Here is a 41989-nt window from a genome sequence, read left to right on the forward strand (position 1 = left end):
ACACGGGCCCAGAGTTGCCAGTGATGCCCTAGTGCTGTAATCTAGTACTTGTCGGAAAGGGGAACGGCACCCCGGACCGACACCACCAACACCCAGCGCGACGCGATAGGAAGTGCACCATGACGACCACCCCGGCCACCGTCTCGATTCCCGCCCAGGCCGAGCCGACCGAGGCGCCCGCCCAGGTCGACCAGGAGCACGGCAGCCGGATCATCACCGCCCTGGAAGGCGCATGGGCCGCGATCCGCGCCCAGCACCCCGAGGTGCCGCGCGTCGTGATGATCACCGGCAGCGGCCAGGACGGCCGGGGGTCCCTCCGGTGGGGGCACTTCGGCGCCGACTTCTGGACCGTCGACAACGGACAGAAGAAGGGCCGCGCCCCCGAACTGTTCGCGGGTGGCGAGCTGTTGAGCCTCGGCGGCCGCCGCACCATGCAGACGCTTATCCACGAGGCCGCCCACGCCGTCGCCCACGTCCGGAAGATCAAGGACACGTCCAGCGCGGGCCGCTACCACAACAAGCGCTTCGGCAAGATCGCCGAAGAGATGGGACTCATCGCCCCGAAGGCGCCCGCGCCCGTCCTCGGTTTCTCGGACTGCCACATCACCGACGCCACCGCCGCCCGCTACGCCGCCGCGATTGAGGCACTGGACGCCGCCCGCCTGCCCTACGTCCACAACCCGCTCGCCATCGCCCTCGGCGGAGGCACCCCCGGCACCCCCAGCCCGACCGGTGGCGACGAAGACGACGAGAACGGCCAGAGCCAGGGCACCGAGGGCGGCCAGGACGACGAGGACGAGGGCGCCCCGCAGAAGCCCAAGAAGCGCCCGGCAACCCGCTTCCTGGTCATCTGCGGATGCACCAAGCCCGGCAAGGACGGCACCCCGGAGCCCGCCCGCCGCATCCAGATCAGCCGCGCCACGTGGGAGTTCGGGGGCGAGGACGGCGGACTCATGTGCGGGAAGTGCGGCGAGCCGTTCAAGAAGGCCCAGCAGGACGAGGAGCAGGCCGACGCCGGGTGACAAGCCCGGAAGGGGAGGGGGGCGCCCACCGGGCGCCCCCCTTGTCACGTGGTGCAGCTCGCTTCGCGCGTCGGCTCCGTGGCCAAGGTGCGGACCGTAGGCAGCACTTACGGTGCCGAGTCTCGGGGGGCGGGCCGCCGGGACGGACAGACCAATGGGGGAGTGGTGGCGGCTGGCTGTGGTGCCGCCGTACGGCCCTGGCGGCCGCACGGCTCCCTACCTCCGCCCGCCGGCGGTTTGGTGACAGGCCGTCAGAGGTGCCGTGCCGTGGCCGAGGCCCACCCAGGTAACCGGCCCAATCCCGATCCGACAAACGGACCATTAGCGTCATTCGGCACGGCAAACCCAGGAACCGCAAAGAAAGTTCCGCGCCACGCCGCTTGACTTGCTGCAAGACTCTGCGATCTCTGACAAGATCGCTCCATGAAAGATCGCCGAGGAGTGGGTGGGCCGCCGCGAGGGACACGGTTCCGCGCGCCTCACTACGACCCCACCACGGGCGAGGCGTACCGACCGGGCTCGAACTTCGAGCCCCAGAACGCCGTGAAGCTACTCAACATCTGCGAGCGACTGGACACCAGCGTGGCCGGTTTCCTCAACACGATGGTGGAGTTGCTGGAGGTGGACCCTCGAACGGGTCAGCCCGTCGGATGGCCGAATGCCGTACGCCTGAAGGAGGCCGGATGAACTAACCGGCCCATCAACTTCCTGGCCCCCTAAGCCGGGTGTTGGTTGGAGCCATCGGGGTCTCAGCTTCTCAACGGTTGTGGCGACCTGTTGCCGAGACTCCCGATCCCAGATCGAGCACGTAACCGCTGTCCGCCGGATTCCTAGGCCCGACAGCCGGGGCTTTCGTGCGTCCTCTAACACCGAGGGAGCGTTGCCATCGTAGCAGCGAGCCACGGTGGCGGTAGAGGCTTGCCTCAGACCGGTGTGTCATCGGCGCTTTATCAACAAGGTGACCTTTTCTCTGCCGCCGCCACGCCCGCATTCCCCCCTGTGACCGTACGTCGGCCAGGGGTTTCTAGCGTGCACACGCTAGAACTGTCAGTGCAGGCCAGGACCCTTACGCGGTTCCTCGGCGAGCTGTCCCCGCGTGCCCGCGTACGGGCCGCCGCCGGGACGCCCGAGGCCTGGCGGAACGTCTACCCGGACGCCGTGGCGGTCGCCGAGGTGGAGCCGGACCGGCCCGTGGCGATGTACCTGACCCGCCGTCAGCGCGGTGCGTACAGGTTTACGGCCGTCGTACTGGACTGCGACGCCAAGCGCGTGCCTGCCGAGCAGGCCGCCGCCGACGCCGAGTTGTTGGCCGACGCCGCCCGCGCCGAGGGCATCGAGCCCGTACCCACCCAGTCCGGCCCGAACGGCGGCCGCCACGTGTGGACCGGGTGCGCCGAGGGGGTGCCCGTCGCCACGGTGCGGAGGATCGCCCGCGCCGCCCGCACCCTGTGCCCGTCCGTCGACATCGCGCCCCTGATGAACCCGAAGGCCGGCGCGGTCCGCCCACCCGGCGCCGCCCACCGCCACGGCGGCCACAACGAGTTGACCGCACACACCATCGAGCAGGCCGTGAAGTCCCTCGGCTCCGCCTCGGCCCCCGCCGAGGCGTTCGAGCGCCTGGCCGTCCGGCTGGAGTCGATGGCCGCCGCCCTCACCGTCGAGCGGCCCACGAGGACGAGGCCCGCCCCGGCCCCCGCCGGCCGCCGCGTCGCCGAGGACGACGAGCACCAGGACGGCCCCGTACCCCCGTCGATCCAGCAGCGCGGACCGATCCAGCGCCCCGTCATCACCGACGCGGCCGGGTGCCCGCAGCTCGCCGTACCGTGGCGCCCCCTCGGCGAACGCGCCATGAAGGGACTCCGGCGGAAACTGACGCGCCATCACGACCACTCGCAGCAGGCCCACGCCCCCGCCCGATCCATGGCCCTGGCCGGATGGACCCAGGCCGAAGGGCTCGCCGTGGTGCGCGACGCCCAGTCGTCCCCCGCGCTGGAATGGCTCCGCAGCGAGCGCCAGCCGGACGGCACCCGGACCCCCCGCGCGGAGGAGGACACCGCCCGCCTGTGGGCCCGGGTGTGGTGGCTCGCCGTCCAGGACGCCGCCCGGATGCCCCGCAGGCCCGAGGACGACGGCGGCCGCCACGAGCGGACCGAGGCCGAGGTGGCCGTGGTCGACCTGTTCGCCCGGATGCGGGCCGCCGGCCCCGCACGGTGGGGACGGGAGTCCGGCCCCGCAGACGCCGCGATCCTGGCCGCCCTGGCCTGGCTCATGCTCACCGCCGGCACCACCGACGTGAGCGCCAACGTCCGCCGCCTCGGCGTGCTCGCCGGATACAGCCGCCAGACGGCATCCCTGGCCCTGTGGCGCCTCATCCGGGACGGATGGCTCACCGTCACCGCCGAGGCCGAGCGCAGGGCAGGCAAGGCCCGCCGGGTGACCCTGGCGACCGAGCACCAGTGCCCCGACCACCACGGCCACCAATGCGCCATCTACCAGGCCACCGACCACGTTTCACCAGTTCACCCGGGGTCTGACAGAAGGCGGAACGCCGCCGCGCCCCCCGCCCCCCAGAACCCCCCTGCCGACGTCCCCGCGCACCTCCGAACCCTCACCACCCACCAGCAAGCCGACGTGTGGCACTCCCTCGGCCACCACGCGGCCCGCACCCTGTGGGCGATCCAACAACAGGACCGCCCCACCCTGGCCCACCTCATGACCGCCACCGGCTACGGCCGCCGCGCCACCCTCCGGCACCTCCACCAGCTCCAGGCCCTCCAACTCACCACCACCGCCCGCCCCCGCCGAGGAACGACCACATACGCCGCCACGGGCCGCCCGCTGTACGAGGCCGCCAAGGAGACCAGCACCGCCGGACGCGTCGCCGGCCTGGCCGTGGACGCCCGCGTGGACCAGGCCGCGCACGAGTGGTGGTCGGCAGAGGAGGAATGGAGCGCGCTGCCCAGCGCCGAGAAGCGAGCCCGCGGACCCCGCCCCGGCCCGGACCAGATCGTCATCCCCGGCCAGGCCCCCGGCGCCCGCGCCTACCCGCGCCACCGCGACGGCCGCCCCGACCACCGCCGCGCCCGCCAGATCGAGGCCCAGCGCATCAACGCCACCGGCCTACTCGCCCACGCCCAGCAGCTCGCCCAGGCCGGACACCTCATCGACCCCGCCCACCTCAGCGCCACCGGAGCCGAGCAGCCCCAGCCCCGACGCCGCAAGCGCCCCGTCCTCCCCGCCCGCCAGCACTGCCGGCACTGCCACGCCGCCCCCGGCGAACGGTGCGTGACCTGGCGAGGCACCCCGGCCGCCGAGTGGCACGCCGCCCGCCGAGCCGCCGCCCAGCAGGCAGCCGAGGACCCGACACGCGGAAGCCAGCAGAACAGCGCGTGAGCCGCCCCCGGACGCGGTAGAGTCATCACCACGGCGGAACGAAGCCGGGCACCCGACCACCACGGCGGAGAAGCCCAGGAATCGCCCCGCCGGACCGGCAGCCCCAGCCGAACCGCCCACCGGGCGGACAAGCCGGCCCCCGCCTCACAGCGGGACCGAGCCAAGGCCAGGGAAACCTAGCGTGCACACGCTAGAACTGCCGCCACGGGTAACCGCCCGAACCGCAGCGGCCCACAGCCGCCGGGTTGGCGGAGTCCCCGAGCAGGACCAGTCGGCGAGAGGCCGGCCACCCACCACCCCCGGAAATTGGCACCCTCTCGCCAACGGCTAATTTCTGGAATACTAGAAACAATAATCTAGAAATGATAGACTGAGGTCATGACGCAGACCACCGAGACGAACCGCGACCCGTACGCGTACGCCTACCGCGTTGGCGGCCGTGTGCCCGCCGGCCCGTACGCCGGCCCCCTGGCCGAGACCGAGGGGCGCATGGGCATCGACGGCACGGCCGTCCTCACGGTGCGGGTTCACGACGCCGGCCAGCACGGCACCACCCGCCGCGAGGCCGCCGAGCGCCTGGCGTGGGGGTACGGCGTCCGTACCCGCCGGGTGTACGCCGACCTGTTGGCGGACCGGCTGGACCGGCATGCGCTCCGGATCGAGGGTGCCCCGCTCGCCGTCGCCCGGTTCGCCGCCGACCTCCCTGGGTTGCTCGCCGCCATCGAGGCCGCCGCCACGGCGATGATGCGCCGGCTCGCCGGATGGATGCGCGACTCGGCCCACGGCCAGCGGTGGACCGAGTACCACGGCCCGCAGGACTGGCGGACCGAACGCCGGTACTGGCGCCGCTCGTTCATCCGACACCTGGCCGATTTCGTCGGCCCCTACGCGCCGCAGGTCGACGTGCCGATGCCGGATTGGTCCGAGGACTGGCTGGGCATCCCGGCCCGGATCGCCCAGGCGACCGCCCCCACCATCGACACGGAGGCCGTGCGCGACCACATGGCCGAGGCCCTGTTGTTCGCCCAGGCCGTCACCGCCGAGCCCCGCATCATCGAGCCGACGCCGGAGCCGCGCACCCGGTACGCCAGCGTGTACGACGCGATCCACGCCCCGCAGGAGTACAGCCAAGAACTCGGCGACGTGGTCACCACGTACGGCCCCGACCCGGACGCCGGCACCGAGCTGGAGACCGCGGCCGCCGTCGAGGTCGAGGACGACGAGCGCCAGGCCGCCGAGGTCGAGGTGGACGAGAAGGTGACGGCGGCCGCAGTCGAGGCCTGCGCCGAGCTCACCGAGCCGACCACCGCGCCGCAGGTCAGCGCGCCGCCCACGGGCCGCCCGGCACCGGATCGAGTGGCGGCCGCCGTGCGGATTGTCCGCCGCCACCGTCCGTACGGCAGCATCAGGACCCACACCAGGCCGCAGGCCCGCACCCGGGGCCAGCTCAGGCCGCCCCAGCGCGCCGACCGGGCCGCCCCGTCGACCCGCCCCACCGGCACCACCAGGAAGGCCACCCCGCCCGTGACCGCCGACCACCGAACCCACGCCACCGCCAGCGGGGGGAACTGATGACGACCGCCCTTGACGCCGACGACGAGCACCAGGACCACGGGCAGGAAGCGGAAGAGGCGCCGTACGGCTACTGGCCGGAGCCGTGCGCCAACTGCGGGAAGTTGATCCCCCGGGCGAAGCCGTCCGGTGCCGGGCGGCCGCCGGAGTACTGCGACAGCACGTGCCAGAACGAGCGGAAGGCCGCGCGAGCCCGGGAACGCAACTCTCCGGGACTGCCGGGGCAGATCCTCCGCATGGAGGAGACCGTCACCAGGCTTGAACAGATCGCCGCCGACGCCCGGTTGGAGATGCAGAAACTCAACTCCCCCGAAGGCATCGAGGCCCGCCTAGCCGCCGCACGTGCCGCCAACGCCAGCGACGTGGCGGCCGCCAACCGCAAGGCCGCCGAGGCCGCCGCTGACGCCGCCAACGCGCGGTCCGAAGCCGGCCAGGCCGTAGCCGACCGGGAAGCCGCCGAGGCCGCCGCCGAACGCGACCGGGTGGCCCGCGAGGCCGCCGACGACGCGCGGGAAGTCGCCGAGCAAAAGGCCCGCCAGGCCGAGCGCGACAAGGAGACCGCCCAGGCCGGCCGAGCCGCCGCCGAGGCGCGGGCCGAGGAGGCCGAGCGCCAGCGGGCCACCGCCGAGAGCGAGCGCGACGCAGCCACCGAGGCCCGACAGCAAGCCGAGACCGCCCAGGCCGAGGCCGAGCGCGAGCGGGACCAGGCCCGCCGCGACCAGGCCGCCGCCGACGCTCGCCGCGCCGACGCCGAAGCCGAGCGAGGCCGCGCCGAGGCGCGGGCCGAGGAGGCCGAGCGCCAGCGGGCCACCGCCGAACGCGCCCGCGACGCCTTCCAGCAGGAAGCCGAACGCGCCGTTGAACGCGCTCAGCAGGCCCAGGAGGCCCAACAGCGCGCCGAGGCGCGGGCCGAGGAGGCCGAGCGCCAGCGGGCCACCGCCGAACGCGAAAAGCAGGAGTTGACCGAAGGACTCACCCGCGAGATCCAGGGACGGAAGAACGCCGAGCGCGAGCGCGACGCCGCCGGCGCGGAGGCAGCGGAGTCCAGCCGTCAGCGCGTCGCCGCCGAGAACCGCGCCGACCGAGCCGAGGAGCGCCAGGCCGCCGCCGAGGACCGGGCCGAGCGGGCCGAGTCGCGCGCAGACCGCCGCATCGGCGAGGCCGAGAAGCGACGGGACGAACTGGCGGAACAGCTCGCCACCGAGCAGACCGCACGACAACAGGCCGAGCAGGAACGGGCGGCCGCCGTCCAGCGCGCCGACGACGCCCAGGAGCGCGCCGAACGCGCCGAGCGGGAGCGGTCGGAAGCCGTCGCCGCCGCCGCCGAAGCCCGCCGACAGCTCGCCGCCGCGCAGGCCCGCGCCGAGATGCGCGCCGAGGCGGAGAAGTCGCCGGCCAGGCGAGGCAGGAAGGCGGCCGGGGACCCGCAGGAAGGACCCGGAAACTGACCACGACGACGAGCACCAGGCGGTGAAGCGTGCCCCTCGGCAGAGCACCGGGGGGCACTGCCATGCCCGCCGAGATACGCCGAACCACGGCGCCGAGCGAGCATCCTCCCGGAGTCCGTTTTTAGCGTGCACACGCTAGCCTAATGTGTGGCAGCGTCCCGGCCTTTCGCGCGTCCGTGCCATGTCCCGGGCCTGAGCGGGGGGTCCCTCCGGAGGGGCGGCAGGGCTCGCCCCTAGCGCGCCGTGCGTCGGGGTGTCCAGGATTCACCGCTTGCGGCGGCCGTAGGCCGTCCTGGACGCCCCGGCGTGCGGTGTGCTGGCCTCCGGTGCCGTCCATCCGGAGGGACACCCCGCGACCCACCACGTCCACCACCCACCGACCCGCACCCGAAAAACAGGGGGCCCTCTGGAAGGTGGCCGGGGGCGTGGGGGCAGAGCCCCCACATCACCACCCACACACCCGCACGGAAAAGTCCGGTGCCAGCCCCCGCCCCGAGGAAGGCATGGAAGGACCGGTCAGTACCCGTATTCGTACCGGTCGTCATCGGCGTCGTACGACCAGGGACCGCGCTCCGCCTCGGGCAGCCGAGGCGCCGTGCCGTCCGCCAACTCACGCAGCAGCCGAGCCGCGCCGGCCGCGTCCGAGGGTGCCCGATGGTCCCCGTACGGGAGTGTCTGCCACGTGTAGTTCTGCCAGTACGGATGCCACTGCCCGTACCACTCGGCGTACGGGTGCATGAGATCCACCCAGCGCGCCCGCCCGAGCCACGTCCGCGTGTACTCCACCGCCTCGGCCCCGACCAGGCCGACGACCGTGCGCGCGTGCCGATGCACTTCCCGGGCGATGCTGTGCAGGTCGTACCCGAGGTTGTAAACCGCGACCGTGCACCCCTGGATCGCTCGCCCCAAGGTGTCCATCACGTCCGAGAAAATCGGCGCCTCGGCCTCGGCCAGGGTGTCCGTCGTGATGCCGTGCACCTTGACCGCACCGGCCGCGAGGGGCGCCCGCGGATCGACCAGAGACGAGAACACCGGGGCGCCGGCACTGTCGCACACGCCCAGTTCCAGGACCCAGCGGTGAAGGTCGGTCGACTCCGTGTCGAGCACGACGACGGGCCCGGAGTCGAGCAGGGCCGCCGCCCATTCCTGCGGCCCGAGAGGCGTTGTCGGCAGCACTCCGGGCAGGGTTTCCCGCAGTACCGGAGCGAGCGCCGGCAGATCAACGGCGGCCCGTGCCTCGGCCCGGAACTGGCGACACGGGGCACACGTGCCGGTCTCCCCGTCGTCCGGCCGACCGTCGCCGTCATTCACCAGCTCGCCGCAGTCGAAGCACCGCCACGCGTGCAGAACGAACCGGGCCCGCGCGAGCGCCGCGAGCTGTGCGGCACTCGTCACCCGCTTGGGCCGGGCACCCCGCTTGCGGTACAGGGGCGCGTACCCCGTCTGCCCGTAGTACCGCCAGTACGCGTACGCCCTCGGCCGTTGCCGAGGCGCGACCGCCAGGCCCTCCCGCTTGAGTTGTCGAGGCGTGAGCAGCCCCGGGGGAAGGTCCCAAAACCGGTACACCGTCAGACCGCGATATGCCCCGTAAACCCTGTGCCCACCGGCCGCTTTTGCAGGCATTAAGAACCCCTTTCCGATTGCCTTTGCGGGGGGAGTATTACACAGTATCCACGTGCCATAAACGAGCACAGAGAATCGACCCAAGCCGAGGAAGTTTGGCTTTCCGCGCCGAAATGCATTCTAACTACCTTGTTTAAATGCGCTCCCATTTATCCACGTGCTTCTCGGTTCTATCCATCACTCAGAAGCGTGGCGATGGACTCGCGTGCGATGCGGCCCACGGTGTAGATCTGCCCCTGTAGTTCGAGCTTGCGTGCGCGCGCTCGCTTGGACCGCGAGGGCCGTAGCCCGATGAGGTTTTCTCGCTGGAGAGCCATCACCGCCGGCTCGCTCACCCGACAGGCCGCGAGTCGCGCAGCGTCGACCACATCGGCCGCGATATCCAACATCAGCTTTGCGCCGTAGCGTTCGTTTGGACTGCCCGGCCTACGACCCGAAAGCCGCTGTGCCTGCGCTTCCTCGGCGGTGAACGGCCGCCACGGGCCGGCCAGGTCCGGCAACGCGAGCCGGGCCCGCATCGCCGCCTCTGTGAGCTGTCCCATCCGGGGCCACCAGTCCGGCCGCCGCATGAGCATGGACACCCGAATCTCTTCGGGAGTCGGCTCACCTTTCCGCAGGCCAAGACGCTGCCTTTCCTCGGCAAGCCATTCCCACTCAGCGCGGTCATTTTCCCCGGCCAGACGAGCCAGCTCCTCGGCGTGGGAGGGCTGGAGCCACACGAGCGTGTTGACCTTGGCAACAGCATTCATCTAGTAACTGCCTAGTTTGATGACAGCCCCTCCGGCACCGCCGCGAAGCGGGCCGGAGGGGCTGCGGAGCGATGGGAGTCAGGACGCGTTGGGAGGCGAGGACGGCGATGTGGTTTCGGTGCCGCCCTCGGAGCCGGATCGGGTGCGACGAGTGCGGGAGCCCTTGGGCCGGCCTTGGGGTCGGCGGGTTGGTTCTTCGGCCCCCATCTTGCGGAGTTCGTCCGCGCTCCAGCCCGCAGCCGACGCGGCCGCATACGCGGCGCCGTACGTCTTGTCGGCGTCATCGAGGAAGGCTTGCAGCCGCTTGCGCTCGGCGATTGCCTCGGCGAGAGGTTTGATCACCTCCAGTCGCGAGGCGAGCATGTTTTCCGCGGTGGCCAGCATGGGCGACGACGTGTCGCCGGAAGGTGTGGTCATGCCCGCCATGGTAGCGCCGGCCACCGTCCACGCACACGGGATCTTCCGCCGTCAGGTGACTTGCGGCCGTCCTCTCGGGGGCACATCCCCCGAACCCCCTCACTGCACCTCCGGCGCAGTGCAGCCCTACCCCGGCACCCGACCCCCAGCGGCCTCCTACGTCGGAGCAAGTTAGTGGTTATTGTTCCAATAACCAGCGTGGCGGCCCCTGCCTCGCTATGCTCGGCGCATCGGGGCTGCCTTTTCGGTCCGGGCACGGACCGATGGTTGGGGCTGTCCCTCGAACGGGAACAGGGGAAATGACCAGCGACGCACCACGCGCCCGCCGCCGTGAACGACGGTCCGACAACCCACGCTCGTACCGCGTGAACCTGGCCTACAACGACACCGAGTTGGCGATCATTCACACGGCCGCGGCCCTGGCCGGCCTCAAGCCTGCCGCGTACGCCGCGCGGGCCGCGCTCGCTGTCGCCAAGGAGGAGGTTTCCCCGGCGCCCGTGGACGAGAAGGAGCGGTTGCGGATGCTGGGGGATGCTCGGGTGGCCGTGGACCGGATCGGCACCAACCTGAACCAGATTGCGCGCGTTCTCAACTCCGAAGGTGTGGAGACCCCGGAACGGTTTGACGCCGTCCTGGAACGGGTGGAGCGGGCTGTTCGGACGCTGGACGAGGCCACCATTGCCGTGATGGAAGGTCGGGCGTGATCCCGAAGAAGGCGAAGGCCGGCGCCCGTACCGCCGGCTTGCTGTACTACCTGTACGGGCCGGGCCGAGCGAACGAGCACACCGACCCCCACATGGTCGCCGCGTGGGGTGGCGGAGTGTTGGACCCGGCGCGGAGTTCCGGAGCGACGATCCCGAGTCTGGCCATGTTGCTGGACGCCCCGGTTTTCGGACTCGAAGGCAAGGCGCCAGATCAGCACGTCTATCACGTCCCGGTGCGGCTCGACCCGGGTGACCGAAAGTTGACGGACGAGGAGTGGGGGGACGTTGCGCGCGAGATTATGGACGCCTCGGGAGTCGCCATGAAGGGCGATCCGATGGGCGCCCGATGGGTGGCCGTGCGCCACGCCGACGACCATATTCACATCGTGGCGACGCTCGCCCGGCAGGACGGCCGGCCACCCGACGTGCGACGGGACATGGTGAAGATGCAACAGCGCGCGCGTGAGCTGGAGATCCGTTACGGACTCCGGCGACTGACGAGCGGAGACAAGACCGCGAAGCAGTGGCCGACGACCGCCGAACTGGAGAAGGGCAAGCGCAAGGGCCGCGAGGAGCCGCCCAGGGTGACACTGCAAGAGAAGGTACGTGCAGCCGCAGCCGGCGCCCGATCCGACGCTGAATTCTTCGCGGCCGTCGAACGCGCGGGACTCCGGCTCAAGACCCGCACCGCGCCCGACGGGAACGTCACCGGTTACTCGGTTGCGCTACCTGGCGACCGCACCGCAGGGGGCCGAGCTGTGTGGTTTTCCGGCAGCCGGCTCGCCCCCGATCTGTCGCTTCCGCGCGTCCGAGAGCGTTGGAGCGGGGCGTCCGCCTCTGCCATGACCGCCAACGCCGGGCAGGTCAATAACCGGGCCGCCGCATGGCAGCTCGCCGCCGAGCACGTGCACCAGGCCGCCGCCGTCCTCGGCCAGGCCGGCAACGAGGCCGGCGCCGGGGAAATGGTCGCCCTGGCCGACTTCCTGACCACCTACGCCGCCCAGGCCCCCGCCGCGGTCCGGGACGAGCTACGGGACGCAGCCCGCGCGTTCGAGCGGGCCGGACGCGCCCCGACCAGCCGCCGCATGGACAGCCAGGCGAGCGCCCATCTACGGGCAGCCACACAGCTACTCGTCATGGGGGCCGCCGTCGTCGCCGACGGCGGCGAGGCCGCCGCCGCCATCGCGATTTTGGTCGCCGCCGCCCTGGCCGTCGCCGCCGCGATGAAGTGGCACCAGGCCGCCCAGCACGCGGCACAGGAGCGCGCGGCCGCCCAGGCCGGTACCCACTTGCGGGCCGCCACCGAAGTGGCCCACGGCGCGAGCGTTGGCACCCGCGCCGGACGAGGACGCCGGGCCACCTGGCAGCGCACGACCATGCAGCCCGGCGGCCCCGCCCTTGTCGAGGCGTACGCGCCCGCCGTACGTGAGGCGATCCCGCACCTGGCGGAAACCGTCCTCGGCGAGGCCGCATGGCCAGCCCTGGCCGCGACACTCCGGCAGGCGGAAAACGCGGGATACAGCCCGGCCCGTGTGCTCGCCGAGGTGACGTCACTCCGCGGATTCGGCGACGCCGAAAGCGCGGCCGAAGTGCTGGTGTGGCGACTGCAACGACGGATGGACAGCGACACCCGCAGCAACTCCACCCAGACCCAGGAAACCGCCTCCCGGACAGCGGCCGCACCCACCGACACGACCGGCGCCATCGGGGAGGCCCGCACGCCCCCACCGTCGAAGAAGTCGGACGACGAGGACGGCGACGAAACCCCCACCACACCGACCGCACCGCCTCCCGTTGTCGGTCGAGGACCAGCAGCCGAATCCACTCCCCTCGGCGGCCCCGACGCACCGACCCTCGGCGAAGCAGTGCGCCAGGCAGTCCCCGCGTACGCGTCGGCAGTGCTCGCCGACCCCGCCTCGGCAACCCTGGCCGCCTATCTCGTGAAGGCGACCGCCGAGGGGCACCAGCCGGCGGAGCTACTGGCCGAAGTGGCCGGAGCCCGCGACCTGGCCGACGCCGACAGCGTGGCGCAGGTACTCACCTGGCGGGTGCAAGGCCGGTTGCGCCGTGCCGAACAGCCCACCGCACTCGCCCGCTCCGCCGGAACGAGGACGGCCCCCACGCCGACGACACCGACCACACCAGGCGAGCGCACAGCGGCCGATCGGGCCGCCCAGGAGGCGGCACAGCGCCGTAACCAGCAGCGCGGCAGAGGGAGGTAGAGCGCGAGACCGCAGGGCAGTCCCAGCAGCGGAAAAGGCCGCGTGCCGAGGGGGACCGGAAGCTAGCTTCATAGGTACGACAGCGACGCGAAACGAGGACATCATGACGACGCAGAACGAGGGAATCCGATGAGCGACAGCATGGCGATGGAGCGAGCCGCCAGCCACACCGGGCAGACGGCCGCCATCGCCCTCCAGGTACTCGTCATGGCGGCCCAGGCACTCCGAGAGCACCAGGAGCGCGAGGTGGCCCGCGCGGCCGCCGCCCCGGCCCCCGCCGCCGAGCCCGACACCTCCGGCGCATCCGATCCCGTCCAGGAGCCGGACCGCGATCCGGACCGGGACCGGTACGCCCAGTTGGTCCGGGACACCGTGGAGCCGCCCGCCGTGGCCGAGGCCATGGTGACCGCGCCGCAGTGGCCCCAGGTCGCGGACGAACTCCGGCGGCTGGAGAACGCGGGGGTGGACGTGGGCCAGTTCCTTGCCGACGCCACGCCCGTGATCGCACGCATTGACGCCGACATGCGCGCCGGCTCGCCGACGCCCGGCGTCACCGCCTCGGCCACGGCCACCACGCCCCGCAATCCGTTCGCCGCCCCGGCCGACGACAAGAGCGCCGAGCGCGAGGGCCCTGGCATGGTCAAGCAGTTCGTGGAGTGGGTGAAGAAGGTTGTCGAGGCCGTCAAGGAGTGGTTCCAGAAGGTCACCGGCCGAGGCGAGGACTCCGGCCTTGACGGCCGGGAAAAGGATCTCGCCAAGCACGGGGTCAGCCCACAGGAAAACACGCGGGCCGTGGTCATGGCGCGCGAGGCCATGGCCGACGAGCACGTGTTGGGGCAGTTGGTCCTCTCCCGCGAGTGGCCGGGCATCGCCGCGCAGATGAAGACGCTCCAGGAGGCCGGGCACGATCCGCGCGAGGCCCTGGCGGGGGTGCCCCTGCGGATGAAGCAGGCCGCCGACGCCGGTATCAGCCTCAGCCCGGCCGAGGCCGCCCGCGGATTGCTCAACGAGCAGGCCAAGACGCCCGTTCCGGCCCGCGCCACCACGGCGCCGGCACCCGCCAACAGCGCCTCGGCCGCCCCCCAGGCGACCCCGGCAACGACGCCGAGCGCCACCACGAGCGCGACCCCGGCAGCAGCTCCACCCCGCGCCGCAGCGGCCAACGCCCAGTCCACCACGGCGACCCCCGGAGCCAGCCCGGCCCCCGGCCCGCAGGCGTCCACGACGACCCCGACCCCGGCCCCCACGCAGGCCCGGGGACACACGCGCTAGCACTCAGCCCGAGGAGGAGAAACAACGATGGATCAGCACTCACGCACCCCCCAGCCCGCCGGCGACCCGGAGCCCGCCCGCAAGCCCCCGCACCGTCCCACCGGTCCGGGCGGAGACAGCGGCACGGGCGACCCGGAGGCCCTGCGCCTGGCGGCCGCGCTCGGCCGCAGCAGCGCCGACCACTCGGCCCGTGCTGACGGCGCTCTCGGCGAAGCGGACGCCGCCCGGGGACGTGCGGGCGAGGCCGACGCCCGGGGCGACCTCGGCACCGCCGGCGCCGAGTGGAGCGACGCGGCAGGGTTGGACGGAATGGCCGCCCACGAGGCCACCACGGCCGATATCGAGGCCCGCGCCGCAGCGGCCACGGCGACGTCCACCACCGTGCAGCCGGCCGCCCGGGGAGGACGACAGTCCGGGCCCGCGTCCAGCGGGCAAGGCCGAGGTCAGACGCCGCAGGCCGCCGCTTCACCGCCGCGCCGCATCCAGTAGAACCCGCGCACGCCAAAGGGCCGGAGGGGAATCCCCTCCAGCCCTTTGGCGTGTACACGCTAATTCTAGGTGGTCACCGGTTCCGGCACTGCCTCGGCGGCCGTCCTGGCGCCCGGCAGCGGGAGCACGGGAGGCGACGGCAGGTCGGTGTGCTGCGAGCGGTCCGGGTTGGTCATGCAGCCCCCGAACGGCCCGGACGCGTCCCGGAGGTGGGCCACCATCGGGTCCAGGTGGTCACGGTGCCATACGGACGGACCGGTACGGCCGCACGTCTCCGGATCGGTGAGTTCCTGCCAGGCCAGCCACGCGGCGTGAAGCCGGGCGACCGCCGCCGGGTGCGCCCACCAGCTCGCGCACCACGTCGCTGACGAGGACACCTCACTGAGGTACGTGGGCACCAGGAGGTTGGCCACCCACTCCGCGAGGGCGGCCAACTCGGTGGCGTACTCCTCACCCGACAGCCGCAGGATGAACGGCGGAGTCTTGGGCTTCTCCTTCTTCTGCTTGCCGTCGTCCTGGCCGCCGCCCTCCCCCTCCCCCTTGCCGGCGGAGGCGAGTTGGTTCACCGCGTTGGTGTTGTGCTCCAGCTGAGAGGCGAAGCCGTTGACGATGGCCCGCAGGTCTTCCACGTCCTCGGCGATGCCGTCGAGGGTGGGAGCGTCCTCACTCATGCTTCGATCACCTTCCGAGAAGCCCGCTCGGCGATCCGCCGGGTTTCCTGCTTGGCGGCCGCCGTCCGCTCGGCCGCGCCCGGCTCCAGGTACCAGGGCCGCAGCCGGATCATGCCGACCCGTACGCCCGTGGCCAGCAGCAGGGCCCGGCCCTTGGGCAAGGCCCGGATCTCGGCAGCTTCCATGACCCGCTCGCGGCGGCGCGAGGTGCTAACGCTGCGGCCCGTTGAGCCGTGGCTCACCGAGGATTCGTGGACCTTGTGCTCACCCACGAGCCGGCTCACGTCCTCGGCGAAGTCCGCGTCATCGAGGCCGGAGCCCAGGGCCTTGACCGTGGCGGCCGACCACAGCGCATCCATGCCCGCCTCCCCCCACACCCGGACACCCTGGCGGTAGCTCTGCAGGATGGTCATGGGGACGACGCCACGGGAGCCGAGGTGCGAGTACAGGTCGGGCAGATCTTCGATCCGGCACACGTTCGCGGCCTCATCGAGGACCGCGACCAACGGGGCGTCGAGCCGGCCCCCGGCCCGCTCGGCGGCCGCCATCGCGGCCCGGAGCACGGCATCAGCGGCCGCCGCGATGACGCCGGCCGCCGACCCGCCGCCGTCTTTGGACAGCAGATAGAGGGTGTCCCGGGTGCGTACGAAGTCCGCCGGCCGGAACTCTTTCGCCCGGGGGTCGGGGGTGACCCACGCTAGGGTCTCGGGGTCGAGGAGGCAGGCGACGCACTGACGGGCCGTCTCATAGATGCCGTCCCGGGTGTCCGCCGCGCCCGCCACGGTGCTGGCGAGCTGTTGGGCCAGCGCCTCTTTGCGGGCCGCCTTGAGGGCGTTCACCGGCCCTCGGTCCGAGGGCGTGGACAGCCAGGCCAGCACGTCCGCCACCGAGCCGTCCGAGACGGCGGCCGCGTGGAACAGCGCCGTCAGCAGGTTCTTTGCGGCGCCCATCCAGAAGTCACCGCGGCTCTTCTCGTCCGTGGTCGCCGCGATGAAGTGCGAGGCGAGGCGGCCGGCGCCCTCAATGGTGCGGGCGCCCGCCAGCATGTTCCACCACAGCGACCGCTCGGCGTGCGTGATTCCCTGCGGGTCGATCGTCCAGACCGTCCCCACCTTCTCCCGCTCGGCCTTGGTGACGTTGTAGACCTCCCGCTCACCGATCTTGTTCGAGGTGAACAGGACGGCGCCCGGGGCCCGTTGGACGGCCGGAATCGCCAGCGCCGTCGACTTGCCCGAGCGGGGCGCCATGATGGCCAAGATCACGTCTTCCCACGACGCCCGGAGTTCGGGGCCGTGCGGCTGGTCGAGGTTGCCGAGCAACACCCCCGTGTCGTCCGGCAGTGCCGGCGCCTCCAGCTTGTCCAGCGAGGGCCGCAGCTCGCGGGCCCGCGCCGTCATCGCCTTGGGCGACAGCGGCGCCATCTCCCGCAGGCTGGCCAGGCCGGGGCGGTGGGAGAACCACCGACGCCAGACGTAGAAGCCGCCCGCGGCGAGGAGCGCGAGCACCAGGACCAGGAGCACGACCATGCCGACCGTGGCGGCCGTCGCGTGCCCTGGCCACAGGGCACCCGGGCCGTGGCCCAGGAGGCGGAACACCGACTTCACCGACGTGTCCGGCCAGGCCCAGCCGCCGCCGACGAGGGCGACGCCGAGGGTTCCGCCCAGGCTTCCGGCCAGGTACAGCGCTCCCCCGCCGAAGATCACGCCCACAATGGCCGCAGGGGCGGCAATGCCGCCCCCGGACCCCGCGCCGTTGTCGTTCACTCGCTCACCTTCCGCCGCATCGCCGCATCCGTGTCGTACAGCTTGGTTTCCGCCTCGGTCAGGTCGAGGCGGGCCGGGGCACCGGCCCGGGTACCGATCTTGATCAGGTACTTGCCGCGCCCCGGGTGGCGCTGATTCGTGCCGTCCACGCCCGTGATGCTCGGCGCGGACCAGGAGGCCACGAGGCTCTGTTCCTCGGAGGTGAGCGGCCGTTGGGCGTTGACGCGCTCCAGCTCGCCCGCCGACAGCGCGCCCAGGATGAGCGAGTCGCAACGGTCCATCAGGCCCAGTGCCTTGGCCCGATCCTCCGGCGAGGGCAGCGACTCAGGGTCGCGGAGCGAGTGCGTGACGAAGATCGTCACTTCACCCTTGGACCGGTTGAGGCGGGTCATGCCGTCCATGGCCTCCACCATCCCCGGCCCGGCCCGCAGGGCCCGCCACATCTCATCGAGCGGCAGCACCAACGGGCGGTCCATCATGCCCAGCGCCCTGGCCGAGTCGATGGAGCCGTACGCGTACGACCAGGTGGCCAGCAGGCCGGAGGCCACCACCTGATCACCGGCCGTCAGGAGCGCGGACAGGTCCACGCTCAGGGCCGGGGCGTCCAGGTCGAGCGGCTGTGTGGTCGGGCCGTCGAAGAGGCCGGCCAAAGGGCCCTGGCACAGGTTCTCCAGCGCCAACGTGACCTCTCGGACCAACGTCCGGTAGTCGTCCACGTTGTCCACGAGGAGCTTGTTCCACAGCTCTTTGGGGCCCTCCCGCAAGACCCGCACCACGTCCGGGATCACCGGGTCATCGGCCAGGGCCTCACTGACCCGTTCCACCGCAGCGGCCACCACGTTGGCCTCGGGGGCCGTGGCCCGCCGGCCGAGGCCGTGCGGGGTGGCGAGGAGGGCGTGGAGCAGGTCCGAGCGCCGTCCGTTGATCTCCGCCAGCAGGACCCTTTGCCGATCTTCGGGCATCGTGTGCAGCCGGCGCCTCAGGGGCCCGGAGTCCAGCGGGTTGAGGCGGTCGAGGCCCCGGCCGATGCGGACGACCTGGCCGCCGAGCCCCCGCACCAGGGGCGCGTACTCGCCCTTGACGTCGCCCGGGACCACGATCATGGAGCCGTACGAGGAGTACACCAGCGAAATCCGCTTGGTGATCGCGGACTTTCCGGCGCCAGGCTGAGCCATGATCCACACGCCGGGGTTCTGGACGAGGCGCCCCACCCAGCCTTGCGGGTCGAAGCACACCATTTCGCGGGTGAGGAGGTCGACGCCGATCGGCACGCCCTCGGGAGGCAGCGGAGCCCCCAGGACGAAGGGGAACAGGCCGCCGACCTCGGTTGTGCTGCCGAGGTAGACCGCGCCACGGTCGACGTGAGGGCTCCGCCCGGACCCGGCCCCGCGCCAGCCTCGGCGCGGAGCCACCACCTTCCCGTTCAGCCGCCAAGCGGTAGGCTCCGCCCCGGCGGTCCCGGCTTCCTCATAAAGCCGGGACCGCTGTGCGTCCTGCGCCGGACGGTTCTTTCGCCTTCTCATCAGTTCCTTTCTGGGGTCAGGTCAGGCGAGCGGGTGCACGCCGACCGGCAGGCCCGCCACGAACGCGGCGGACTGGCCGCCGTAGGCGTACCGGAACCGCAGGCCACCGGCCCGCTTCGCGATCTGCTCAACTTCCCGCGTAGCGGCGGTGAGGTCTGCCGGATTGGTCACGGTCGTGGTGATGTAGATCGTCCACTGTGCGAGGCCGGCGCCGTACGCTTCTTGTTCCGCGGTACGGTCGGCGGCCGCCGCGTCGGCCCGCTCGCGGCGGGTGGTGGTGCGCTGTGAGCGACGGCGCCACTCCTCACGCGCGTCGGAGGCGTTCAGCTCGCGTTCCACCACGGCGGCCGCTTCCTCGGTCGGCAGGACGCGGTACCCGATGGTGATCCGCCGCACGAAGCGCCCCGGCGCCATCAGCGGCAACAGCACGTCGTACGTCACCGGCTTGCGGGGAGCCTCCCGCAGCACCCACGAGACGGACATGGCACCGTCGTGGCGGTAGTCGGTCCATCCTTCCTCGGCGGCCGCCGGCCCCGCCTCATCCCAGGTCAGCGCGTCCCAGTCCTTTTCGGAGGCGTCCGCGTCCTCGGGACTGAAGGCGCCCCGGACGAGGCGGATGATGTCCGTGTCCGTGGCCCGCCGGAGCACGTCCGCCCCAACTCCGGTCAGGTCAACGCCATCGAGGCGCCGCAGTGCCTCGGCCGCAGCCTCTTCCGGGGAGTCGGGGCGGTCGACCGCCCGGCCCGGCGAGGTCACGAGGGTGAGCCAGGCCATGAGCGAAGCACTGGCACGCGGGGAGGTCTTGACGAGCTCGTTCACCGTTGCCTTGGCCAGGTCCGGCGCCCTGTCGTCGACCCGCCCCCGCACGTGATCGCCCAGGGCCGCACCGGACGCCGGGGTGATCTGAAGTGTGACCGTGGCCGCGTCCACGCTGTCCTCATTGGCGAGCGAGGCCAGCGTGTCCCCCCAGCTCGCCACGTTGGCGTTCACCTGCTGACGGTTGGCCAGCAGCGCACCGCCCGGCGACAGCAGCAGCGTTGACGCCATCTGCCCGGTTGCCTGATTCCACACCAGGCCGGCCCGCCCCGCGCTGGAGTCCTCCACCCGCAGGAGCTTGGTCGGTGCCAGCACGCCGGGCAGGTCGAGGGCCTTGGGGTGGGGCAGGTACAGACCCCGGTAGCTGGTCTCTCCCCGCCAGGCCGCCCACTGCCAGCGCGCCCGGCCCACGGCCAGGTCCAGCAGCGGCATCCCGTGCCGCTGCCAGCAGGCCAGCACGATGACCACCAGGGCGAGCGGCACCGACGCCAGGAGGGTGCGCAGTCCCGCGACGTTGGCGAAGAAGATGGGCACGAGGATGCTCACGACGACGACCAGCGTCTGTTTGCCGTTGAGCAGGCCGATCCCGAGGGAGCGGGACCGGCGCCACCCGCCGTACAGGCGGGCAGACTGTTCCGTGGTTGACATGGCTTACTGCCCTCCGTTGTTCTGGCCCGGACCGGGCCCGTTGTTCCCGGCCTCGGCCGCGCGGACGGCGATCGTCACGTTGCCGCCACCGGCCGAGTTGTTCGCGGCACCGGCAGACGAGCTGCCCCCACTCGGGCCGGCACCGGCAGACGGGCCGCCGTCCTGGCCCTGGCCCTGGCCGTCGCGGCCGCCCCCGGATTGCTTGCCGGGGCCGCCCTGTTGCTGCGGAATGCCGCCGTCCTGGCCGCCCATGGTGCGGCCAGCCCCATCCACGCCGGCCTTGGCCGTCTGTGCGGCCGCCATGGCGGGGTGGGCTCCGGCAGCAGCCCCACCGGTAGCGCCGCCAGCGGCTCCGGCCTTGGCCATGGCCTGTGCGTGCTGGACAGCGGACGTCGAGGAGCCCCCGCCGTCGCCCTTCCCGCCCCCGCTCATCAGCCCCATCAGGCCGCCGGCCCCCGCCAGAGCGCCGGAGAAACCGCCGCTCGTAGCCCCGGCCACTGCCGCGCCCAGCGGCGCGAACAGCGCCATCAGGTGCTTCAGCGCGAAGACGGACAGGACCAGGGTCACGACGCCCCGGAACCAGTCCACGAAGTCGTTGCCGTTGGCGAGCTCAACGAACCCGGCCGAGATGATCAGCGCGGCCGCCGGCTTGTAGACGATCACGACGCCGATACTCGTGTAGATCCTCGGGAGCCATTGCTTTGTCTTCTCTCCGCCGATCTGGCCCGCGCCCGCGATCGGCAGCATCAGGGCCTGAATCGGGATTGCCGCCTGCCGGAGGAAGTTCAACAGGAATTGAACGCCGCCGATCAGGAAGACGATGCACGCCATGACCAGAAGGCCCATGGGATTGAATGCCTGCGGCAGGAGCATGGCCACCACGCGCCCGGTCAGCTTGGCATCCCCGTGGAACGCCACATTGATGATTGCCTGCGTGAGCTGATCCGAGGCGACGAGCAGAGAGTCAATGACGGTGACGCCCAGCACGCACACCAGAACATTGATGACCAGGCCCTGTAGCGCGTCAGCCAGTGGCTTTCCCTTGCGCTGGATCATGGCCCGGATGCCTTGCATTATCACCAGAAGGATGGCGATCATTTCGCCGACGCCCAGCATCAGGGCTTGCAGGGAGAATGTGACTGTTGAGCCGTCAGGTAGCTTGCCCGTTTGGGAATCCGTGACCCCGGAGTCCTTTACTTGGATGCTCGGAGTCGTCAGCCACCAAGTAAGCCCGATTTTGAGCATCTGGGCTACGAATTCGCCCATGCCGTCAGCCATGGGTTTGACGATGGTGTTTGACAAGGCATCTGACACTGCCTTCTTGGCCGCCGGCGCGACGATCTTTCCGGCGACGCAGGCGGCGCCTCCGGCAGAGCCGAGAACCGGAGTCAGAACGACGTTGCAGGCCGTGTCCCACCAACTGAAGCCGCCGGAGGGTAGCCGTTCGGGAGCGGACGCCGGCACGGCGGCCGCCACGGTGGCGGGAGGTGCCGCCATGGCCGGGGTAGCCGCAGGCAGCAGCAGCGCCAGGACCACGGCGACGAACAGGCCGCGCAAGGCTTTCATCGGGTGTCGCCTTCCTGAATCGCGGACCAGCCAGCGGTGTTGAAACCGGCAGTGCCGAGGTCGGACGCGTCGGGACTGGTCTGCGGGGCGCCCGTCTTCGAGTGCCAGTCGTTCGCGGTCCATACGTAGGTGTTCGTGGTGGCGATGAGCTGCGTTGTTTCCGCCGTGCCGCTGCCGGGGGTGTAGACGACCCGGGCGAGGACGGACACCTTCACCTCGTCGGCGGTGGCCGCCGTGAACTGCACCCCGATGACGAACACGTTCATGTGGGCACCCGAGGGGAGGGCGCCGGTTCCGGGAGCGCCCGCGCTCAGCCGCGAGTTGGTGGTGGACTTCCGCGCCTCTTCCTTTACCGTGGCTGCCTCGGAGGGCACGGTGTACACGCCGGCGGCCGTCGCAGCGGCGTCCGGGTCCCAGCTCCAGCCGTAGCGGACACTGGCCACGGCCGCAGCGGCCGCACCCTCGGGGGTGTGCCCGAACTGGACGGGCAACCCGTCCTTCTTGCCCTTGCCGGAGGGCAGGACCGCCCACTTCTCAGGCGCGACGTATCCGCCGTCCGAGGAAGCGGTGGGCAGCGGCGAGGCCGAGGCGGAGGGCACCGCCGACGAGGACGGGCCCGGGGCAGCGGACGGGGAACCGCCGCTGTTGGCCACCAGGACGACCACCACGGCCGCCAGGACCACGATCACGCCGCCGGCGGCGAACAGCAGCCGGCGCATACGCCGGGTCGCCGCGCGTTGCAGGTCGAGGGTCATCGGATCAGCCGCCCATCAGCGCGGTGACGATGCTCACCGAGAGCGTCACCACCGAGCCGCCCGCGATGACCCAGACCAGGCCGCCGGCGCCCTCGGCCGAGAGGTGGGAGCGGTTGCGGCGGCCGACCATCATCATGATTCCGCAGGCGATGAAACCCATCACGCCGGCGAACATGCCGATGTACTTCCCCCACGAGATCCAGTCGGAGAAGGTCTTACCCATCCCGGGGGGAGCCTGGGGGCCCGGGTTGGGGAGGCTGTCCGCCAGGACCGTCAGGTGGTGCGGATCGAACACGAGGTTTCCCTTCATCAGTCGGAGAAGCCGAGGGAGGCCCGCAACTCTCGGCCGGCCTTGGACACCGGAGTGTCCGTCAGGGCCTCGGCGGGGTCATCGACCAGCCGAAGCCGGTAGAGGTACGGCACGTGGGCGATGCCCAGCGTGCGCGGGGCCACGGTCCGCAGCCGGTAGCGGACAGGCAGCGGAGGCCGCAGCGGGGCGTCACGGATGACGACGAGATACGGCCTCGGGATGCTCGGGTGCCAGCGGTTCAAGAGGTCTTGAGTCCTGTGCAACCCATAAGCGGTTGAGCGTGTCACCACAACTGGGATGTAGTTGTGGGGCAGATGTTGCCCAGGGGACAACTCCACCGCCCAGCCCTGGCCTTGCGGGTCGAGCAGACGCACGACCGTGGACATTCCCGCCCCTCCGTGCGCTCCCAGCACGGCGAGTCCGTGTTTGGGAGCGGTCGGGGAGGCGGGAGTTCGACGCTTCATCACATCCCCCTAGTGACTTGCAGAATACGGAACTTCACTGAGAGGCTAACATGAGTTACGTCTAAAGCCTACTTATAAAAGTTGGGATCGATGAGCCCAAAGCCCCCCGGAGTCTTCCGGCCCTCCGTGCTCGCAGACCTGCGGCAACGGGCCCAACTCAGCCGCACAGAACTGGCGTTGCTCGCCGGGGTCAGCCCCGAGACCGTGCGCGCGGCCGAGACCGGGAAGCACTGCCCCTCGGCCCGGGTGCTCCGCGCCCTGGCCGAGGCCCTGGCCGTCCCCGTCGACCGGCTCAGTCCGGTCGGGAAGGCGACGCCGACGCTCAAGCAGCTACGGCGCCGTACCGGACAGACGCAGAAGCAGACCGCCGAGGCCATCGGCGTAAGCGGCCAGATGGTCAGCCGAGTTGAAGCCGGGGTGTACGGGGTGCGCGACCCCGTTCGATGGGCAGCCGGCTACCAGGTCAGCCCCGCAGAGTGGACAGCCGCGTGGGAGGCCGGCAAGCAAGCACGGCGCAAGGAGATCAAGGCAGGGAAGCACGGACGAAGGGGAGGGACCGCGTGTCAACCAAGCTCGCAGCCGGGGCCGTCGCAGGAGTCGCGGGGCTGATACTGGCGAGCGTGATCGGTACCGCGGCCGTCGGGGGTACGTCCGCCTCGGCCGCCAACACGACCGGCATCAAGGCCGGGAAGGTCCCCGCGGACTTCCTCCCATGGGTGATGAAGGCCGGCGCCCTGTGCGACGGCGAGTCGCCCGCGCTCATCGCCGCCCAGATCTCCCAAGAGTCCAACTTCAACGCCGCCGCCGTGGGGCCGGAGACCAGTTCCGGCACGGCAAAGGGTGCGGCCCAGTTCGTTGATGCCTCATGGGGGACGTGGGGACGCGACGACGACGGCAGCGGTACCGCCTCCCCCTACGACATAGGCGACGCGGTGATGGCCCAGGGCCGATACATGTGCGCCCTCGTCAAGCGAGCCAAGGACAGCGGATACCCGGGCGGCGCCATATCCCTGGCCCTGGCCGGCTACAACGCCGGGTGGGGACGCGTCGACCAGTACCAGGGAGTGCCGCCGGAGTCGTTCGCCGGGGGCCAGACCTACAACTACGTGCGCGACATCATCGCCAAGGCCGCCGAGTGGGTGGACGACGTGCCGGCCGTCGCGGGCACCGGCTCCGGCGCCGACGCCGCCAGGAAGGCCGCCACGTACCTAGGGACACCGTACGTCTACGGAGGCGGAACCCCCGAAGGGCCGTCGACCGGCTTCTGTTCCGGCAACACCGGGTACCTGAACGGGGTCTGCTTCGCGGCGAGTCACCAGGGATTCGACTGCTCCAGCCTGACGGAAAACGCGTGGTGGTCGACAACTCACCTTCCCCGCACCGCCGCCGACCAGTACACCGCGACCGCCTCACACCCCGTCAGCATGGACTCGCTGCAAGTCGGAGACCTCATTTTCTGGTCCCACACCGGCAGCGGCAGCGACGCGTACCACGTCGCCATGTACTACGGAGACGGCAAGATCATCGAGGCCCCCAGAACCGGCAAGAGCGTGCAGATAGTCAAGCTCTACCGATCAGGTGGGTTGGTCGGCGCCACCCGACCCGCTTAGCGTGCACACGCTAAACACCTCTGGCAGAGGTGCCACCTCTGTTATATATGGTGCCTGAGCAGGGAAGAGGCCCCACGCCCCGCAGGGTGTAGGGCCTCAGCCGTAAAGGGAAGACGTTGATCAGGCTGCCGAGCTGTCCACGTACACCGCCGGCTCGCCCGGGGCGTTCAACGCCTCGGCCAGCGTCGCCCAGTCGTCCACCAGCGGAGGCAGGATTGCCCAGCCGCCCACTGGCACCACGACCGGCGCCCCGTCCGCTTCGTTCGCGCCCGCCGTTGCCCCGGCCGCGCTGTCGCCTACGCTCATGACAGATCCTCCGTAAGGGATCGAGGCCCAGGAGCCAGCGCCCACCGCCGCCCAGGGCCGAACTGTGAGGGGTCGGGTACCAGCCCGGCCCCTCTCTTGTTGCTGTCGACTCTAACACCTCTGTTTCATCTAACAGAGGTGTTAGAGTGAGCATGTCTTACGGAGGTGCCACAGGCGCCGGATGTGGGACATCTGCCACCTCTGCTAGCTACCGTGTTGCTGGCGGAGGTGCCGTATCTGCCGTATCCGACAGTTCAAACAGAGGTGCCACCTACGGCAGATGAAACAGAGGTGGCACAGGCGGCACATCAGACAGAGGTAAGGGAGGTGGCAAAGATGCAGGCAGCAGCCCGGCCCGAGATGACACGGATCGTCGCCATCTGCAATCAGAAGGGTGGCGTGGGGAAGACGACGACCACCATCAACCTGGCGGCCACGCTCGGAGAGCACGGCCGCCGGGTGTGCATGGTCGACTGTGACCCGCAGAAGTCGGCATCCTCGGCGTGGGCCCGGCAGGCCATCAAGCGGGGGAAGGATCTCCCGTTTGACTACACGTACGAGGTCGAGCGGGACAAGCTCCAGAAGCTCCGCAAGCGCGGGTATGACGATGTCCTCGTGGACACGCCCGGGTCGCTGGAGAACGAGGAGCTACAGCGCTGGATCATCGAGGAACTGGCCGACGAGCACATTGTTCCGATGGAGGCCGCGTATCTCTCGTTCGACCCCACGGAGAAGTTCCTCAAGGCGTACGTCCTGGAGACCGGCAAGCCGTACCGGCTGCTGATGTCACGAACCCACCCCAGCAAGCCGGGCCGGGTCGATGAGACCAAGGCGTGGGCCTCCAAGAGGGGGTTCGCTCACTTCACGACGTACGTGCGCACGTACGACGCGCACGAGGCGGCGCCGGCGGCCGGGTTGGTGGTCACCCAGTACACCCGGGCCAACAGCGGCCGTTTCTTCGAGAACGCAATGAACGACTTCAAGGGCGTTGCCCTTGAGTACCTGAGCAAGACGGGGGCGTAAGCGACCATGGCCCGGGTCAACCTGGACGAGACCGACAGCCCGGACGAGCTGGACGAGCCGGAAGCGACGAGCGGCAGGAAGCCGCCGACGCCCCCGGAGACCGAGAAGCCGGAGGCGAAGAAGACGCCGGCCGCCGCGCCCGTGCCCCGTGGGCAGGTCGCGGGCAAGGAGAAGCTACAGCCGTACATCACCAAGGCCGTGGCCGAGGCGGCCCGGGATGCCGTGGTGTGGACGACACCGCATGAAGGCGGCTACCAGTCGCTATCCGAGCTGATCGAAGACGCGATCAAGGAGAAGGTGGCGAAGCTCCAACGCAAATACAACGACGGAGAACCCTTCCCGCCGAGGCCCCGGAAGGAGATCAGGACCGGACGCCCGCCGAGGAGGTAACACCTCTGCCAGAGGTGCGGCATGTGCCACCTCTGGCACCCCTGCCACAGGGAAACGACCCGGCCCCAGGAACGCCCAACCTTCCAAGAAGCGCGCTCCCAGGGCCACCCGCACAGGAGAGGACCCCCATGCAGTACCACCAGGGTAGAGCCACGGAAGTGGACGAGGCACCCGCCGATCCCGCCACGCCGAGGATCGAACTCACCCGAACCCACCGGGTACTCATCGGTGTGGTGATCGCCGGGGCCGTCGTGATCGCGGCGATCGGCTTTGCCGGTTCCTACGCGGCAGTGCGCCAGCTCGCGCTACACAAAGGCTTCGGCTGGTTCGCCAACGTCTTTCCGGTCGGGATCGACGCCGGCATCGTCGTCCTCCTGGCCCTCGATCTGCTCTTGACGTGGCTCCGCATCCCGTTCCCGCTTCTGCGGCAGACGGCATGGCTGCTCACCGCTGCCACCATCGCGTTCAACGCGGCGTCCGCCACCGATCCTCTCGGCATCGGGATGCACGCGGTGATCCCGATCCTGTTTGTGGTCAGCGTCGAGGCCGCCCGCCACGCTGTCGGCCGGATTGCCGACATCACCGCCGACCGGCACATGGAGTCCGTGCGGATCGCACGGTGGCTACTCGCCCCGCTCCCCACCTTCCTTCTGTGGCGCCGGATGAAGCTGTGGGAGCTGAGGAGCTATGACGAGGTGGTCAGGCTCGAACAGGCCCGCATGGTGTACCGGGCCCGGCTCCACGCCAAGTTCGGCCGAGGGTGGCGACGCAAGGCGCCCGTGGAGTTGGTGATGCCGCTCAGGCTCGCGCGATACGGGGTCGCTCTTGACCCCGAACAGCTCACCGAACAGCTCGCCAAGGTGGACGCTCAGCCCATCCCGCCAGCGGCCGGTATCCACTCCAGCCAGACCGCGCGGCATGAAGTCGAGGCCGGATCTCCGATGAGTGGATACACCGACGAGTCGACGTATCCACTCACGGCCGGCGGACGGTTCCCGACGCCGGAGACCTCCGGAACCCCGCACCCGGCCGGAGACGCCGAGGGCGGCGAATCTCTGCAAGACGGCGCCGCATCGCCGTTGCCGTACCAGGTGGATACCTACAACGAGCCCGGGGCCGCCAGCCGAGAGGCCGTCATGGCCGACCGCTCCCGACAGCCGGCCGACACCATCCACGTCCGCATCCCTGCCCAGCAGGACACCGACGAGGACACCGACGAGGACGCGGACGAGGCCGAGGACGCCGAGGCCATCGACCTCACCACGATGCCCGGCGTCGAGGCCGTGCGGCTCGCGTACGAACGCCTCAGCCCCGAGGAGCGCAAGCAGTCGGACAGGCAGAAGGCTACAAAGATCGCGGATATGACGGGACTCGCGTACAACACCGTGCGCCGGTACCTATCCGACCTCCGCAAGGCCCAGCGCGACGAGGTATCCAGCGCGGCCCCCCACGTGGCACCTGTACCCGAGCCCGAGGGTGGATGGGCGATCCTTCCCCCGGACGGACGGGGCGAGGCAGGCGGTACCGCGACCAACCAAGATCCAGAAGTATCCACCGAGGAAGACGACCAGACCGAGGCGGCGACGATCACGCGCTAACAGGCCAAGGGAATGGATAAAACAGAGGTGCCACCTCCGCCGGAGGTGGCACCTCTGTTAGTTGTGGCACCTCCGATAGAGGTGTTTAGCGTGCACACGCTAACCGGCAGATCGCGGCCCGTGCGAGCCCTCGGCAACTCAAGAACGACTGTGGGGCCGACTCGGCAAGAGTCGGCCCCACAGTCGCGTAGAGGCGATCAGACCTCGAATCCTGCGGCGAAGCTGGTGAACGCCGCGAACTGGTCGGGTGTGATGAGGAGTGCGGGGCCCTTGGGGTCCTTGGAGTCCCTGACCGCGACGGAGCGGTACGAGGTAGCGCGGAGGTCCGCGACCTCGATGCACTGCTGTCCGCCGTCGCTGTAAGACGACTTGAACCAGGCGGCTCCGGTCAGGTCTTCTGCGGAAAGGTGTGCCGTACGGCCGTGCTCGGTCATTCGGGGATTTCCTCCATGATCTTCTTAATGGTCTCCCGTGATTGATCAACGGGAAGTGCAGCGGCGACGATCAGCTCAAATGCCGACTCGAACGCCTTGACTTCGTCGGTTCCCTCGACGAAGTAGCCGCCCCGGATGTTCTCCAGATTGATCACGGTCGGCCACGGCGTGGGGAACCGAACGACGTGGAAGGGGCCGACCATGCCGGGGTGTGCGGGTGCGGGCGGTGACATGACTTGGATGGTCACGTTGGGCAGTTCCGCCACGTCGAGCAGGTGTCGGAGCTGTTCGTGCATCAGCCGAGGGTATGCGGCTGACCGGTAGTGCAGTACGGATTCGTGGATGACGGCCCAGAGCTTGAGAGGACCGCTCGGCCTGTTGCCGTCGGTCAGGATCGCCTGACGCTTCTTGCGTACCTCAGCGAGCGCGGCCACGTCGTCCGGGGCGAGGTGCGGGGCGGTGCCGGCGATGGTCTCGCGCGCGTATCCACCGATCTGGAGGAGTCCGGGGATGAGGCCCTGGGCGTAGATGTGGGCGCTCTCTGCGTCCTCTTCCAACCCGATGTAGTCCTTGTACGCGTCGGGCGCCACTTCGCCGTACGTCGTCCACCAGCCGGTTTTGTTGGCGTCCTTCGCGAGCCCTTCGAGTGCAGCGATGACGGCGGGATCGGTGATGCCGTAGTGGGCCAGCAGCGGAGCCACGTCCTTGATGGGCATGTGGGCCCTGGCGTTCTCGATGCGGGATACCTTCGACGGGTCCCATTCCATGGCCTCCGCAGTCGCGTCGATGCTCAGGCCCGCTGCGTTGCGCATGCGGCGCAGGGCGCCACCGAGGCGCCGGCGGCGGACGGTCGGGACGAGGCGAACGGTTGCCATGGTCTCTTGCCCTTTCTTCGGGTCAACTCGGGTACGACTCGGGGTGACTGACCCCCTTTTCGGGGGTGCCGAGGTTCTTCACGGGTGCAGTGTGCCCGTCCTCGGGGCACTTGGTCCACGGGACTAATGTTCTAGTTTTGCGGAATTGGATTCCAAGGTTGCGGCCCATGCTTCCATGGGTGCATTCTGCCAGTGGCAGTGACTCAACGTCAGTTGGTCATCAACTAGGCGTGGTTGCACGCCTGTTCGGGTTGTGGTCGTTCCCCGTGCCCCTGGGGTGGCCACGCTCCCCCAGAGACCACATGCAGAGGCGATGCTGATGACGCCCGTCGCACGACCAGCCGCGACCGGTCACCCCGGCTACGACGTCACGAGAGACGCCGACCCGGAGAGTGTCGAAGAGGCGCGGCGGCTCGCGCGTCAGGCGATGTGTGCTTGGGGCTTGGACGAGCACGCGGAGACAGCGGCTCTCTTGATCTCCGAACTCGTCACCAACGCCATCAGGCACACACCCAGCCGCACCGTTCGCGTCATTGTCACCCGCCCCGCCCCCGGTTGGGTGCGGGTGGCGGCCGTCGACAAGGCGGCCGGCCGGTTGCCCCGCCTACGTGCCGTGGACGCCGATGCTGAGTCCGGCCGGGGCCTGCGCCTGGTGGACGCCTTTGCCGATCGCTGGGGCTACGACCTGTTGGGCTCCCACCCGCAACGCGGCCCGTGGGGCAAGAGCTGTTGGGCTGAGCTGTGTGTGGATGGTGCACGGCGACCGCGCGGGGAGGAGGGGACGTGCTGAAGTGCCCTCAAAAGCCCCGTGAGCCAGCTGTGGCGAGAGCCCAGATGGTCCACCGGTACCGCTGTGAGCACGAGATCACGGCACCAGACCGCGGCGAACCGATCCTGTTGGCCAACGAGTATCTGACCGGCACTCCTCACGCGGCCGCGTGCTGGTTGGTCAGCCGCGCGTACAGGATCGCCACATGGTTGTTGGACCCGGCCGCCGTCGCCCCGCTCGCGGAGGGCTTGGCACCGGCCTATGCCGAGGCCGTGGCCGCGCTGGAGACGGGGCGCGGGTACGGGCTGCACATCGAGACGCACGACGGGACGCACACGATTCGCGTGCTGCCGGCGCCGACCGTCGACCAGGAGCACGGCGAGGAACCCCATGGATGACCAGACCAACCAGCCGACCACCGAAGGCCGAGAGACCCTGCCCGCCGTCCTCGGCGGCTCGCCCGGGGCCGCCGTCGAGCAGGCCCGGACGCCGGCGCCCCCGTTCGCGGGTGATTTGGTGCGGACGATCCAGGAGGCCGGCACGGCGGTACGGGTCCTCTCCACGCTCAACCCGTCCAGCGACATCACGGTCAGCGCGCACACCGCGCTTGTGTGCGCGGGCAACACAACGGCTGACGCGCTGCAAGCCGCCGCCGACCTGGCCAGGGAGGCCCCCACACTGGAGATCCACGCCCTGGCTCTGGCCAAGGTCCCCGGACCGGTCGAAGGCACGTGGGAGTGGCACGTCACCCTGACGGTGAGCGCGCTCGACCCTCAGACCGGCGAGTACGGCGGCAGCACGCACCACGGCCGGCGGTGGTGACACGGTGACGAGCAAGACGTTCCGGTTCCGCGAGTACGGCGTCACCACGGACGAGACGGCGGCGCCGGCGTATCAGGCGGTGTGTGTGACCGGCGAGGAAGCCGATTGCGGCGCGGACTCCAAGGACCAGCCGGACGAGGAGGCGCTTACCCGATGGATGGCCGAGCACACCAGCAGCACCGGGCACAACCGCTTCCGGCGGGCCCGGTGGGAGTACGCCATGGTGGAGGCGGGATCATGGCAGTGATGACCTGAGCGGCGGCGGAGATGTTTCCGCCGCCGCTCTGCCCACGCCGCCCCGGCCCCTGCCTCCCCCGTCAGGGACCGGGGCGGCTGCATGCCCCTCCCCGGCCGCGGCCCCCTTCCGGCCGGGCAGCAGGATGCCCCCGGCGTCGACGCCGGGGGCATCCTGCGGTTGGGCCGAGCCGGAGGCTACGGCGCGACCCACTTCCAGGGGCGTTCGCCGTGGCGCCCCATCAGGCACGCCAACCGGTAGTCGGCCTGGCTGCGGGCGTGGTCGCTGGTGTCCGCGTGCCGGAGCGCGAACAGGGCGAGGCCCAGGCTGCGTATGTCCCTGATGAGGGCGTAGCCCTCCCAGGCCGTCACGTCGGTGCCGTAGGCGTCGCGGAACTCCTCCCAGTAGGAGGGCGGTTCGGCCAGGGTGTCGCTCTGGAAGGCGATGGTGGCCAGGTCCCATTGGCGCGGCCCGACCGCGACCCCTTCCAGGTCCACCAGGTAGGTGCCCTCAGCGGTCCGCATCGTGTTGTGCGGACTCGGATCGGCGTGGATCACGCACCACTCGTCCGGCCACGCCAGGGCCTCCCAGCGGGCGACGAGCTGTTCGGCGTGCCGGGTGAGCCACCGCCGGGAATCGGCGTCGGTCTGTGCCTCCCGGATGCGCTTGGGGTAGTCGGGCAGGGTGAAGCGGGGCAGCGCGAGGTGAGAGGGGACGCGGGTGGAGTGCAGCCGCCGCAGCGCGCGGGCGGTGTGTGCCGACTCGGCCGGTACCTGCTCACCGAGGTCTTCCCAGAAGGTCACCGGCCGTCCGGCGACCGTGACCGGATCGGGAACGAGCGGTTCGGCCGTGGGGATGCGGTGCGAACGCAGCCAGTCCGCCACCCGCAGCTCGCGCACGGCCACACCGTAGGTGCCCGGCGGGTGGATGCGGATCACCGTCCCGGTGCCGGCGGCGCGCAACATCAGGTTGTCGCGGAGCCGGATCGGTTCGATTGCGTCGGCGGGTAACTGCGCCTGCTGGCATGCCTGTTGGGCGAGGGCGACGATTTCGGAGGTCTGCACGGTGCGCGTCACTCCCCGGCGGTGGTGGCGAGGGTGGCGGCGATCTCGTCCAGGGCGAGGGAGTGCGCGCCCTTGACCAGGATCACCGCCTTGGGGGGCAAGGGGCCGTCGAGGAGCGGGAGCACGTGTTCCCGGCCGGTGACGTGGTCCACCACGCTCACGCCCGCCTCACGGGCGGCCGTGGCCATAGCGGCGGCGTTCGGGCCTCCCACAGTGATCAGGCGGCCGACGCCACGGGCCGCAGCGAGCGCGCCCATGTCGCGGTGGATCTCCTCGGCCCGCTCGCCGAGTTCCATCATCTCGCCCAGGACCGCGACCACGGGCCGCTCGCCGGCGAGGTGGGCGAGGCTGTCCAGGGCGGCCCGCGTCGCCTCCGGGGAGGCGTTGAACGCGTCGTTGACGAGGGTCACCCCGTCGGGCCGGTCGGTGACCTCCATACGGGCACCGGAGACGATCCGGGCCCCGTCCAGCCCCCGGGCCACCGTCTCGAAGGGCACCCCGGCGGTCAGGGCGAGCGCGGCGGCCGCCAGGGCGTTGGTGATGTGGTGGCCGCCGAACACGTCGGGGCTCACCGCCGCGGACTGGCCCCGGGCGTGCAGGGTGAAGGAGAGCCGTCCGGCGCCGTTCAGGGTGATGTCCTCGGCGCGTACGTCACAGTCCGGTGTGGTGCCGAAGAACAGCACCTCGGCGGCCGTCTTGTCGGCCATGGCCCGCACCAGCGGATCGTCACCGTTGAGGACCGCCACGCCGCCCTCGGCGGCCGGCGGGAGCGCGGCCACGATCTCGGCCTTGGCCTCGGCGATGCCCTCCCGGCTGCCGAACTCGCCCAGGTGGGCGGTCCCCACGTTCAGCACCGCACTGACACGGGGCCGCGCGATGCCGGTCAGGTAGGTGATGTGCCCCTTGCCCCGGGCGCCCATCTCCAGGACCAGGTACCGCGTGCCTTCCTCGGTGCGCAGCACGGTCGAGGGGAACCCGATCTCGTTGTTGAACGACTTGACGTTCGCGACGGTGGGCCCGTCGAGCTGGAGAACGTGCAGCAGCAGGTCTTTGGTACTGGTCTTCCCGGCCGAGCCGGTGAGCGCCAGGGTGAGGCCGGTGTACCGGTCGGCGACCGCGCGGGCGATGTCGCCGAGCGCGGCGGTCACGTCGGGAACCATGACGGCGGGCACCGTGACCGGCGAGGAGGCCAGCACGGCAACGGCACCGTCCGCGACGGCGGCCGAGGCGAAGGCGTGGCCATCGGTGCGGGTGCCGGGCAGGCAGGCGAACAGGCCGCCCGGGTGGACGGCGCGGCTGTCGAAGCTCAGCGGGCCCGACACGAGCGTGCCCGGGTCCGCGTCGGCCAGGCGGCCGCTGGTGGCGTCGGCGATCTCCTGCAAGGTCAGGGGAATCAACGGGTCTCCTCAGAGGGTGAAGGGGCGGGAGCGGGCAAGGGGGTGCCGTACGGCCTGGCCGCAGGGGCCCGGCCGTTCAGCGGAGATGGATCACGGGTGCAGGGCGGGGAAGGTGATGGCCCGTCCGGTGTAGGAGGCCGCGAGGCGGCCCAGCGGCACCCGATCGTGTTCCTGGCCCCACCCGGACGGGTCGCGGATGAAGACCTCCGGCCCGGCCGGCCCTGCGCCCGGGTCGGTGTAGCCGTGGACGATGACGAGGTGACCACCGCGGCGGCCGTCGTCGGGGAACTTCTCGGTGACGGAGACGATCAGCGGTGCGGCCGTCAGCCGGTCGAGGAGTTCGCCGGCCGGCACCGGTTCCGCGCGGCCCGGGACGCCGAGCTGTTCGGCGATCCCGGCGAGACCGGCATGCAGCCAGCCCCGTTCGGTGAGCGCCCCGTGGGCGACGCCGAGCCGCAGCAGTTCCGTCACGGTCGGCGCCGGCTTGCCGTAGGCGAGCAGGATCATCCGCAGATCGGCCATGCCACAGGCCCGGTTGGACCACTCGATTCGGTCCCCGAGTTCGGCGCCCCCCTCTCGCTCCCACTCCTGCGGGGCGATGAGCTGGCGGCACATCGGGACGGGGTGCAGGCACGGCATGCGGGCAGACTCCTAGCGCTCGCTCACCGCAGCGGTGAGCAGCGGATCGGGGCTCAAGGGCACATCGTATGGGCGCCGGGTGACCGCCTCACGCAGGACGGCCCGCACGGTGTCGGCGTGGCTGATCCCGACGAGTTCGGCGCCGGCGGCGAAGTTCGAGCCCACCGACATACCCGGGGTGGGGTTGACCTCCAGCGCGAAGGCGTTCCCGCCGGGGTCAACCATGAAATCCACCCGGGCCATGCCCCGGCAGTCCAGCCGTTCCCACAGCGTGCGCGCGTGGGCGGTCAGCGTCGTGACCGTCTGCGCGGGCAGGTCTGCGGCGCACACCGATACCGTGCCCTGCCCGGCCGCGTCGAGCTTGGATTCCGCGTCGTACCACTGCCCGCCGCGGACCTCGGTCGCCAGCGGCGGGAAGACGAGCACCCCGCCGGGCAGCTCCAGCAGGCCGACCGTCACCGCCGTGCCCGTGATGATCTCTTCCACCAAGACCCGGGGGACCGGGGACGGGTCTGTCTCCGCGGCCTCCGCGAGGGCGCGGGCGAAGTCGTCCGGGTCGTCCACCAGGCTCATGCCGACGCTGGACCCGCCGAGCGGCGGTTTGACCATGACCGGGCCGTGCCAGTCGAGGGCCGGCCCGCCCGTCCACTCCCGCCATTGCGGGGTGGGCACGCCCAGCCCGCGCATGTACTCCTTGCACAGGATCTTGTCGGCGGCCAGCGCGCACGCCGGCACGCCGCTGCCGCAGCACGGCACGCGCAGGTAGTCGAGGAGCCCTTGCAGGCGGCCGTCCTCCCCGAACGGGCCATGCAAGTTGGGCAGCACCACATCCACCCCGGGCCCGGCCAGGTGCGCCACGAACCCGGGCGCGCACGGGTCCAACACCCGCACCTCGGCGCCCAGAGCGGCCAGGGCCTCCCGCAGCGCGGTCACGGACAGCTGATCCACGGGGCTCTTGGCCAGGTACAGCCGATCCTCGGCCGACAGCCCCCCGTACGCCACCACCACCCCCAGGCCGAGGGTGCTCCACTCGCGCAGACCGGTGATCTCCCGGCCCACCGTGTTCCGGTCGCCGGCGTCGATGAACGTCGTGGTCACAGCAACTCCAGCTCTCCGCGGAAGGACTGGGCGACGGGGCCGCCGACCCAGTAGGACCCGGGCCGCTCGCCGTTGGGGGTGACGGTCAGCGGCGTTCCGGCCCGGTTGTGCACGGTCACCGGTCCCTCGGCGATCACCCCGTGGCGGGCGGCGATGATCGCGGCGGCCACCGCCCCGGAGCCGCACGACAGCGTTTCGGCCTCCACGCCGCGCTCATAGGTGCGGATGCGCACCGCGTGCGGGTCCACCGGGTGGACGAAGTTCACGTTCGTCCCGACCGGTGCGAGTTCGGGGTGATGGCGGACGAGGAGGCCGAGCTGTTCGACGTCCACGGCGTCCACGTCGTCCACCAGGGCGACCACGTGTTCGGTGCCGGTGTGTACGGCGTCGAAGCACAGCCGGGCATCCTGCCAGGAGGTTTCCACCCGTCCCGGCGCCACCTCCCCGGCCTCGGCAGTGACCGACACGTGCCCGTTCTGCACGATCGCCTCATGACGGACGCCGGCCATCATCAGCGTCATGGCGGTGAACCCGTGGGCACCGGCCGCAGCCCAGGCGACGCAGCGCAGCGCGTTGCCGCACATGGACGCCAACGAGCCGTCCGCGTTGATGCAGATCACTTCCAGCACGGGGGCCGGGTCCTTGTCCACCAGCGTGCTCAGGACCAGGCCGTCAGCGCCGACGCCGGTACGCCGCGCGCACAGCCGGGGCGCCTCAGCGCGCCAGTCCCGGGACGGGCCGGGATCGGTGAGCAACACGAAGTCGTTCCCGGCTCCGTGAATCTTCACGAACTCCATGACAGGGCCTCTCTTCCATGGCGGTTGCGGGGGTCAGGGCACGCCGAAGCCACGAACGGGCTGTTCACGGGGTGGAGTGGGCGCGGCGGCCGGTTGTCCACGCTGACGGACCTGACGCCGCGTCGGAAGCGTCCGCCCTGTTGCTCCGCGTTGCGGTCACGAGCAACAAGGAGCAACACCGCGGCGGCTACCGCCCCCGAGTCGCCGCCGTTACAGTGCGCTGACCGCCCGTGTTCGGAGATGCACACAGCGGAGGTGTGATGGCCCACAAACGCCGTCCCCCGGCCGGCAGCCGCCACCGCGGCTACCTCCTGACCCGGGCCCGGAAGGCACGCGACTGGAGCCAGACGGAGTTAGCCAGCCGTATACGCGTCCGCAGCCGCGAGCACGGCCGCCCGATCCAGACCGGCCGCGACGGTGTCTGTCACTGGGAACACGACCGCGAACCGGACCACCCCACCCAACTCGTCATCGCCGATGTGCTCGGTATTCCACCTACAGCGGTCGATGAGCGACCATGGCCTGAGTGGTTGTCCGAGGACCCCGCCCAGCGGCCAACTCCCCGGCCCTGGACGCTTCTCGGTGCCTCCCAGTCCCTCACCGAACTCGCAAGGGGTGCCATGGGCGTCACGCGGCGGGAACTCGTTCTGATCTCCGGCGGCACCCTGACCGCCGCCCTGTTGAACTGGCTCACGGCCGATCCGGTGGCCGCCGGGCAGCTCACCACCGGCCAGCGCATCGGCGAGGCGGGGGTGGCCAAGATCGAGGCCCGCGCGCAGATGCTCCGCGAGACCGACGACGAAGACGGCGGCGGGACTGTTCTCGCCGAGGCGTCCAGCGCCCTGGCCCTGGTCAACGGCATCATCCACCACCGGAGCTACAGCGACGCGCACCGCGCCCGCCTGTTCGCGGCGGCCGCCGACCTTGCCCGCCAGCGCGCCGCCGCCCTGTTCGACACCCGCGGCGACTGCGCCGACGACACGTTCATGACCGCCCTGCGCGCGGCCCGCGTCGCCCAGGACGACGCCCTCGGCGCCAACGTCCTGTCGTTCTGGTGCGTCTCCGCCTACAACACCGGCCGCCTCCACGACGCCGAGCACATGGCCACCGCCGCACTCGCCGCCGTCCGCAGCCGTACCAGCCCCCGCGTCGAGGCGATGATGCACAGCCGGCGCGGACGCGCCCGCGCCCACCTCGGCGACGCCCGGTGCTGGGACGACTTCGACCGCGCGGAAACCCTGCTGACCCGGGCCGACGAGCAGCAGGACCAGGCCCCGCAGTGGGCGTACTGGTTCGACCGCGCGGAGATCCTGGGCGCCCGCGCCTCCAGCCACCGCGACATGGGCCAGCACGACCGCGCCGAGGCCGCGTTCGTCCAGGCCGACGAACTGTTCGGCCCCACCACCGTCCGCACCCACGCCGTCTACCTGTGCCGGATGGCTGACGCCCAGTACGCCCAGGGCGAGCTAGAGCGCGCCTGTTCCACGGCCGGCACCGCGCTGGACCTCACCGAGACCATCAGCTCACACCGCACCACCGCGCCCCTGCTCGATCTCGCCGCCCGGCTCAGCACCCACCGCACCACCCCGGCCGCACGCGACTTCATCGACCGCGCACACACGGTGCTCGCCGCCTGACCGCAACCCGGCCCCGTGAACGCCGTTGCCCCGCCCGCGAGTTGGCCGGACGGGGCAACGTCATGCCGGACGGTGTTACGCGCCCTTGGGGGGCCGGACGGTGGTCACCGTGATCACGGGCGGTTCCGTGGCGGGGCTCACCATGTAGGTGACCGCCAGCGCGCCGAGCAGGCCCGTACGGTCGTCCTCCGCCCCGGCCGTACGCGCCAGGGTCGGCCCGCCGTACGGATCGGCGGCCAGTGTCTCCAGGTCTTCCAGGAGCGTGCCTAGGGTCGTGCCGGCGAGGAGCGCGCGCAGGGCCTCCCGCGACAGGGCACCGGGGGCGATGTTCGCCAGCCGCTCCGCGCCGTCCAGCTCGCGCAGGGCCTCGCGGGCAGCGTCCGTGAAGACCACCCGATAGCGGCTCACAGCATCCCGGCCAGCGCGGGGAACACGTCGCCGATCTCATGCGTGGCCGCGGTCCCGGACCGGACGGCGCCGGCCGCCGCATCCGCGCCCGCGTCGGTGGTCGTCTGTGCGACCGCCCCCCACTGTGCGACCAGCGCGAACAGATCCTCGGGGGCCGCGTCGTCCAAGGCCCGTTGGAAGCGGTCGCGCAGCTCAGGCGGCAGTGCGCGGCGAATCGTGCCGACCGTACGGGGCCGGTCGATCGGCCCCGAGTGGCCGAGGGGTTCAGCGGACATTCTGCGACCTCCGGTTTCGGGCCCCACCAGACTACGCGGGCAGCCTCGGCAGCGTCAGGCCCTCCGGCGCGGCACCCGGGCCGTCACCCCTCCCGGCCGCCCGGCGGCCACCAGGTCGCCAGGAACGCGGCCAGGGCCTCCCTCTGGCGGGTTTCCTCGGCCAGCACCTCACGCAGTCGCTCGCGGTCGATGTGGGGCCGGACCGCCGCCATGACCAGGCGCCGCAGGTCGGCCGGCTCCAGCGCCTCCACCTCCCATTGCACCGGGCGGGCCGGATCGAGCCCGTGCCGCTCGGCGAAGGCCGGCCACCGCGGATCGGTGCTCTTGCCCACCGCCGGCGGAAGTTCGTACCGGTTCACCTGATCAACGGTCAGCGCCACCCGCTCCACCGTCGCCCAGCAGCCCGCCGTACGGTCCACCCAGTCCCGTTCGATCGATTCCCCGGACGCGTCCAGGTCGCCGACGTACAGCAACCGGGCCGGCCGGGGATCAAGGGCCGCGCGCTCCTTCACCAGCGCGGCGTACGACTCGGAGGCGAATCCGCGCACCACCAGGACGGGGATGCCCAACGGCCCGAGCCAGCCGGAGAGTTGCACCCTCAGCGTGTCCTTTTCCGCGCAGACCCACAGGGCTTCCGCCTGGCCGGCCGTGCGGTCGAGGCGGAAGAGGTCGGGCACCGCTGCCAGCAGCTCGCCCACGTCCGCGTACGCCGGCGGTTGGTGGATCTCCCGTAGCGCGTCCACCAGGTCCGGGAACCGTCCCTCCCGGCGAGCCCGCGCCAGGTGGGAGGAGAGGCGCCGGTACATCGAGGCCCGGTTGGGCAGCGCTCCCGCCGAGATCAGCCGGTACCAGCACTGGCGGAGCGTGACCTCACCGCCGTACTCGGCGACCACGGCCCGAGCCCGTTCCTCCACCTCCGACCAGCGCACCCGCATACCGGTACATGTACCCGTCGAGGCCCGCTAAGCCGGGATGGGGCGGCCGACGTCGACCAGGAGCCCGGCCGGGACGCCGTCGCGCATCCACTCCCGGGCCAGTTCCGAGGCCATGCCCACGGCCCCGTACAGCAGCGGCCCGGCCCGGTCGCCCATCGTGCGGGCCGCGTACTCGGCATCGACGGGCAGGCCCAGGTAGGCCCGTCCGGGCGTTGGCCAGGTGAGATCCCGGGCCCGGCCGTCGGCGCCGGCGCACCAGGCGTGTTCGACGGCCCACGCGACATCCCAGGCCAGGCCCTCGACATAGGCGAACTCGCCCGACGAGGCCCAGGCCCAGGAGACCGATTCGACGTAGCACCGGCCCGGTTCCCCGGGCGGAGGCCCGTCTTCGGGCCAGGGGGCCGGGACGAACAGCCGGCCGTGGGCCAGCAGCAGCGCGGCGAGGCCGGAGTGAGCCCAACCCGGCCGCGCGGGTGTCGTATCGGCCTGCCATCGCAGGTGGCCGATGAGTTCGGCTTCCGCCTCGGCGTGCGCGGCCGCGCCCTCGGCGCCGCTGGTCTGAGTCACGCGCCCCACCGTACGGGCCCGGGTCACAGTCGCGAAGGCGCACGGCGACGCCCGCCGGGAACCGCGACCTACACGGTCGTACGGCCGTTCTCCGTACAACGAGATGTTCGGGGAAAGGCAGCGGGACGGATCGCCTTAGCGTGCACACGCTAAGGCGTCCCGGAAACGATCGGTTTCGGGACGCCGGCCAGGTGGCGCCGGAACTCGCCGATATTCGTCCCGAAACCCGTCCCGAAACCTCGGCCGCCGCCCGGGAATCGGGATACGTTATCGGGACGACGTGGAAGCGGAGAAAGCGACCAATGACGGAAGAATCGGGAAAATCTGACGAACTGGCGCGGGCCGAGTTGATCGAGCGTCAGCCCTGCCCGCGATGCGAGGTGCCGGCCGGCTCGCCGTGCCGGACCCATACCGGGCTTGTCGCCTCGGTCTACCACACCGGCCGGTACGCGGGACTCCCCAAACTCCGGTCCGGTCCGGCGGTCCGGATGTCCGCCGCCCGCCGCCCGGGACAGCCGTGGCAGCCCGGACCGGCCCCGGAGATCACGGAGGCTGTGGCCGAGCGGCCCGGCGACCGCATCGGGTACGCGAGGGCCAGCCGACGCGGCCAAGACCTCACGGCCCAGATGACCGCGCTCAGCGCGGCCGGGTGCGTGCGGATCTTTGACGAGGTGATCAGCACCCGGCAGCCGACCCGGCCCAAGTACGTACAAGCCCGCGACTCCCTCCGGACGAACGACATCCTCACCGTCCAGCGCCTAGACCGCCTCGGCCGCAACATGGTCGAACTGATCGTGTCGGCCCAGGACATCCAGCACCTCGGGAACCGGCTGGAGATCCTGAGCGGACCTCTCGCCGGCGTCTACGATCCCCAGGGCCCCGGGAAGATCCTGTTCGTGGTGGTGGCGGTGTTCGCTGAGATCGAGCGCGAGTTCATCCACGAGCGGACCATGGACGGACTGGAGACCGCCCACGCGAAGGGCCGCCGAGGCGGCCGCCCCCGAGCGGTCAGCGCCGATCAGCTCGCCGCAGCACTCGCCCGCCGGGACCGCGAAGAGCCCGTGCCCGCCATCGCCGCAGCACTCGGCATCAAGCGGTCGACCCTGTATCGCGCCCTAGACGAGCACGACCAGGCCACAGCCATGGCAGCGCTCAAGGCTCCACAGCCCTAGCACCCCGCCCCCTAGCCCCGCGCACGGGAAGAGGCCCGCACGTGAGTGCGGGCCTCTTCCCGTGGTCTTTGGGCCCCCGCCCCCTCCCGGGGGTTTGTGTACGGCAAGCCGAAAGACCCACGCTCGCCAGACGAGCGGGCGGAACGGAGCCCGGGAGGCTTCCCTTCCATCCAGGAGAACGAGCGGACGGCCCCGGCGTCACGCGCTCGCGGGCGGCCGGCTCGCCACCGTGGTGGTGCGCGGGCCGACGTGTCCCGAGTCGGATGCTCGAGGAACGCCGGCACCGCATCGGCGCCAGCTCGCCGCCGCCGGACAGCCGGCGAGCCTCGTGCATCTCTCCCGTTGGTTCGGCGGCCGCGGGTGTGTGGGTGGTGATGTGGGGGCTCTGCCCCCACGCCCCCGGCCACCTTCCAGAGGGGCCCCCTGTTTTTCGGGTGCGGGTCGGTGGGTGGTGGACGTGGTGGGTCGCGGGGTGTCCCTCCGGATGGACGGCACCGGAGGCCAGCACACC

43 protein-coding genes are annotated in these 41989 nt (G+C 71.1%); 20 read left to right on the top strand and 23 right to left on the bottom strand.

What is annotated here, in order from left to right:
• Positions 1-119: 119 nt before the first annotated feature.
• From ACZ7M2_RS50910 to ACZ7M2_RS50930, 5 genes are all read left to right on the top strand, one after another.
• Positions 120-1022, top strand: a complete 903-nt coding sequence (locus ACZ7M2_RS50910) for a hypothetical protein (RefSeq protein ID WP_471601125.1) — start codon at positions 120-122, stop codon at positions 1020-1022.
• A 423-nt stretch (positions 1023-1445) separates the two neighbouring features.
• Positions 1446-1709 (top strand): hypothetical protein, encoded by a 264-nt coding sequence (locus ACZ7M2_RS50915; protein WP_331720783.1) that lies wholly within the window; start codon positions 1446-1448, stop codon positions 1707-1709.
• A gap of 342 nt (positions 1710-2051) precedes the next feature.
• Positions 2052-4415, top strand: a complete 2364-nt coding sequence (locus ACZ7M2_RS50920) for a zinc finger domain-containing protein (protein WP_471601126.1) — start codon at positions 2052-2054, stop codon at positions 4413-4415.
• Positions 4416-4793: 378 nt separating this feature from the next.
• Positions 4794-5987 carry a hypothetical protein gene (locus tag ACZ7M2_RS50925; protein ID WP_471601127.1) on the top strand — a complete coding sequence of 398 codons (1194 nt, stop codon included), beginning with the start codon at positions 4794-4796 and terminating at the stop codon, positions 5985-5987.
• The gene (locus ACZ7M2_RS50930) at positions 5987-7435 is read left to right on the top strand and encodes a hypothetical protein (protein WP_471601128.1); all 1449 of its coding nucleotides are present in this window, start codon (positions 5987-5989) and stop codon (positions 7433-7435) included. Before ACZ7M2_RS50925 ends, ACZ7M2_RS50930 begins: the two co-directional genes overlap by 1 nt.
• 516 nt (positions 7436-7951) lie before the next feature.
• Here the strand turns inward: ACZ7M2_RS50930 and ACZ7M2_RS50935 are convergent.
• From ACZ7M2_RS50935 to ACZ7M2_RS50945, 3 genes are all read right to left on the bottom strand, one after another.
• The gene (locus ACZ7M2_RS50935; RefSeq protein ID WP_471601129.1) at positions 7952-9001 is read right to left on the bottom strand and encodes a 3'-5' exonuclease; all 1050 of its coding nucleotides are present in this window, start codon (positions 8999-9001) and stop codon (positions 7952-7954) included.
• A 227-nt stretch (positions 9002-9228) separates the two neighbouring features.
• Entirely contained in the window at positions 9229-9807 is a 579-nt protein-coding gene (locus tag ACZ7M2_RS50940; RefSeq protein WP_471601130.1) for a hypothetical protein, read from the bottom strand.
• 78 nt (positions 9808-9885) lie between these two features.
• A complete protein-coding gene (locus tag ACZ7M2_RS50945) occupies positions 9886-10224 on the bottom strand; it encodes a hypothetical protein (RefSeq protein ID WP_471601131.1) in 339 nt (112 codons plus the stop codon).
• A 299-nt stretch (positions 10225-10523) separates the two neighbouring features.
• Here ACZ7M2_RS50945 and mobC point away from each other — a divergent pair, with 299 nt between their 5' ends.
• The 4 genes from mobC to ACZ7M2_RS50965 all read left to right on the top strand — a co-directional run bounded on the left by mobC (position 10524) and on the right by ACZ7M2_RS50965 (position 14911).
• A complete protein-coding gene (gene mobC, locus ACZ7M2_RS50950) occupies positions 10524-10928 on the top strand; it encodes a plasmid mobilization relaxosome protein MobC (RefSeq protein WP_331720794.1) in 405 nt (134 codons plus the stop codon).
• Positions 10925-13150, top strand: a complete 2226-nt coding sequence (locus ACZ7M2_RS50955) for a relaxase/mobilization nuclease domain-containing protein (protein ID WP_471601132.1) — start codon at positions 10925-10927, stop codon at positions 13148-13150. Before mobC ends, ACZ7M2_RS50955 begins: the two co-directional genes overlap by 4 nt.
• A 129-nt stretch (positions 13151-13279) precedes the next feature.
• A complete protein-coding gene (locus ACZ7M2_RS50960; RefSeq protein WP_471601133.1) occupies positions 13280-14422 on the top strand; it encodes a hypothetical protein in 1143 nt (380 codons plus the stop codon).
• Between the two features lie 27 nt (positions 14423-14449).
• Complete coding sequence (locus ACZ7M2_RS50965) at positions 14450-14911, top strand: hypothetical protein (protein ID WP_471601134.1); 462 nt, start codon at positions 14450-14452, stop codon at positions 14909-14911.
• Positions 14912-14976: 65 nt separating this feature from the next.
• Here the strand turns inward: ACZ7M2_RS50965 and ACZ7M2_RS50970 are convergent, their stop codons facing one another.
• From ACZ7M2_RS50970 to ACZ7M2_RS51005, 8 genes are all read right to left on the bottom strand, one after another.
• A complete protein-coding gene (locus ACZ7M2_RS50970; RefSeq protein ID WP_471601135.1) occupies positions 14977-15582 on the bottom strand; it encodes a DUF4913 domain-containing protein in 606 nt (201 codons plus the stop codon).
• On the bottom strand, positions 15579-17345 hold the full coding sequence (locus ACZ7M2_RS50975; protein ID WP_471601136.1) for a type IV secretory system conjugative DNA transfer family protein: 1767 nt from the start codon (positions 17343-17345) through the stop codon (positions 15579-15581). The genes ACZ7M2_RS50970 and ACZ7M2_RS50975 overlap by 4 nt, the downstream gene beginning before the upstream one ends.
• Entirely contained in the window at positions 17342-18757 is a 1416-nt protein-coding gene (locus tag ACZ7M2_RS50980; RefSeq protein ID WP_471601137.1) for an ATP-binding protein, read from the bottom strand. Before ACZ7M2_RS50980 ends, ACZ7M2_RS50975 begins: the two co-directional genes overlap by 4 nt.
• A 132-nt stretch (positions 18758-18889) precedes the next feature.
• Complete coding sequence (locus ACZ7M2_RS50985) at positions 18890-20332, bottom strand: SCO6880 family protein (RefSeq protein WP_471601138.1); 1443 nt, start codon at positions 20330-20332, stop codon at positions 18890-18892.
• Positions 20333-20335: 3 nt separating this feature from the next.
• Positions 20336-21898, bottom strand: coding sequence for a hypothetical protein (locus ACZ7M2_RS50990; protein WP_471601139.1), 1563 nt, complete (start codon positions 21896-21898; stop codon positions 20336-20338).
• Positions 21895-22653, bottom strand: a complete 759-nt coding sequence (locus ACZ7M2_RS50995) for a hypothetical protein (RefSeq protein ID WP_471601140.1) — start codon at positions 22651-22653, stop codon at positions 21895-21897. The genes ACZ7M2_RS50990 and ACZ7M2_RS50995 overlap by 4 nt, the downstream gene beginning before the upstream one ends.
• Before the next feature lie 4 nt (positions 22654-22657).
• Positions 22658-22948 (bottom strand): hypothetical protein, encoded by a 291-nt coding sequence (locus ACZ7M2_RS51000; RefSeq protein ID WP_360274328.1) that lies wholly within the window; start codon positions 22946-22948, stop codon positions 22658-22660.
• A gap of 14 nt (positions 22949-22962) precedes the next feature.
• Positions 22963-23205: a hypothetical protein gene (locus ACZ7M2_RS51005; protein WP_471601141.1), complete on the bottom strand. Its 243-nt coding sequence runs from the start codon at positions 23203-23205 to the stop codon at positions 22963-22965.
• Positions 23206-23517: 312 nt separating this feature from the next.
• On the opposite strand from ACZ7M2_RS51005, the gene ACZ7M2_RS51010 reads away from it, so the two are divergent.
• On the top strand, positions 23518-24036 hold the full coding sequence (locus ACZ7M2_RS51010; protein ID WP_360274322.1) for a helix-turn-helix transcriptional regulator: 519 nt from the start codon (positions 23518-23520) through the stop codon (positions 24034-24036).
• Positions 23988-25037, top strand: coding sequence for a C40 family peptidase (locus ACZ7M2_RS51015; protein ID WP_471601142.1), 1050 nt, complete (start codon positions 23988-23990; stop codon positions 25035-25037). The genes ACZ7M2_RS51010 and ACZ7M2_RS51015 overlap by 49 nt, the downstream gene beginning before the upstream one ends.
• Positions 25038-25157: 120 nt before the next feature.
• Here the strand turns inward: ACZ7M2_RS51015 and ACZ7M2_RS51020 are convergent, their stop codons facing one another.
• Positions 25158-25343 (bottom strand): hypothetical protein, encoded by a 186-nt coding sequence (locus ACZ7M2_RS51020; RefSeq protein ID WP_331720758.1) that lies wholly within the window; start codon positions 25341-25343, stop codon positions 25158-25160.
• A gap of 213 nt (positions 25344-25556) precedes the next feature.
• Between ACZ7M2_RS51020 and ACZ7M2_RS51025 the strand changes: the two genes are divergently transcribed.
• From ACZ7M2_RS51025 to ACZ7M2_RS51035, 3 genes are all read left to right on the top strand, one after another.
• Positions 25557-26366 (top strand): AAA family ATPase, encoded by an 810-nt coding sequence (locus tag ACZ7M2_RS51025; RefSeq protein WP_360274316.1) that lies wholly within the window; start codon positions 25557-25559, stop codon positions 26364-26366.
• A gap of 6 nt (positions 26367-26372) precedes the next feature.
• Positions 26373-26756, top strand: coding sequence for a hypothetical protein (locus ACZ7M2_RS51030; protein ID WP_471601143.1), 384 nt, complete (start codon positions 26373-26375; stop codon positions 26754-26756).
• Between the two features lie 128 nt (positions 26757-26884).
• Complete coding sequence (locus tag ACZ7M2_RS51035) at positions 26885-28354, top strand: DUF2637 domain-containing protein (RefSeq protein ID WP_471601144.1); 1470 nt, start codon at positions 26885-26887, stop codon at positions 28352-28354.
• 197 nt (positions 28355-28551) lie between these two features.
• Here the strand turns inward: ACZ7M2_RS51035 and ACZ7M2_RS51040 are convergent, their stop codons facing one another.
• Both ACZ7M2_RS51040 and ACZ7M2_RS51045 read right to left on the bottom strand, forming a co-directional pair.
• Positions 28552-28788 (bottom strand): DUF397 domain-containing protein, encoded by a 237-nt coding sequence (locus tag ACZ7M2_RS51040; RefSeq protein ID WP_471601145.1) that lies wholly within the window; start codon positions 28786-28788, stop codon positions 28552-28554.
• Positions 28785-29663 (bottom strand): helix-turn-helix domain-containing protein, encoded by an 879-nt coding sequence (locus tag ACZ7M2_RS51045; RefSeq protein ID WP_471601146.1) that lies wholly within the window; start codon positions 29661-29663, stop codon positions 28785-28787. Before ACZ7M2_RS51045 ends, ACZ7M2_RS51040 begins: the two co-directional genes overlap by 4 nt.
• Positions 29664-29982: 319 nt before the next feature.
• On the opposite strand from ACZ7M2_RS51045, the gene ACZ7M2_RS51050 reads away from it, so the two are divergent.
• The 4 genes from ACZ7M2_RS51050 to ACZ7M2_RS51065 are packed head-to-tail and all read left to right on the top strand — an operon-like array spanning position 29983 to position 31501.
• Positions 29983-30453, top strand: a complete 471-nt coding sequence (locus ACZ7M2_RS51050; RefSeq protein ID WP_471601147.1) for an ATP-binding protein — start codon at positions 29983-29985, stop codon at positions 30451-30453.
• Between the two features lie 29 nt (positions 30454-30482).
• Positions 30483-30830, top strand: coding sequence for a hypothetical protein (locus tag ACZ7M2_RS51055; RefSeq protein WP_471601148.1), 348 nt, complete (start codon positions 30483-30485; stop codon positions 30828-30830).
• Positions 30823-31254 (top strand): hypothetical protein, encoded by a 432-nt coding sequence (locus ACZ7M2_RS51060; protein ID WP_471601149.1) that lies wholly within the window; start codon positions 30823-30825, stop codon positions 31252-31254. Before ACZ7M2_RS51055 ends, ACZ7M2_RS51060 begins: the two co-directional genes overlap by 8 nt.
• Before the next feature lie 4 nt (positions 31255-31258).
• Positions 31259-31501, top strand: a complete 243-nt coding sequence (locus tag ACZ7M2_RS51065; protein WP_471601150.1) for a DUF7848 domain-containing protein — start codon at positions 31259-31261, stop codon at positions 31499-31501.
• A gap of 185 nt (positions 31502-31686) precedes the next feature.
• On the opposite strand, the gene ACZ7M2_RS51070 is transcribed toward ACZ7M2_RS51065, so the two are convergent.
• The 5 genes from ACZ7M2_RS51070 to dapF all read right to left on the bottom strand — a co-directional run bounded on the left by ACZ7M2_RS51070 (position 31687) and on the right by dapF (position 36484).
• A complete protein-coding gene (locus ACZ7M2_RS51070) occupies positions 31687-32553 on the bottom strand; it encodes a phosphotransferase enzyme family protein (RefSeq protein ID WP_471601151.1) in 867 nt (288 codons plus the stop codon).
• A gap of 8 nt (positions 32554-32561) precedes the next feature.
• On the bottom strand, positions 32562-33950 hold the full coding sequence (locus ACZ7M2_RS51075; protein ID WP_471601152.1) for a UDP-N-acetylmuramoyl-tripeptide--D-alanyl-D-alanine ligase: 1389 nt from the start codon (positions 33948-33950) through the stop codon (positions 32562-32564).
• Between the two features lie 90 nt (positions 33951-34040).
• Positions 34041-34589 carry a cysteine peptidase family C39 domain-containing protein gene (locus tag ACZ7M2_RS51080; RefSeq protein ID WP_471601153.1) on the bottom strand — a complete coding sequence of 183 codons (549 nt, stop codon included), beginning with the start codon at positions 34587-34589 and terminating at the stop codon, positions 34041-34043.
• A gap of 12 nt (positions 34590-34601) precedes the next feature.
• Positions 34602-35687 carry a D-alanine--D-alanine ligase family protein gene (locus tag ACZ7M2_RS51085; RefSeq protein ID WP_471601154.1) on the bottom strand — a complete coding sequence of 362 codons (1086 nt, stop codon included), beginning with the start codon at positions 35685-35687 and terminating at the stop codon, positions 34602-34604.
• Entirely contained in the window at positions 35684-36484 is an 801-nt protein-coding gene (dapF, locus tag ACZ7M2_RS51090; protein ID WP_471601155.1) for a diaminopimelate epimerase, read from the bottom strand. Before dapF ends, ACZ7M2_RS51085 begins: the two co-directional genes overlap by 4 nt.
• A gap of 260 nt (positions 36485-36744) precedes the next feature.
• On the opposite strand from dapF, the gene ACZ7M2_RS51095 reads away from it, so the two are divergent.
• Positions 36745-38121 (top strand): transcriptional regulator, encoded by a 1377-nt coding sequence (locus ACZ7M2_RS51095; RefSeq protein ID WP_471601156.1) that lies wholly within the window; start codon positions 36745-36747, stop codon positions 38119-38121.
• A 75-nt stretch (positions 38122-38196) separates the two neighbouring features.
• Here ACZ7M2_RS51095 and ACZ7M2_RS51100 read toward each other — a convergent pair whose 3' ends face one another.
• The 4 genes from ACZ7M2_RS51100 to ACZ7M2_RS51115 all read right to left on the bottom strand — a co-directional run bounded on the left by ACZ7M2_RS51100 (position 38197) and on the right by ACZ7M2_RS51115 (position 40306).
• Positions 38197-38529 (bottom strand): hypothetical protein, encoded by a 333-nt coding sequence (locus ACZ7M2_RS51100; protein WP_471601157.1) that lies wholly within the window; start codon positions 38527-38529, stop codon positions 38197-38199.
• Positions 38526-38804 (bottom strand): hypothetical protein, encoded by a 279-nt coding sequence (locus ACZ7M2_RS51105; RefSeq protein ID WP_331720771.1) that lies wholly within the window; start codon positions 38802-38804, stop codon positions 38526-38528. The genes ACZ7M2_RS51100 and ACZ7M2_RS51105 overlap by 4 nt, the downstream gene beginning before the upstream one ends.
• Positions 38805-38887: 83 nt before the next feature.
• Positions 38888-39739: a hypothetical protein gene (locus tag ACZ7M2_RS51110; RefSeq protein WP_471601158.1), complete on the bottom strand. Its 852-nt coding sequence runs from the start codon at positions 39737-39739 to the stop codon at positions 38888-38890.
• Between the two features lie 27 nt (positions 39740-39766).
• Positions 39767-40306, bottom strand: a complete 540-nt coding sequence (locus ACZ7M2_RS51115) for a hypothetical protein (RefSeq protein WP_471601159.1) — start codon at positions 40304-40306, stop codon at positions 39767-39769.
• Between the two features lie 302 nt (positions 40307-40608).
• Between ACZ7M2_RS51115 and ACZ7M2_RS51120 the strand changes: the two genes are divergently transcribed.
• Positions 40609-41478 (top strand): recombinase family protein, encoded by an 870-nt coding sequence (locus tag ACZ7M2_RS51120; protein WP_471601160.1) that lies wholly within the window; start codon positions 40609-40611, stop codon positions 41476-41478.
• Positions 41479-41989: the final 511 nt, after the last annotated feature.

This window comes from Streptomyces sp. NPDC111507, from assembly GCF_055638955.1.

Excerpts from the sequence above, each read along its gene's own strand:
- ACZ7M2_RS51110 (WP_471601158.1), bottom strand. The coding sequence starts at position 39,739 with ATGCGGGTGCGCTGGTCGGAGGTGGAGGAACGGGCTCGGGCCGTGGTC.
- ACZ7M2_RS51120 (WP_471601160.1), top strand. The coding sequence starts at position 40,609 with ATGACGGAAGAATCGGGAAAATCTGACGAACTGGCGCGGGCCGAGTTG.
- ACZ7M2_RS50930 (WP_471601128.1), top strand. The coding sequence starts at position 5,987 with ATGACGACCGCCCTTGACGCCGACGACGAGCACCAGGACCACGGGCAG.
- ACZ7M2_RS51105 (WP_331720771.1), bottom strand. The coding sequence starts at position 38,804 with ATGTCCGCTGAACCCCTCGGCCACTCGGGGCCGATCGACCGGCCCCGT.
- ACZ7M2_RS50970 (WP_471601135.1), bottom strand. The coding sequence starts at position 15,582 with ATGAGTGAGGACGCTCCCACCCTCGACGGCATCGCCGAGGACGTGGAA.
- dapF (WP_471601155.1), bottom strand. The coding sequence starts at position 36,484 with ATGGAGTTCGTGAAGATTCACGGAGCCGGGAACGACTTCGTGTTGCTC.
- ACZ7M2_RS50965 (WP_471601134.1), top strand. The coding sequence starts at position 14,450 with ATGGATCAGCACTCACGCACCCCCCAGCCCGCCGGCGACCCGGAGCCC.
- ACZ7M2_RS50925 (WP_471601127.1), top strand. The coding sequence starts at position 4,794 with ATGACGCAGACCACCGAGACGAACCGCGACCCGTACGCGTACGCCTAC.
- ACZ7M2_RS51010 (WP_360274322.1), top strand. The coding sequence starts at position 23,518 with ATGAGCCCAAAGCCCCCCGGAGTCTTCCGGCCCTCCGTGCTCGCAGAC.
- ACZ7M2_RS50960 (WP_471601133.1), top strand. The coding sequence starts at position 13,280 with ATGAGCGACAGCATGGCGATGGAGCGAGCCGCCAGCCACACCGGGCAG.
- ACZ7M2_RS50945 (WP_471601131.1), bottom strand. The coding sequence starts at position 10,224 with ATGACCACACCTTCCGGCGACACGTCGTCGCCCATGCTGGCCACCGCG.
- ACZ7M2_RS51045 (WP_471601146.1), bottom strand. The coding sequence starts at position 29,663 with ATGGCAACCGTTCGCCTCGTCCCGACCGTCCGCCGCCGGCGCCTCGGT.
- ACZ7M2_RS50915 (WP_331720783.1), top strand. The coding sequence starts at position 1,446 with ATGAAAGATCGCCGAGGAGTGGGTGGGCCGCCGCGAGGGACACGGTTC.
- ACZ7M2_RS51040 (WP_471601145.1), bottom strand. The coding sequence starts at position 28,788 with ATGACCGAGCACGGCCGTACGGCACACCTTTCCGCAGAAGACCTGACC.
- ACZ7M2_RS50990 (WP_471601139.1), bottom strand. The coding sequence starts at position 21,898 with ATGAAAGCCTTGCGCGGCCTGTTCGTCGCCGTGGTCCTGGCGCTGCTG.
- ACZ7M2_RS51080 (WP_471601153.1), bottom strand. The coding sequence starts at position 34,589 with ATGCCGTGCCTGCACCCCGTCCCGATGTGCCGCCAGCTCATCGCCCCG.
- ACZ7M2_RS51035 (WP_471601144.1), top strand. The coding sequence starts at position 26,885 with ATGCAGTACCACCAGGGTAGAGCCACGGAAGTGGACGAGGCACCCGCC.
- ACZ7M2_RS50985 (WP_471601138.1), bottom strand. The coding sequence starts at position 20,332 with ATGTCAACCACGGAACAGTCTGCCCGCCTGTACGGCGGGTGGCGCCGG.
- ACZ7M2_RS51060 (WP_471601149.1), top strand. The coding sequence starts at position 30,823 with ATGGATGACCAGACCAACCAGCCGACCACCGAAGGCCGAGAGACCCTG.
- ACZ7M2_RS50995 (WP_471601140.1), bottom strand. The coding sequence starts at position 22,653 with ATGACCCTCGACCTGCAACGCGCGGCGACCCGGCGTATGCGCCGGCTG.
- ACZ7M2_RS50940 (WP_471601130.1), bottom strand. The coding sequence starts at position 9,807 with ATGAATGCTGTTGCCAAGGTCAACACGCTCGTGTGGCTCCAGCCCTCC.
- ACZ7M2_RS51095 (WP_471601156.1), top strand. The coding sequence starts at position 36,745 with ATGGCCCACAAACGCCGTCCCCCGGCCGGCAGCCGCCACCGCGGCTAC.
- ACZ7M2_RS51030 (WP_471601143.1), top strand. The coding sequence starts at position 26,373 with ATGGCCCGGGTCAACCTGGACGAGACCGACAGCCCGGACGAGCTGGAC.
- mobC (WP_331720794.1), top strand. The coding sequence starts at position 10,524 with ATGACCAGCGACGCACCACGCGCCCGCCGCCGTGAACGACGGTCCGAC.
- ACZ7M2_RS51050 (WP_471601147.1), top strand. The coding sequence starts at position 29,983 with ATGACGCCCGTCGCACGACCAGCCGCGACCGGTCACCCCGGCTACGAC.
- ACZ7M2_RS51020 (WP_331720758.1), bottom strand. The coding sequence starts at position 25,343 with ATGAGCGTAGGCGACAGCGCGGCCGGGGCAACGGCGGGCGCGAACGAA.
- ACZ7M2_RS50910 (WP_471601125.1), top strand. The coding sequence starts at position 120 with ATGACGACCACCCCGGCCACCGTCTCGATTCCCGCCCAGGCCGAGCCG.